At 53.1% G+C, this 57,671-nt stretch carries 56 protein-coding genes, 1 tRNA gene and 1 pseudogene (2 of these 58 running past the window's edge); 19 read left to right on the top strand and 39 right to left on the bottom strand.

What is annotated here, in order from left to right; all coding sequences use genetic code 11:
• The 5 genes from ACPXV9_RS03385 to fdxA form a co-directional block, all read left to right on the top strand.
• Positions 1-589, top strand: the final stretch of a protein-coding gene (locus tag ACPXV9_RS03385) for a wax ester/triacylglycerol synthase family O-acyltransferase (RefSeq protein WP_423894588.1). The gene continues 860 nt to the left of window position 1, outside the view; only the last 589 of its 1,449 coding nucleotides appear in the window; its start codon lies off the left edge, out of view; it ends in the stop codon at positions 587-589.
• Between the two features lie 138 nt (positions 590-727).
• The gene (locus tag ACPXV9_RS03380; protein ID WP_423894586.1) at positions 728-2,374 is read left to right on the top strand and encodes a GMC oxidoreductase; all 1,647 of its coding nucleotides are present in this window, start codon (positions 728-730) and stop codon (positions 2,372-2,374) included.
• A gap of 61 nt (positions 2,375-2,435) precedes the next feature.
• Positions 2,436-3,845: an amidase gene (locus ACPXV9_RS03375; protein WP_423894584.1), complete on the top strand. Its 1,410-nt coding sequence runs from the start codon at positions 2,436-2,438 to the stop codon at positions 3,843-3,845.
• 220 nt (positions 3,846-4,065) lie between these two features.
• Complete coding sequence (mutS, locus tag ACPXV9_RS03370; RefSeq protein ID WP_423894582.1) at positions 4,066-6,639, top strand: DNA mismatch repair protein MutS; 2,574 nt, start codon at positions 4,066-4,068, stop codon at positions 6,637-6,639.
• A gap of 109 nt (positions 6,640-6,748) precedes the next feature.
• A complete protein-coding gene (gene fdxA, locus ACPXV9_RS03365; RefSeq protein WP_423894580.1) occupies positions 6,749-7,072 on the top strand; it encodes a ferredoxin FdxA in 324 nt (107 codons plus the stop codon).
• Positions 7,073-7,186: 114 nt separating this feature from the next.
• Here the strand turns inward: fdxA and secF are convergent, their stop codons facing one another.
• From secF to queA, 4 genes are all read right to left on the bottom strand, one after another.
• Positions 7,187-8,107, bottom strand: a complete 921-nt coding sequence (secF, locus tag ACPXV9_RS03360; RefSeq protein WP_423894578.1) for a protein translocase subunit SecF — start codon at positions 8,105-8,107, stop codon at positions 7,187-7,189.
• An 11-nt stretch (positions 8,108-8,118) separates the two neighbouring features.
• The gene (gene secD / locus ACPXV9_RS03355) at positions 8,119-9,990 is read right to left on the bottom strand and encodes a protein translocase subunit SecD (RefSeq protein ID WP_423894576.1); all 1,872 of its coding nucleotides are present in this window, start codon (positions 9,988-9,990) and stop codon (positions 8,119-8,121) included.
• A 141-nt stretch (positions 9,991-10,131) separates the two neighbouring features.
• On the bottom strand, positions 10,132-11,256 hold the full coding sequence (gene tgt / locus ACPXV9_RS03350) for a tRNA guanosine(34) transglycosylase Tgt (RefSeq protein WP_423894574.1): 1,125 nt from the start codon (positions 11,254-11,256) through the stop codon (positions 10,132-10,134).
• 29 nt (positions 11,257-11,285) lie between these two features.
• On the bottom strand, positions 11,286-12,374 hold the full coding sequence (gene queA, locus ACPXV9_RS03345; protein WP_423895036.1) for a tRNA preQ1(34) S-adenosylmethionine ribosyltransferase-isomerase QueA: 1,089 nt from the start codon (positions 12,372-12,374) through the stop codon (positions 11,286-11,288).
• A gap of 183 nt (positions 12,375-12,557) precedes the next feature.
• Between queA and ACPXV9_RS03340 the strand changes: the two genes are divergently transcribed.
• Positions 12,558-12,644: transfer RNA gene (locus ACPXV9_RS03340), tRNA-Leu, on the top strand.
• A gap of 584 nt (positions 12,645-13,228) precedes the next feature.
• Here the strand turns inward: ACPXV9_RS03340 and ACPXV9_RS03335 are convergent.
• From ACPXV9_RS03335 to nhaR (ACPXV9_RS03285), 11 genes are all read right to left on the bottom strand, one after another.
• Positions 13,229-13,993, bottom strand: coding sequence for a tellurite resistance TerB family protein (locus tag ACPXV9_RS03335; protein ID WP_423894572.1), 765 nt, complete (start codon positions 13,991-13,993; stop codon positions 13,229-13,231).
• Between the two features lie 236 nt (positions 13,994-14,229).
• Complete coding sequence (locus tag ACPXV9_RS03330; RefSeq protein WP_423894571.1) at positions 14,230-15,162, bottom strand: universal stress protein; 933 nt, start codon at positions 15,160-15,162, stop codon at positions 14,230-14,232.
• A 32-nt stretch (positions 15,163-15,194) separates the two neighbouring features.
• Positions 15,195-18,416, bottom strand: a complete 3,222-nt coding sequence (locus ACPXV9_RS03325) for a complex I subunit 5 family protein (protein WP_423894570.1) — start codon at positions 18,414-18,416, stop codon at positions 15,195-15,197.
• Complete coding sequence (locus ACPXV9_RS03320) at positions 18,413-19,942, bottom strand: complex I subunit 5 family protein (protein ID WP_423894568.1); 1,530 nt, start codon at positions 19,940-19,942, stop codon at positions 18,413-18,415. Before ACPXV9_RS03320 ends, ACPXV9_RS03325 begins: the two co-directional genes overlap by 4 nt.
• A complete protein-coding gene (locus ACPXV9_RS03315; protein ID WP_423894566.1) occupies positions 19,939-20,232 on the bottom strand; it encodes an NADH-quinone oxidoreductase subunit K in 294 nt (97 codons plus the stop codon). The genes ACPXV9_RS03320 and ACPXV9_RS03315 overlap by 4 nt, the downstream gene beginning before the upstream one ends.
• A complete protein-coding gene (gene mbhE, locus ACPXV9_RS03310) occupies positions 20,229-20,972 on the bottom strand; it encodes a hydrogen gas-evolving membrane-bound hydrogenase subunit E (RefSeq protein ID WP_423894564.1) in 744 nt (247 codons plus the stop codon). Before mbhE ends, ACPXV9_RS03315 begins: the two co-directional genes overlap by 4 nt.
• Entirely contained in the window at positions 20,956-21,258 is a 303-nt protein-coding gene (locus ACPXV9_RS03305) for a DUF4040 domain-containing protein (RefSeq protein WP_423894562.1), read from the bottom strand. The genes mbhE and ACPXV9_RS03305 overlap by 17 nt, the downstream gene beginning before the upstream one ends.
• A complete protein-coding gene (locus tag ACPXV9_RS03300; RefSeq protein ID WP_423894560.1) occupies positions 21,248-21,613 on the bottom strand; it encodes a monovalent cation/H(+) antiporter subunit G in 366 nt (121 codons plus the stop codon). The genes ACPXV9_RS03305 and ACPXV9_RS03300 overlap by 11 nt, the downstream gene beginning before the upstream one ends.
• On the bottom strand, positions 21,610-21,870 hold the full coding sequence (locus tag ACPXV9_RS03295) for a monovalent cation/H+ antiporter complex subunit F (protein ID WP_423894558.1): 261 nt from the start codon (positions 21,868-21,870) through the stop codon (positions 21,610-21,612). Before ACPXV9_RS03295 ends, ACPXV9_RS03300 begins: the two co-directional genes overlap by 4 nt.
• Positions 21,867-22,457 carry a Na+/H+ antiporter subunit E gene (locus ACPXV9_RS03290; protein ID WP_423894557.1) on the bottom strand — a complete coding sequence of 197 codons (591 nt, stop codon included), beginning with the start codon at positions 22,455-22,457 and terminating at the stop codon, positions 21,867-21,869. Before ACPXV9_RS03290 ends, ACPXV9_RS03295 begins: the two co-directional genes overlap by 4 nt.
• Before the next feature lie 192 nt (positions 22,458-22,649).
• The gene (gene nhaR / locus ACPXV9_RS03285; RefSeq protein ID WP_423894555.1) at positions 22,650-23,555 is read right to left on the bottom strand and encodes a transcriptional activator NhaR; all 906 of its coding nucleotides are present in this window, start codon (positions 23,553-23,555) and stop codon (positions 22,650-22,652) included.
• Between the two features lie 153 nt (positions 23,556-23,708).
• Between nhaR (ACPXV9_RS03285) and ACPXV9_RS03280 the strand changes: the two genes are divergently transcribed.
• On the top strand, positions 23,709-24,062 hold the full coding sequence (locus ACPXV9_RS03280; protein ID WP_423894553.1) for an HPF/RaiA family ribosome-associated protein: 354 nt from the start codon (positions 23,709-23,711) through the stop codon (positions 24,060-24,062).
• Positions 24,063-24,270: 208 nt separating this feature from the next.
• Positions 24,271-24,906 (top strand): HPP family protein, encoded by a 636-nt coding sequence (locus tag ACPXV9_RS03275; protein ID WP_423894551.1) that lies wholly within the window; start codon positions 24,271-24,273, stop codon positions 24,904-24,906.
• Positions 24,907-24,946: 40 nt separating this feature from the next.
• Here ACPXV9_RS03275 and ACPXV9_RS03270 read toward each other — a convergent pair whose 3' ends face one another.
• The 3 genes from ACPXV9_RS03270 to nhaR (ACPXV9_RS03260) form a co-directional block, all read right to left on the bottom strand.
• Positions 24,947-25,525: a hypothetical protein gene (locus tag ACPXV9_RS03270; RefSeq protein ID WP_423894550.1), complete on the bottom strand. Its 579-nt coding sequence runs from the start codon at positions 25,523-25,525 to the stop codon at positions 24,947-24,949.
• A gap of 360 nt (positions 25,526-25,885) precedes the next feature.
• Complete coding sequence (locus ACPXV9_RS03265) at positions 25,886-26,224, bottom strand: hypothetical protein (protein ID WP_423894548.1); 339 nt, start codon at positions 26,222-26,224, stop codon at positions 25,886-25,888.
• A gap of 191 nt (positions 26,225-26,415) precedes the next feature.
• The gene (nhaR, locus tag ACPXV9_RS03260; protein WP_423894547.1) at positions 26,416-27,327 is read right to left on the bottom strand and encodes a transcriptional activator NhaR; all 912 of its coding nucleotides are present in this window, start codon (positions 27,325-27,327) and stop codon (positions 26,416-26,418) included.
• 180 nt (positions 27,328-27,507) lie between these two features.
• Here nhaR (ACPXV9_RS03260) and ACPXV9_RS03255 point away from each other — a divergent pair, with 180 nt between their 5' ends.
• Positions 27,508-27,867, top strand: coding sequence for an HPF/RaiA family ribosome-associated protein (locus ACPXV9_RS03255; RefSeq protein WP_423894545.1), 360 nt, complete (start codon positions 27,508-27,510; stop codon positions 27,865-27,867).
• A 32-nt stretch (positions 27,868-27,899) separates the two neighbouring features.
• Here the strand turns inward: ACPXV9_RS03255 and ACPXV9_RS03250 are convergent, their stop codons facing one another.
• Together ACPXV9_RS03250 and ACPXV9_RS03245 are read right to left on the bottom strand one after the other, a co-directional pair.
• Entirely contained in the window at positions 27,900-28,871 is a 972-nt protein-coding gene (locus tag ACPXV9_RS03250; RefSeq protein WP_423894544.1) for a sodium-dependent bicarbonate transport family permease, read from the bottom strand.
• Positions 28,872-28,905: 34 nt separating this feature from the next.
• Positions 28,906-29,106, bottom strand: a complete 201-nt coding sequence (locus tag ACPXV9_RS03245; RefSeq protein WP_423894543.1) for a hypothetical protein — start codon at positions 29,104-29,106, stop codon at positions 28,906-28,908.
• 156 nt (positions 29,107-29,262) lie between these two features.
• On the opposite strand from ACPXV9_RS03245, the gene ACPXV9_RS03240 reads away from it, so the two are divergent.
• Positions 29,263-30,198: a LysR family transcriptional regulator gene (locus ACPXV9_RS03240; protein WP_423894541.1), complete on the top strand. Its 936-nt coding sequence runs from the start codon at positions 29,263-29,265 to the stop codon at positions 30,196-30,198.
• A gap of 38 nt (positions 30,199-30,236) precedes the next feature.
• Here ACPXV9_RS03240 and ACPXV9_RS03235 read toward each other — a convergent pair whose 3' ends face one another.
• From ACPXV9_RS03235 to qhpG, 5 genes are all read right to left on the bottom strand, one after another.
• Positions 30,237-31,046: an enoyl-CoA hydratase-related protein gene (locus ACPXV9_RS03235; protein ID WP_423894539.1), complete on the bottom strand. Its 810-nt coding sequence runs from the start codon at positions 31,044-31,046 to the stop codon at positions 30,237-30,239.
• Between the two features lie 128 nt (positions 31,047-31,174).
• A complete protein-coding gene (locus tag ACPXV9_RS03230) occupies positions 31,175-31,552 on the bottom strand; it encodes an acyl-CoA thioesterase (RefSeq protein WP_423894537.1) in 378 nt (125 codons plus the stop codon).
• A 19-nt stretch (positions 31,553-31,571) separates the two neighbouring features.
• Positions 31,572-32,180 (bottom strand): 5'-deoxynucleotidase, encoded by a 609-nt coding sequence (gene yfbR, locus ACPXV9_RS03225; protein ID WP_423894535.1) that lies wholly within the window; start codon positions 32,178-32,180, stop codon positions 31,572-31,574.
• Positions 32,181-32,270: 90 nt separating this feature from the next.
• Positions 32,271-33,701, bottom strand: a complete 1,431-nt coding sequence (locus ACPXV9_RS03220) for an arylsulfatase (protein ID WP_423894533.1) — start codon at positions 33,699-33,701, stop codon at positions 32,271-32,273.
• 119 nt (positions 33,702-33,820) lie between these two features.
• Positions 33,821-35,170, bottom strand: coding sequence for a flavin-dependent monooxygenase QhpG (gene qhpG, locus ACPXV9_RS03215; protein WP_423894532.1), 1,350 nt, complete (start codon positions 35,168-35,170; stop codon positions 33,821-33,823).
• 162 nt (positions 35,171-35,332) lie between these two features.
• Here qhpG and ACPXV9_RS03210 point away from each other — a divergent pair, with 162 nt between their 5' ends.
• Together ACPXV9_RS03210 and qhpE are read left to right on the top strand one after the other, a co-directional pair.
• On the top strand, positions 35,333-37,048 hold the full coding sequence (locus tag ACPXV9_RS03210) for an ABC transporter ATP-binding protein (RefSeq protein ID WP_423894530.1): 1,716 nt from the start codon (positions 35,333-35,335) through the stop codon (positions 37,046-37,048).
• Entirely contained in the window at positions 37,042-37,722 is a 681-nt protein-coding gene (gene qhpE, locus ACPXV9_RS03205) for a subtilisin-like serine protease QhpE (RefSeq protein WP_423894529.1), read from the top strand. The genes ACPXV9_RS03210 and qhpE overlap by 7 nt, the downstream gene beginning before the upstream one ends.
• A gap of 126 nt (positions 37,723-37,848) precedes the next feature.
• Here qhpE and ACPXV9_RS03200 read toward each other — a convergent pair whose 3' ends face one another.
• Positions 37,849-40,173: a TonB-dependent receptor gene (locus tag ACPXV9_RS03200; RefSeq protein WP_423894527.1), complete on the bottom strand. Its 2,325-nt coding sequence runs from the start codon at positions 40,171-40,173 to the stop codon at positions 37,849-37,851.
• Positions 40,174-40,427: 254 nt separating this feature from the next.
• Entirely contained in the window at positions 40,428-41,477 is a 1,050-nt protein-coding gene (locus ACPXV9_RS03195; RefSeq protein ID WP_423894525.1) for an AraC family transcriptional regulator ligand-binding domain-containing protein, read from the bottom strand.
• 188 nt (positions 41,478-41,665) lie between these two features.
• Between ACPXV9_RS03195 and peaA the strand changes: the two genes are divergently transcribed.
• The 7 genes from peaA (at position 41,666) to ACPXV9_RS03160 (ending at position 49,159) form a co-directional block, all read left to right on the top strand.
• Positions 41,666-43,267, top strand: a complete 1,602-nt coding sequence (gene peaA / locus ACPXV9_RS03190; RefSeq protein ID WP_423894523.1) for a quinohemoprotein amine dehydrogenase subunit alpha — start codon at positions 41,666-41,668, stop codon at positions 43,265-43,267.
• Between the two features lie 29 nt (positions 43,268-43,296).
• Positions 43,297-44,727 carry a quinohemoprotein amine dehydrogenase maturation protein gene (gene peaB / locus ACPXV9_RS03185; RefSeq protein WP_423894521.1) on the top strand — a complete coding sequence of 477 codons (1,431 nt, stop codon included), beginning with the start codon at positions 43,297-43,299 and terminating at the stop codon, positions 44,725-44,727.
• A gap of 35 nt (positions 44,728-44,762) precedes the next feature.
• Positions 44,763-45,092: a quinohemoprotein amine dehydrogenase subunit gamma gene (gene qhpC, locus ACPXV9_RS03180; protein WP_423894519.1), complete on the top strand. Its 330-nt coding sequence runs from the start codon at positions 44,763-44,765 to the stop codon at positions 45,090-45,092.
• Between the two features lie 12 nt (positions 45,093-45,104).
• Positions 45,105-46,223, top strand: a complete 1,119-nt coding sequence (peaD, locus tag ACPXV9_RS03175) for a quinohemoprotein amine dehydrogenase subunit beta (RefSeq protein WP_423894517.1) — start codon at positions 45,105-45,107, stop codon at positions 46,221-46,223.
• A 171-nt stretch (positions 46,224-46,394) separates the two neighbouring features.
• The gene (locus ACPXV9_RS03170; RefSeq protein WP_423894515.1) at positions 46,395-47,561 is read left to right on the top strand and encodes a serine hydrolase domain-containing protein; all 1,167 of its coding nucleotides are present in this window, start codon (positions 46,395-46,397) and stop codon (positions 47,559-47,561) included.
• A 140-nt stretch (positions 47,562-47,701) separates the two neighbouring features.
• Positions 47,702-48,646, top strand: coding sequence for a bifunctional helix-turn-helix transcriptional regulator/GNAT family N-acetyltransferase (locus ACPXV9_RS03165; RefSeq protein WP_423894513.1), 945 nt, complete (start codon positions 47,702-47,704; stop codon positions 48,644-48,646).
• Between the two features lie 12 nt (positions 48,647-48,658).
• Positions 48,659-49,159 carry a GNAT family N-acetyltransferase gene (locus ACPXV9_RS03160; RefSeq protein ID WP_423894511.1) on the top strand — a complete coding sequence of 167 codons (501 nt, stop codon included), beginning with the start codon at positions 48,659-48,661 and terminating at the stop codon, positions 49,157-49,159.
• Positions 49,160-49,361: 202 nt separating this feature from the next.
• Here ACPXV9_RS03160 and ACPXV9_RS03155 read toward each other — a convergent pair.
• The 12 genes and pseudogenes from ACPXV9_RS03155 to ACPXV9_RS03100 all read right to left on the bottom strand — a co-directional run.
• Positions 49,362-49,562: pseudogene (locus ACPXV9_RS03155) on the bottom strand (VF530 family DNA-binding protein); the annotation flags it as partial.
• A gap of 13 nt (positions 49,563-49,575) precedes the next feature.
• On the bottom strand, positions 49,576-49,854 hold the full coding sequence (ppiC, locus tag ACPXV9_RS03150) for a peptidylprolyl isomerase PpiC (protein ID WP_423894509.1): 279 nt from the start codon (positions 49,852-49,854) through the stop codon (positions 49,576-49,578).
• A 5-nt stretch (positions 49,855-49,859) separates the two neighbouring features.
• A complete protein-coding gene (locus ACPXV9_RS03145; RefSeq protein ID WP_423894507.1) occupies positions 49,860-50,663 on the bottom strand; it encodes a sterol desaturase family protein in 804 nt (267 codons plus the stop codon).
• A 153-nt stretch (positions 50,664-50,816) separates the two neighbouring features.
• On the bottom strand, positions 50,817-51,122 hold the full coding sequence (locus ACPXV9_RS03140; protein WP_423894506.1) for a 2Fe-2S iron-sulfur cluster-binding protein: 306 nt from the start codon (positions 51,120-51,122) through the stop codon (positions 50,817-50,819).
• A gap of 2 nt (positions 51,123-51,124) precedes the next feature.
• Positions 51,125-51,532 (bottom strand): SufE family protein, encoded by a 408-nt coding sequence (locus tag ACPXV9_RS03135; protein WP_423894504.1) that lies wholly within the window; start codon positions 51,530-51,532, stop codon positions 51,125-51,127.
• Positions 51,533-51,601: 69 nt separating this feature from the next.
• On the bottom strand, positions 51,602-52,135 hold the full coding sequence (sufT, locus tag ACPXV9_RS03130; RefSeq protein ID WP_423894502.1) for a putative Fe-S cluster assembly protein SufT: 534 nt from the start codon (positions 52,133-52,135) through the stop codon (positions 51,602-51,604).
• A 40-nt stretch (positions 52,136-52,175) separates the two neighbouring features.
• Complete coding sequence (locus tag ACPXV9_RS03125) at positions 52,176-52,544, bottom strand: HesB/IscA family protein (RefSeq protein WP_423894501.1); 369 nt, start codon at positions 52,542-52,544, stop codon at positions 52,176-52,178.
• A gap of 2 nt (positions 52,545-52,546) precedes the next feature.
• Positions 52,547-53,764: an aminotransferase class V-fold PLP-dependent enzyme gene (locus ACPXV9_RS03120; protein WP_423894499.1), complete on the bottom strand. Its 1,218-nt coding sequence runs from the start codon at positions 53,762-53,764 to the stop codon at positions 52,547-52,549.
• Positions 53,765-53,788: 24 nt separating this feature from the next.
• Entirely contained in the window at positions 53,789-55,042 is a 1,254-nt protein-coding gene (sufD, locus tag ACPXV9_RS03115; RefSeq protein WP_423894498.1) for a Fe-S cluster assembly protein SufD, read from the bottom strand.
• A gap of 2 nt (positions 55,043-55,044) precedes the next feature.
• Positions 55,045-55,806: a Fe-S cluster assembly ATPase SufC gene (gene sufC, locus ACPXV9_RS03110; RefSeq protein ID WP_423894496.1), complete on the bottom strand. Its 762-nt coding sequence runs from the start codon at positions 55,804-55,806 to the stop codon at positions 55,045-55,047.
• A gap of 59 nt (positions 55,807-55,865) precedes the next feature.
• Positions 55,866-57,302 carry a Fe-S cluster assembly protein SufB gene (gene sufB / locus ACPXV9_RS03105; RefSeq protein ID WP_423894494.1) on the bottom strand — a complete coding sequence of 479 codons (1,437 nt, stop codon included), beginning with the start codon at positions 57,300-57,302 and terminating at the stop codon, positions 55,866-55,868.
• Between the two features lie 57 nt (positions 57,303-57,359).
• Positions 57,360-57,671, bottom strand: partial view of an aminotransferase class V-fold PLP-dependent enzyme gene (locus tag ACPXV9_RS03100; RefSeq protein ID WP_423894492.1) — the final stretch only. 837 nt of this gene lie beyond the right edge of the window; only the last 312 of its 1,149 coding nucleotides appear in the window; its start codon lies beyond the right edge, outside the window; it ends in the stop codon at positions 57,360-57,362.

The raw sequence follows: 57,671 nt of genomic DNA, 5'->3' as shown, positions 1-57,671 counted from the left end.
TATTGGCGCGCCTCTGGACGCCCCCCTGCACGTCAACATCCCTGTCAGCCTAAGAGGTAAAGAGGAATCGGACCAAGCCGGTAACAGCGTTGCCGCCCTGCCCGTCAGTCTGGCAGACGCCGATTGTGATCTAAGCGGTCGCTTCGAAGAAATCGGTAAATCCCTGACAGGCCTGCGTGATCTGGTTGAAAACAACAGCAAAAGCAGTCTGGAAACCTATAGCCTGTTGACCGGCGCACTGGCGCAGTCGCTGGAAACCACCAGCACCCAATCACTGGCGCCGGGTGCCGCCCATTTTCTGGTTTCCAATGTCCCGGGCCCCAGACAAACCCTGTTTCAGGGCGAAGCCGCATTGTTGAATTGGTATCCGGTCAGTGCCCTGTACCCGGGACAGCGTATCAATGTCACCCTGCTCAGTTACGACGGCAAGTTGTATTTTGGGGTGGTGGCCTCAGCGGAATTTTTACCCCGCATTGAGCTTTTGACCACCTACATCGAAGCAGCCTTTGCCAGTCTTGCCAAAGAATTTTTACCGGCCAAACCCAGCAAGACCAAAAACAAAAGCGCCAGAAAAAAGACCGCAGCCTGACTCATCCTACGCAACACAATCACGGGGGCAGACAGGTAATTTTCGGCCTGCTTTCTGCCCTTAAATGACTGTACGCGCCAGCTGGTTGCGGTGGTACATTGATGCTCTTTTTAAAGCAATAACAATAAGAGAGCAGCCATGGCGTTTGATTACGATTACCTGATTGTTGGCAGTGGTTTTGGCGGATCTGTTTCCGCTCTGCGTCTGGCTGAAAAGGGCTGGAAGGTTGGCGTCATAGAACAGGGACGCCGCATTGGCCCAGAGCACATCAAAGCCGCAAAGCAATCCCCTCGCAAGTTGTTATGGGCACCAGGACTCGGCATGCGGGGGTATTTTCAGCAGGCCGCATTCAAACATCTGAGCGTTGTCAGCGGCGTCGGCGTAGGAGGCGGCAGTCTGGTCTGGGGAGCGGTAATGCTTGAGCCCAAACCCGAGTTCTATCAGGACCCGCGAGTCAAAAACCTGCCGGCAGATTTTGCCAAGGAACTGCCACCGCACTTTGCCACCGCCAAACGTATGCTCGGTGTCAGCCGCAATCCCCGGCAAACCCTGCAAGATGACATACTCCAAAAAACCGCCACGGAACTGGGCGCGGCTGCAAATTTTGACGCCGTGCCCAACGCCATATTTTTTGGTGAACAAACTACAGAGCCAAGAGACCCGTTCTTTGATGGCAAAGGCCCTTTGCGCAAACCCTGTACCTACTGTGCAGGCTGCCTGACCGGTTGCGAGCACGGTTCGAAAAACAGCCTCGACCTCAATTATCTGTATCTGGCAGAACGACAGGGGGCAGAGATTCTGGCCGAACATCAGGCGGATAAAATCCAACCCATGTTGGAAGAAGGCTACCGGGTTAGCCTGTCGCCCTCGTACCCCCATTCAGCCAACCCCAAGTATCAATCCAGCATCACCGCCCGCCGGGTTATTCTTGCTGGTGGCGTATTGGGCACACTCAAGCTGCTGTTTAAAAACCGCGATCACTATGGCCACCTGCCACAAGTTTCCCAAACTCTGGGGGAAGTGGTGCGCACCAACTCCGAGGCCATTACTGCCATTCTGCATCCGGCAGACCACGATCTCACCGATGGCACCGCTATTTCTACCGACTTCCATCCAGACCCGCACACCCACATTACCCAGAACCGGTTTGATCGGGGCTATCGCTTCCTGAGAACCGTGTTGGTGCCCATGGTGGATGATGAACGCAAACTGCCCCGCGCTCTCAAGACTCTGGGCAGCATGTTACTACGCCCCGGATTGATGTTCAGTAACTGGTTCTGCAAAGAATGGGAGAAACGAGTAACCGTGCTGACGGTGATGCAGGATCACGACAACGCCCTGACCCTGCGTTACAAGCGCACACTGGGCAACCTGTTCAGAGGCGGACTGGTGAGTGAGCCCCATCAGCACCACAATGCCCCAAGCTACCTGCCCATCGCCAATCAGGCAACCCGGATTTTTGCCCGCCACGCCGGCGGCCGCCCCATGAGCAGCGCTCTGGAAGCCATTGGCGGCAAGGCTACCACCGCGCACATCCTGTCGGGCTGCCCCATGGGCACTTCTGCGGCTGACTCGGTAATCGACAGCAACCACGAAGTGCACGGCCACCCCGGATTATTCGTTATGGACGGCTCCAGTATACCCGCCAATATCGGGGTTAATCCGAGCCTCACCATCACCGCCATGGCCGAGCGCTTTGCGCAGCTGCCGATACACGCACCGGCGAACCCCCTGTCAAACATGAATTCTGTTGAAGCAGAAACTGAAACACCAATCGAAGCCTGAATAGCCACCCCAAAAAAATACATTTTATACTGCATATAACCCAAGGTTAGGAGGACAGAACATGCCTGACAACACGCTCGCTTTTCTATCGCTGACTGAACTGGCTGACAGAATAAAATCCAGAAACCTGTCACCGGTTGAGCTAACCGAATCATTCCTCAGTCGCATCGAAAGACTCAATCCTTCACTGCACGCCTATAATTGCGTCACCATAGAAAAGGCCCGAGCCCAGTCCCAAGCTGCCGAACAGGAAATTGAAAGCGGTGCTTATCGGGGGCCACTGCACGGCATTCCTCTCGGAATCAAAGACCTTTTGTATACACAAGGCATCAACACAACCGCCTCGTCCCAGATACTCAAAGATTTCGTACCCCAGAGCAACTCAACGGTTGTCGATAAATTAAACGCCTCCGGTGCCATTTGTCTGGGCAAAACCAATCTGACCGAATTTGCACTGTCAGGTTATCACCCGGATCTGGAAGTTCCGGTAAACCCATGGAACGCCAAGCACTGGTCTGGCGTATCATCGAGCGGGTCCGGAGTGGCCGTGGCAGCCCACCTCTGTTGCGCCGCTATTGGCACCGATACCGGAGGTTCCATACGATTGCCTTCAGCCGTCAATGGCGTGGTTGGAATAAAGCCCACCTACGGCAGGGTCAGCCGACACAACACCATTCCGCTATCGGACTCTCTGGATCACATTGGCCCCATGGCAAATTCTGTCATGGACGCGGCACTGGTATTAAATGCCATCGCCGGCTGGGACATTGAAGACCCCACCTCTCTGCCAGAGCCGCAAACCGACTTTACCCAAGCCATAGGCGACAGCCTGCACGGCATTAAAATTGGGGTTGACCAAACCTTCAACGCTCAGGTTGATCCCGAGGTTGCGGCAGCACTGAATAATGCTGCCAACGCACTGCAAACACTGGGTGCTGAGATCGTTGATGTCAGTGTTGCCGGCATTGAGGAAGGCGCGGATCGCTGGTTTGCACTGACGGCTATAGAAGCGGCCATTTATCACAAACCATCTTACCCTTCGCGCCAAGACGAATTCGGACCCGTGTTTGCAAGTCTGCTTGAGCATGGTCTGTCAGTGACCGCCGAGCAGGCATCCCTTGCCTACACTGCCAGAAGCAGAGTAAAACAAATTTTGGCAAAAACCTTTTTGCAGGTTGATATGTTGCTCTGTCCCTCGGCGGCCGGGCCAGCCCCCAGTCTTGAAGAGTTTCCACCACAGATGATCCTGCCACCGGAGATTATTGGCCCCATCGTGATGTATCAGGCGCCATTCAACTTTTCTGGAAGCCCGACCATTTCCGTCCCAATGGGCTTTTCACAATCCGGCCTGCCGCTCAGCCTGCAGCTGGTGGGGCGCCACTGCGAGGAAAGCCGGATCATTCAGGTTGCCCACGCTTACGAACAGGCCACCGGATGGCATAAAAAGATAGCGCCGGCCGCACAGCTATAAAAGCCGGCACATAGGCTCTCTGCCATCTCACCAGTGGAGCTTAAGACGTTATTGAATGTCTAGATGGCCAGCGGCTTGCCAAGGTTATGGGTATCCAGTCTTCCCTGTGGACTTCATTTTCGCGACTTAGAAGCGTCTGGCCCACTGGTACCCATGCCCCCTTCCAAGTATCCTTAACCGCTTCGTTTTCCCTGTTTTCGACACCAGCAGCAAGGCCCCCATGAGCAGTACAGATACCGTCAAACATACCCCAATGATGCAGCAGTACCTGCGCATCAAAGCCGAACACCCCAACGAGCTGGTGTTCTACCGCATGGGCGACTTCTATGAGCTGTTTTACGATGACGCCAAGAAGGCCTCGGAACTGCTGGATGTCACATTGACGGCCCGGGGTAAATCCGGCGGTGAACCCATTCCGATGGCGGGCGTACCCTTTCACTCGGTGGATGGCTATCTGGCCAAGCTGGTGCGTTTAGGGGAATCAGCCGCCATCTGCGAACAGATTGGCGATCCCGCCACCAGCAAAGGGCCGGTAGAACGCAAGGTGGTACGCATTGTTACGCCGGGCACCATCAGCGACGAGTCCCTGCTGGATGAATCCCGCGATAACCTGCTGGTGGCCCTGCACGTGGTAGAGGACACCTTTGGTCTGGCGACGCTGGATATTGGTTCCGGACGTTTTCAGGTGCTGGAGGTTCAAGGACTGGATGCCGCACTCGGCGAACTGCAGCGACTGAACCCCGCGGAACTGCTGATACCCGAAGAGTTAATCACCCCTGAGATTGTAGAGCGCCGTCGCGGCCTGCGTCGTCGCGCGCCCTGGGAGTTTGAACTGGAAACCGCGCAACGGCTGCTGACCCAGCAATTTGGCACCCAGGATTTGCAGGGCTTTGGCTGCGATCATATGCACGTTGCTCTGGCCTCCGCCGGCTGTCTGCTGGCCTACGCCCAGGAAACCCAACGCACTGCTTTGCCGCACATCAACTCCATCACCAGCGAAAACCGCGACGAAGCCGTGGCCATGGATGCCGCCACCCGCCGCAATCTGGAGATTGATATCAACCTCAATGGCGGTGAAGACAACACCCTGTTTGATGTGCTGAACAAGGCTGCCACGGCCATGGGCTCGCGCCTGCTGCGCCGCTGGCTGAATCGCCCGCTGCGCGACATCAATACCCTGCAGAACCGCCAGAACGCCATTGCCGAACTGCAACAGAATTATCAATTTGAGCCCATCCACCAAACCCTGAAACAGATCGGCGATCTGGAGCGCATTCTCGGCCGTGTCGCCCTGCGTTCAGCTCGCCCTCGCGATCTGTCGCGGCTGTTCAGCTCTCTGGCCGCCTACCCGCAACTGCAAAGTCAGCTGACAGAAACCCAAGCGCCACGCCTGCAACAACTGGCCGAAACCATTGGCACCTTCCCGGAACTGGAAGACCTGTTGGGTCGCGCCATTATTGAAAATCCGCCAGTGGTGATTCGTGACGGCGGCGTGATTGCCGAGGGCTATGACAGCGAACTGGATGAGTTGCGTAATATCAGCACCAACGCCGGCCAGTTTTTGATTGATCTGGAAACCCGGGAAAAAGAACGCACAGGGATCAGTACCTTAAAAGTGGGTTACAACCGGGTGCACGGCTATTACATTGAAATCAGCCGCGCCCAGTCGGAACAGGCGCCAACGGAATATATCCGTCGCCAGACCCTGAAAAATGCCGAGCGTTTTATCACTCCGGAACTGAAAGAATTTGAAGACAAGGCCCTGTCCGCCAAGAGCCGCGCACTCAGCCGCGAAAAAGCACTCTACGAAGAGATTGTCGAACGCCTGAACCAGGATTTGATTGCCCTGCAAAATGCCGCAGCGGCCGTATCCGAGCTGGATGTACTGGCCACATTAACCGAGCGCGCCGACACCCTGAACTTTACCCAGCCACGCCTGACCGACTACCCCGGCATCAGCTACAAGGCCGGCCGTCACCCGGTGGTGGAACAGGTGTCCGATCACCCGTTTGTGCCCAACGATTTGGTATTCAATGCCAGTCGCAAGATGCTGATTGTCACCGGCCCCAATATGGGCGGTAAATCGACCTATATGCGCCAGTCGGCTCTGATTACCCTGCTGGCTCATATCGGCAGCTTTGTACCGGCGGCCGAAAGCGCCATTGGCATGGTGGATCGCATCTTTACCCGTATCGGTTCTTCGGACGATCTGGCCGGTGGCCGCTCGACCTTTATGGTGGAGATGACCGAAACCGCCAATATCCTCAACAACGCCACAGACAAGAGTCTGGTATTGATGGACGAGATTGGTCGCGGCACCAGTACCTTTGACGGCCTGTCCCTGGCCTGGGCTTGCGCCACTCAGCTAGCCGAAAAAGTTAAGCCCTTTACCCTGTTTGCCACCCACTACTTTGAAATCACCTCGCTGCCGGAAACCCACGACTGCGTCGCCAACGTCCATCTGGACGCCACCGAGCACAACGACAATATTGTGTTCCTGCACAATATTCAGGAAGGGCCGGCCAGCAAAAGTTATGGCTTGCAGGTGGCCAAGCTGGCGGGCATCCCACAGGAAGTGGTGGCGCTGGCCCAACACCAGCTCAATCATCTGGAGCAGGAAGCCGCGGAAAAAGACGGCACAGCAACCACCCCTCTGGAGGATCCATTTCAGGGAGAGCTGTTCAACAGCCCGGCACCCCACCCGGCGGTGGAAGAACTCAAAGCGCTGTCACCGGATAATTTGACCCCATTACAGGCACTACAGACGCTATATGAGCTGAAAAAGCTGTTATAAATAGCGATAAAAGCAATAACAGCGCCTATGATTTTGCTGCAGAGCCCTTAGGTTACTGCTAGAATGCACGCCGAAATTATTACTACTAGATATTTGTGGAGCTAACAGCATGACTTTTATCGTCGCTGATAACTGCGTTAAGTGTAAACACACTGACTGTGTGGAAGTTTGCCCGGTAGACTGTTTCTACGAAGGCCCTAACTTTCTGGTTATTCACCCCGATGAGTGCATCGACTGTGCTCTGTGTGAGCCTGAGTGCCCGGTAGACGCCATCTTCTCTGAAGATGAAGTACCGGAAGGCCAGGAAGTCTACGTTGAACTGAACGCCGAGCTGGCTGAAGTTTGGCCCAACATCACCGAGAAGAAAGATCCCCCGGCCGATCACGCCGAATGGGACGGTGTTGAGAACAAGCTGCAGTATCTGGAGCGTTAATCGGCATTTATTGCCACCGCTCCGGCTTGCTGCCAAACACGGATGTCATCTATTCCGTGTAAATAAAAAAAGCGCTCAAAAGAGCGCTTTTTTTATGCTCGAATAAAATGCCTCTTACGGCATTTCATCCAGCTCTTCGCCTTCTTTGATCGGCTGCATCAAATCTTCTTTGTCGATGTTCAACGCCAGCAATACATTGGCCGCTACGTAAATCGATGAGTAGGTACCCACCAGCACGCCCACCAGCAAGGCGGTAGAGAAACCGTGAATCATCTCGCCGCCGAAAAAGAACAGAGCCAGTAACACCAGCAAGGTCGTGAATGAGGTAATCAGGGTACGGCTCAGTGTTTGCGTCAAGGACACATTGATCACTTCCAGTGAGGTCATGCCCCGCAGCTTGCGGAAATTTTCCCGGATGCGATCCGATACCACGATGGTATCGTTCAGGGAATAACCAATGACCGCCAGCACGGCCGCCAGCACGGTCAGATCGAAATCCATGCCGATGATCGAGAAAAAGCCCAGCACCAGAATCACATCGTGCGCCAGAGCCGCCACAGCACCAATCGAGAACTTGTACTGGAAGCGCATGGCCACGTAGAGCATCACCACGGCCAGAGCAAACAACATACCCAGACCACCGTCATCGCGCAGCTCTTCACCCACCTGCGGGCCGACAAACTCAACGCGGCGCAGCTCGATCTCACCTTCGGCCTCACGGCTCAGGGCCTCCATGACCTCGTCACCCAAGCCCGGAGTAAAGCCGCGCTGCATGCGCACCAGCACATCTGTCTCAGAACCGAAGTGCACCACCACCGCCTTTTCAAAACCGGCGTTGTCCAGTTGCTTGCGAATGGTGTCCAGATTGGCGGGCTGTTCGTAACCCACCTCAATCTGGGTACCACCAGTAAAATCCAGACCGAATTTCAAGCCGTTGATGGCCAGCGACGCAATAGCCGCCACCAAAAAGGCAATGGAAAAGGCCGCGGCCAGTTTGCGACGGCCCATAAAATTAATTATACGTTGTTCAGACATAATCTTGAGCCTTAAATCCAGATTTTCTCGACACGGCGGCCGCCGTAGATCAGGTTAATGATGGCGCGGGTACCAATAATCGCGGTAAACATGGAGGTCAGAATACCGATGGACAGGGTCACAGCGAAGCCCTGTACCGGCCCGGAGCCGATGGCGTAGAGAATCACCGCCACAATCAGGGTGGTGATATTGGCATCGAGAATGGTGACAAAAGCGCGATCAAAACCGGCACTGATGGCCGACTGCACCGGCAAACCATTTTTCAGCTCTTCGCGAATCCGCGAGAAGATCAGTACGTTGGCATCCACCGCCATACCCACGGTCAATACGATACCGGCAATACCCGGCAGGGTCAGAGTGGCCCCCATAATCGACATACAGGCCATCAGCAACACCAGGTTCACCATCAGGGCGATATTGGCGGCAATACCAAAGACCTTGTAGTAAAGCAGCATAAAGATCAGCACCAGTGCCAGACCGATCTGCACCGACTTCACACCCACGGCAATATTCTCAGCACCCAGAGACGGGCCAATACTGCGCTCCTCAACAAAGTACATGGGGGCGGCCAGGGCACCGGCACGCAGCAGCAACGCCAGCTCGGACGCTTCGGCCACATTGTCCAATCCGGTGATCCGGAACTGCACACCGAGACCACTCTGGATGGTGGCCAGGCTGATGATCTTCTTCTCAACGATCTGCTCGGGGATTGCAATCTGCTCACCCGCCTCGTTGATTTCATAATTCATGCGGGTTTTGTACTCGATAAACAGTACCCCCATGCGCCGACCGACGTTGTTGCGGGTGGCGCGATGCATCTTGGTACCACCGGCACTGTCGAGGGTAATGTTCACCTGCGGCTGACTGGTCTGACCGTCAAAGCTGGACTGGGCATTGACCACGTGATCACCGGAGAGAATCATTTTTTTCTCCAGGAAGGCGTCACCCCAACGGCCCTGATCCACTTCGCTGCGGAAGGAGAAAGACTCCTTGCGCGACACCAGCTCGGAGGGCTTGGCCTCCAGCCGGAATTCCAGATTGGCGGTTTTACCGATAATACGTTTGGCTTCGGCAGTATCCTGTACCCCCGGCAGCTCAACCACCACACGATTGCGACCCTGACGCTGCACCAGCGGCTCGGACACACCCAGCTCATTCACCCGGTTACGCAGGGTGGTAATATTCTGGCTGACGGCGTAATTCTCGACGTCTTTGATAGCCTGCTCACTCATGGCCAGAGTGACGATAAAGTCTTCGCCCTGATCCACAGACTCGCGCAACATATCCGGGTATTCTTTGCGCAACTCGGCATTGGCGCTGTCGCGAGCTTCAGCCGAGTTAAAAACAGCGCGAACCACGCTGTTGTCATCCAGCGTCACCGAGCGATAGCGCAATTTGGCCTTACGCAGCTTGGATTTCACATCACGCAAAGTGCCTTCCATGCGCTTGGCAATGGCACCTTCGGTATCCACCTCCAACAGAAAGTGCACACCACCGGCCAGATCCAGACCCAATTTCATGGGCTCGGCACCAAAGCTGCGAAGCCAGTCCGGCGTGGTTGGCGCCAGGTTCAATGCCACCACATAGTTGAAGCCCATGGCCTTTTGAATGGCCGCCTTCGCTGCCAGCTGCTCTTCCGCATCACGCAGACGAATCAGACCGGATTTACCATTGGCCTCTTCTGCGAAGTATTCAATACCGGCTTCGTCCAGAGCCTTGGTTGCCATAGCCAGCGCATTGTCATCAATTTCTGTGGCACTGGACTGACCGGAAATCTGCACGGCAGGATCAGGGGCATAAAGATTGGGAGCGGAGTAAATAAAACCCAGTACCGCGACCAGCAGTACCATCAGGTTTTTCCAGAGTGGATAGCGATTGATCATGTAATATTCCAGAAGGCCAAACGGCCGGATTACGATTGTTTCAGCCCTCTTATATCGGGGCTTCTGTTATTTTTAAAAGGCCAAGATTATACGCAGGATTATTCGTCGGCGTCAGCCCGGCTGACGCCCATTCCCGATGAATTATTCGTCAAAATCCAGCGGCGGCACTTCCTTGCCCTGTTTGCCATAGAATTCCTGCAGGAATTCATCGAAGCTGTCATTGGAAAGCGCTTCACGCATATCGGCCATCACCTTCTGGTAAAAGCGTAAATTGTGGATGGTATTGAGCTGACCACCCAGCATTTCACCGCATTTATCCAGATGATGCAGATAGGCCCGGCTGAAATTCTGGCAGGTGTAGCAATCACATTCCGCATCCAGCGGGCCGGTATCGTGACGATGTTTGGCGTTGCGAATCTTGATCACGCCAGTAGACGTAAACAGGTGACCGTTGCGCGCGTTACGGGTTGGCATAACGCAATCGAACATGTCCACACCGCGGCGTACCGATTCAACGACATCTTCCGGCTTGCCCACCCCCATCAAATAGCGTGGTTTATCCTCCGGCATCCCCGGCGTGGTGTGCTTGAGAACGCGCATCATATCTTCTTTGGGCTCACCCACCGACAGCCCACCGATGGCAAAGCCGTCAAAATCGATGTCCTTCAGACCCTCAAGGGATTCGGTGCGCAAATCCTCGTACATGCCGCCCTGAATAATTCCGAACAGGGCAGACGGGTTATCGCCATGGGCGTCTTTACTGCGCTTGGCCCAGCGCAGGGAAAGCTCCATGGAATCCCGGGCTTCTTTTTCAGTGGCAGGATAGGGGGTGCACTCGTCAAAGATCATCACAATATCCGAGCCCAGATCCCGCTGCACCTGCATGGAAATCTCCGGATTAATCTCGACCGGGCTGCCATTGATGGGGGATTTGAATACCACCCCCTCCTCGGTAATCTTGCGCATCTTGCCCAGACTGAACACCTGAAAACCGCCTGAATCGGTCAGGATCGGGCCCTGCCACTGCATAAAATCATGCAGATCACCGTGGGCCTTGATCACCTCGGTGCCCGGGCGCAGCATCAGATGAAAGGTGTTACCCAAAATGATATGGGCACCGATCTCTTCCACATCCTTCGGCGTCATACCCTTGACCGTGCCGTAGGTCCCCACCGGCATAAACGCCGGGGTCTCCACGGTACCTCGGGGAAACTTCAAACGCCCACGGCGTGCCCGCCCCGACGTGCCATCGAGTTCAAATTTCATAAAACATTCGCGACTGCTGTTCTGGCTCGTCATAGGTCTTTGCCCTCACGGCTGGGTAATTCTTCCTGGGTCGCATTGGGGTTGCGGGTAATAAACATGGCATCGCCATAACTGAAGAAACGATAGCGCTCGGCTACCGCTTCATCGTAAGCGGCCATGGTGTGACGGTAACCGGCAAATGCCGACACCAACATCATCAGGGTTGATTCCGGCAGATGAAAATTGGTCACCAACGCATCCACCACCTGATATTGATAACTGGGGTAGATAAAAATGTTGGTTTCGCCCTGATAAGGCTTGAGCTTACTGCCCTCGGAAGCCTGTGCCGCGGTTTCCAGACAGCGCACACTGGTGGTACCCACCGCGATCACCCGACCACCGCGGGTACGGCAGGCTGCCACCTGATCGCAAACCGTCTGGTTCAGTTCCATGATTTCACTGTGCATGGTGTGCTCACGAATATCGTCGGCGCGCACCGGCTGAAAGGTACCGGCACCCACATGCAGGGTGACAAAACCGGTCTCAATGCCCTTGGCTTTTAACTTTTCCAACAGCGGCTCATCAAAGTGCAAACCCGCCGTAGGCGCAGCCACCGCACCGGCTTTGCTCTTGTCGCTGTAGACGGTCTGATAGCGCTCGCGATCCGCCGCCGCATCTTCTCGATCAATATAAGGCGGCAGTGGCATGTGGCCAATGTCTTCGAGAATCTCCAGACAGGGTCGCTCACTGAGAAATTGCAATTCGTACAGAGCTTCCTGACGACCCAGCACCTTCAGCCGGGTGTCGTCTTCCAGAGTAATGGTGGAGCCTGCCTTGGGCGACTTGCTGGCACGAATGTGGGCCAGCACCGAGTGGTTATCCAGCACCCGTTCGACCAGCACCTCCACCTTGCCTCCGGTGGCCTTCTGACCAAACACCCGGGCGGGAATCACCCGGGTATCGTTAAAGATCATCAGATCCCCTGGCTCCAGCCAATTGAGCAGATCGGGAAACTGACCATGCTGGATGCCCCCTGTCTCGCCCTCCAGCCGCAGCAGACGGCTGCCACTGCGCTCGGCCGTGGGCTCACGAGCAATCAATTCATCGGGTAATTGGTAGAAAAAATCCTGTCGGCGCATAACTATCAAACGGCTAATCAAACTGATCAAAAATAAGGCCGCAAGAGTACAGGAAAACGGCTTTTACGGCCATTCAAGAAGCGTCTACAAAAAGAATTTAGCACTTATGTGTTGACCCAATGAAAAGCATTGCTATAATCGCCGCCTGCTTTCGTTACCCAAGGGTAACAGCACCTATTTTGTGCCAGAGTGATGAAATTGGTAGACATGACGGATTCAAAATCCGTTGCCTTCGCGGGCGTGCCGGTTCAAGTCCGGCCTCTGGTACCATAAACACAAAAGCCTCGTCCAACGGACGGGGCTTTTTTGTTTATCGAGCCTTTGGCTCGACTTGAGTTTATATCGCACCCCGGTTCACAAACTCTGCACCAAGCAGAGTTTGGACAAGCCACAAAGTGGCGCAGCCCCGAAGGGGTGTTTACGGCCTATAGGCCGAAAACATCAACCCGGCCTCGATCTTCAAAACACCGCACTCATCCACGAACAAACTTTTGCATATCGAGCCTTTAGGCTCGACCTGAGTTTATATCGCACCCCGCTGATTCGGCACATCCTGTGCCTCACCTTTCAGGCTCCTTCGGAGTCCAAATTTGTTCCAGACAAATTTGTCACAAAAGTGCAGGAAAGCACTTTTGCATTGCGCCTGGCGCAACCCGAAGGGCGAGCTACATGGATGTAGCGAGTGCACTCCGGCCAACACCTAATCCGAAATGGGCAGCTCTACCCACAAACGGATTTTTTACGGCGCAGCCCCGAAGCCGTGTTTACGGCCCATAGGCCGAAAACATCAACCCGACCTCGACCGCCAAAACACTCACCCTTGAATGATCTTGTTGATTTATCGCCCCACCCAATCAAGCCGCCTCAACCACCGCACTCATGGCCTGCTGGCGCAAGTGCTGCTCCAGCCCCTCCGGCAGCTCCAGTGCTTTGGCCAGGTTAGCCAGATAGGCGTATTCGGTTTCGTGATCCAGATCGATCGCCAGGAGCGAAGCCAAATAGACTTCCGACTTCTGCTCCAACGAGGTAACACCCTCTATCACATCGCTGATGGACAAGGGTTTTAAAAACAGCTGCAGCAATTCGTTCTTGGCATCACTGTCGAGATTCATCTTGTCGATGGCATCAGAAATTTTACGCTGCTCATCGCTGTCAATCTGACCATCGGCGCGAGCGGCTGCAATCATTGCCTTGATCAGAACCAGATGAAACGCCCCTGACTCTTGTGGCTGCTGAATGTGGGTCTGTGCTTCCTGCCGGAAGCTATCAGCCGGAACAGAAAATTGTGATTGGCCAGTGTGCTGTGGATGACCCGCGGCCGGCGCTTGAGCAGGAGGGTTCGCAGGTCGTTGCTGCCAATTGTTGTAAGCTTTGTAGGCAAGCCCCCCGAGCAGTGCAGCGCCACCGTATTTCGCAGCACTTCCTGCGGTTTTACGTACCGATTTATTGCTCACCAGCAAAGCCATCAAGCCACCGGCAACGGCGCCACCGGCCAAACCACCAGGCAGATTACTGGTCATACCACGCACGGTATCGCCCATCTGGGACATACCACTGTTAACCGAGTTGGCTCCTGAGTTATTACCTGCCAAATCGCTAAGAATGCTTGAAAAGTTCATGTAACAAATCTCCGTTGATTGCTGTGCCGTCAGTTTGCAGCCAGGTACTTTTGGTGGAGACCGGGCCTGTATCAAAATCGATCATAAGCCCTGCAACAAAACATAAAAAATCGATATTTTTAGATCAAAAGCTCGTCTTTTCCGATCTTTAAAGCAAATAAAAAAAGCAACCACAATTCAATGTCTCCGCCAGCACAGAGATCCTGTGCCACCCCCATCATCAACAGCTCGGGCAGCTACTTAACCGGCGACTCAAAACCGCTGGGCTTGAGGGTAATCACTGACGTATCGATCAGGCGCAGTATTTCCTCTGCTGTGTTGCCTATCAGTAACCCGGGCACCCCTGTGCGAGCCACCGTTCCCATCACCACGGCACTGACATGATTTGCACGAGCAAATTGCGGAATCAAATCCACCGGACTGCCTTTGAGTAGGTGCGTATGAATTGCCTGTGCTTGGTAGCGCGACACCAATGCATCCTGTAATGCCTGGTTTGCCCGCCGCTCGCTGTCCAACAGTTCGGTTATGCGCTCTTCCGAGACCCGCATAAATGCGCTATTGCGCAGAGAGCTTTCGCCATAGAGTGACCAGCAAGATAGCACATGTAATTCGCTGTCATCTTCAGACGCCAGCGTGGTGGCCAGATCCATAATCATGGCATTCAATGCTCTGCCCTCTTCGTGGTCTTCCAGATTGAGGTCAATGGCCGCCAGAATTTTTTGGGCTTTCGAATCCGCAGCGGGCTTTAACAACCAGACCGGCTGAGGGCATTTGCGCATCAGATGAAAATCGCTGCTGTCAAAATTATCCGCATGCTCATTGGCCACCTTAATTAGCAAATCGTGTCCGGCCAGAATGACCTGGCGCACGATCTCGATAAAGTCACGCCCCACCGCAATCTTGACCTCGACATTATTCAGCCCGGCAAGACTTTCAGCCACAGCCGTGAGAGCCGCATGCCGTTGATTAACCAATAGCGCCAACAACTCATCAGGTTCGATAATCCCCTTGAGTTCCGACATGTTACTCTCAGGCGGGTGCACCACATCCATCAACGTCAGACTGGCACTGTTTTGACGGGCCAGTGCTGCGGCGCGTATCACTGCGGGATTTGTTTCAGGTTCATCTTCGCCTTTCACCACTACCAAGATGTTGTTAAACCGCTTCATTCCATTACCTCCACCGAGTTGGTTCAATCAAATCAGCCACCCAGGGCAATCAGCACGACAAAGCACAATAAAATGCCAACAAAGGCAATGCCGGGATGAAGTTGCAACGGCGCCATACCCAGACGCTCGAATCCTGTGACTGCGGGAATTCTGTGACTGTTCAGTTGACTCCAGTAGCCGCCAACCCCAGCACTCAAATGACGCAGCAGTGCCATGGTATCGCGCCACAACGGTCTCAAGCCGTTTGCCGGCATCGTGGCTTCAGCCAGAATCTTGCGCAGCATTGAAAACAGCACGACACCAATTAGCACCGGCCAGATTGCTCCCCAGATGGCGTGAGGGGTCAGTGTCGAATCAATAAAACCTGTCGCCTGGGGCAACCAGTAGACACCACTGGTTACCAGAACAACCATCACCACAGAAACCGACAGACAGGCATTGAGGCTCGCAGGCGACAGGGCAGTTTTTGCCGAGGACGACTGCAACAGGTCGATAAAGCGCAACAGCAACACTGTGGTGCCAATCGCCGTCAGCGGCAGCAAAGCAACGACCCATGGCAAATCCGTCAACACCGTTTTGAGAGAAGCTTTTGCCAGCGCACCACTACTCAAGGGCAGCCCCACCATGGCAACCACTGGCAGCAACACCACCAGCCACGCCAGCCAACGCTGCGGAGATTGGCTTGTCAGGGCCGGCGCGATGCCAACACTGAGGAACAACGCCGCCTTGGCCAAACCATGATGCGCCGCGTAAATGATGATTGCCGCAGCCAGCAAGGGCCATAGCTGAGGCTGAATCAGCGCCGAGCCGACTGCCACAGTAATGATCCCCATCTGGCTGATGGTGGAATAAGCCAGCAGTGTTTTGGGGTTGCGCTGTACCACACCGACAGCAACCGCAACGAAGGCTCCGGCAAACCCCAATACCACCATGACCAATCCCAGCGTCTCAAGACCACTGTCCCCCATTGGCAGGAATCGTAACCAACCGATCAACCCGGCTTTGACCATCAACCCACTGAGCAGGGCACTGGCGGGCACTGGCGCCACCGGATGGGCCCGGGGCAGCCAGAAGTGGGTACCCAGCAAACCGGCCTTGATGCCAAAACCCAGCATCAAAAGCCAACTGACCCAGGCAGGTTGGTCAAGCGCCGCCTGTCCGTCGGCCAACACCGCGGGGGACGTAGCCATCGACCCAAGATTTGAGGAACCGTTGCTGTAGGTGAGACCAACCAGGGCAGAAAACAACAGCACTTCGCCGACCACCACCCACTGAATGTAAGTCTTGCCGGCACGCATAGCCTCATCGCTACCGGAGTGAACCACCAGACCGTAGGCAGCGAAGCTCATCAGGGTAAAAAAGGTGATAAAACCGAACACATCCTGAGACAAGGTCAGTCCAAAACTGCCCGACATGCAGAGCAGAAAGCAAAAGCTGTAGCGAGCCAGCTGCTGGTCTCGCTCAAGGTAGTAGCGACCATAAAGACCAGCGATTAACCACAGCACCGACGCCAGCAGCAACAGGGTCTGTGAGGTTGGGTCGAGCCGGAGCAGGCTGCCGAAAAACACGGCGGGCAATTGCAGTGATTGCTGGGGTAGCCACAGTGCTGTAATCAAAGCTGGTAAAGCAGCCCAGGGGGTAAGCCGTATACACCGTGCGCGAGTGGCGGGCATCAACACCCCGAGCGCAACCAGCAGCGGGGTCGCAATCACCATGCCCAAAGGCACCAGTGAGCCTTGCATACTGGCAGCCACCCCCTCAAAAAGCTGGCCATACTCCAGCGAGGCGATCAACTTGGCCAGACTCAGAGGGCTGGTGACAACACTGGCAAAAATCCCCACAGAAACCACCATCAACGACGTGGCAACCGGCGGCAACAAAAGCATCCAGGAAGTTTCTGTAAAGCCCTCAGGCTTATCCCACTCACGCTCGGCCGGTTTGAACCAGGCGGCATAGAGCATCGGCAGGAAATAAATGGCATTGAGCAGACTGCTGATCGCGAGAACCCCGAGCACCCAGTACGCCTCCTCTTCCAGGGCCCCGAGCCCGAGGTACCACTTGGAAACAAACCCTGCCAGTGGCGGCAAGCCAATCATACCCAGTGCTGCAATGGTGAAGGCCGCCATAGTCAATGGCATGCGCCTACCGACACCATTCATGGCGCTGACCTTGTGAACCGACAGGGTTTCGGCCAGATTGCCGGCACAGAAAAACATGGTGATCTTCATCAAGCCCTGATGCACCAGATGCACCATGCCTCCGATGGTGGCCAATGGCCCGGCGATGGCCGTACCCAAAGCGATGTAAGACACCTGACTGACCGTGGAAAACGCCAGTCGCTTTTTAATGTCATCCTGAAATACCGCGCGCACCGAGCCATAAACAATGGTCAAAGCAGCAATTCCCGCTAACCAGACCGTCAATCCAAGCTCCTGAGCAAACTCGACACCATAGACGTCGTAGACCACCCGGATGATGCCGAAGGCCCCGGCTTTGACTACCGCCACGGCGTGCAGCAATGCACTGACCGGAGCGGGAGCCGCCATGGCCACCGGCAACCAGCCATGGGCGGGCACCAGAGCGGCCTTTACCCCCAAACCAGCAATCAGCAGTACAAAGATGATTTTCAACTGACCCTGATCCAGATGCGGCATGGAAGGCAGCACCCCGGTCACGGTAAAGTCAAGTGGCCCGGCAATGGCCTTGAGCCACACCACTCCGGCCAGTAACAAAGCACCACCAATCAGGGTGTAAGTCAGGTAGATACGGCCAGCCTTGATGGAAGCCGCGTTGCCCTTATGAACCACCAGCGGGTAGGTTGCCAGCGTCAGAAACTCGTAGAAAATCAAAAAGGTAATCAGGTTTCCAGCCAGGGCGATCCCCAAAGTGGCCCCGACGCAAAGACTGAAAAAGCCGAAAAAGCGATTGCGATTCGCGGTGCCCTCCAGATAACCGATGGCATAGATGGTGGTAAGAAACCACAACATGCCAGTGAGACTGACAAACAACAACGACAGGGTATCGGCGTGCAGTACCAGATCCATACCCGGCATCAAGGGTAACCGGGTTTCAAATACGGCACCGTCGTAGACACCGGCAATCAGCAACACGATCAGGGCCAGACAGATGATGCAGGCGCCCAGATTCAATATTCTGCGCAGACGTATCTGGTCATCTCGCAGGAAAAAAATCATCACCCCCGGCACCAGCGCCGAGAGTACAATCAGCAACGGTAACAGCGTATGTAATGTCATTGCCAGCCCCCCGCCACCGTTGCAGAAACAGCCGCTTCAGGGCCCAGCAGCCCCATCAACCAGTCGGTGTTAAAGCCCAGCAATACTGCGGCAAGCGCCAGCACCAGGCCACTCCAGCTCTGGCTCCGGGACACGGGGCGAGCAGCACCCGTATTCATCTGAACTGACGGCATCTGACTGAATGCCACCGCCACCACCCGGCCAACATACAGGGCCGCCAATAGCCCGCCCAGCAGCATGATGACTACCCACCACCACTGGCCGCTCTGGATGGCGGTATTAAGCAGCAACCACTTAGCGATAAAACCGCCACTGGGTGGCAAACCAATCAGGCTGACACCGGCTATGGCAAAAGTGAAAACCGCCACCGGTTGCAAACGGGCCACACCCTGAACCCGATCAATCTCATCGTGACCGAAGTAGTTCTGAATATTGCCCGCAGCCAAAAACATCGCGGCCTTGGCCAAGGCATGGGCGACGATAAAAAACACCACGGCGATCATGGCTGAACTGCCTAGAGCCGATGAACTGCCCAGAGCCGATGAACTGCCATAAGCAGCCGCCAACGGAAACAACAAAAACAGGTAACCCAGTTGTGCCACCGTGGAATAGGCCACCAGTAATTTCAGACGCGAGGTACGGAACGCCTTCACACAACCCCAGACAATCGCCACTGCCCCCAGAACACCCAGAAAGTTCATGGCCACCTCGGTGGTCGCGGGGGACAGAACATCCAGCCAGAACCTGGCCAGCAGATAAAAAGAGGCTTTGACCACCAGCGCCGACAAAACAGCACTCACTGGCGCCGGTGCGCTGGCATGTGCTGGCGGCAGCCAGAAGTGCAGAGGCAGTAAAGCGGTTTTCAGCAGCAAGCCCACAGTCACCAGTGACAGGCTGGCCCAGGTCGCCGGATTGATCTGGACGCTAGCAGCCAACTGCGCCAGATCCAAGGTGCCATAGACTCGATACAGTAAGGCGATACCCAACAGGTAGCAGAGCGAACCCAGTAAACCTACCAGCGCGTAACGCAGTGCCGCAGTCAGAGCCGTACGGGTTCCGGCAAGGCCCACCAATGCCGCCGCAGAGAGGCCGATCATCTCCAGAGCAACATAAATATTGAAGGCATCGGCCGCCATAAATGCCGCATTAAGACCTGCTACCAATAGCCACCACAGCGGCCAGAAACGTCCGGCACTGGCACCATTAGAAAAATACTGGCTGCTGTAGAGACTCAGAAACAACACCAACACCGCGGTGATCAACAACAGAATAACCGCCAGACCATCGACCACCAGATCAATCCCCAATGGCGCGCCCCAGCCGCCCAGGGTATAGCGCAGCACACCTTCAGAGCCCAGCGATTGAACGGCCCTCAGCATCATCAGCACCACAGCCAACTGCAGCAGCGCAAACAGGCTGCTGAGTCCGGCCAACCATCTAAAACTTCGGAGCAACCCGCAGAGGATCGCCGCCAGCAGAGGCAAGGCCATCAGCAGGGGTAACAACCAAAGAGGGTTGCTGATCATGATGAAACTCCTTGCCCGCGCTTGTCGGACAAATGGATTTTCAGCGCCAGCCACAAGCACAAGGCTGTGCCGGCGACAGCCACCACGATGCCAGTCAAAACCATGGCATGGGGTACCGGGTCGGTGATCTCACCGTGACGGGCACTGGCCAGAAACACCATAAAAACACCAATGCCGATGATGTTGGTGGCAATCAGCTTGCGAATAATGTGCACCGACGCAATCACACCGAATACACCAATACCAAACAAGACGATTCCAGACAGGGTGTAAATCAGATCCTGTGTCATGGAGCCCCCTCCTTGTCAGGTGCGGCGGCCATATCATGCAACTGGGTAAACAGTGCTAACAGAATCGCCGCGATTGACACTGTCGCCAGAGTTTCGATCAGTAATATCAACCAGCCGGCATGAGCCACCGGGTATTGCAGGGTGGTGCCCGTGATCAGGCCACTGACCGCGGCAACCAACATAAACATCAGCAGACCGACCATGAGAGACAGTCGCGCGGCACTTGATTGCCAGCAAAAACGATGGCGACCAGCCACCGTCAGGGCAACCCCGGCACCGGCGATCACGGCAGCAGCCTGAAAGGCCCCACCGGGGGAATAAGCACCAGTCCATAACAGATAGCCACCCACCAGCAAGGCCATGGGCACCAACCAGCACAACAGGCCTGCCAACAGCGGGCTAACCGGTTTGCGTTCATCCACAGACAACCAGGGTGCTGCATCAGCATTGGGGCCAGGCAGAATCGCCAACGCTACAATCAACAACACCGCAATCTCCAACAGGGTGTCGTAGCTGCGAAAGTTAAGTAATACCGCAGTCACCGGATTTTCAACACCACTACGATCCAGATGAGTACTGACCCATTCGGCAAGACCGGGTGTGGCCTTGTCAGTGGAAATCACCGCCAACATCAGCGCGAGACTCAACAACGAAATCACACCACCCAGGAGCCAGCGGCTTGCCAGCGACAATCCGGAGCGGCTGTGTTTGCCCTCGCTAAATTCAAGTCTCAGGAACATCGTCCACCTCCTTAAATTCAGCGGGCTGACTGGTTTGCAGCGCGTCCTCATCAGCCAGCCGCCGCCAGGCAATGAGTAACAGGGCGCCAGTCAAACCGGCGCCAATGGCAGCTTCAGCAATAGCCACATCCCAGGCATTGAGGCGCACCCAGATAATGGTGACCAGCAACCCCATACTGATGTAAAGCAAAATGGCCGTGAAGACTTGACGAGCCAACAAACTCAGCCCGGCCAAAGTCAGCGCTCCTGCAGCCAGCAGCATATCGAGCAGCAATTCAGTGTTCATGGCGGCCTCCTGTGCTGTGTTTCATTTGACAGGGTTCTCTGGCGCTAAGCCTGCTACAGGCCGTGTCCTCGTCAGTCTGATCTGCGCAGCCATGATGGGCGATTAAAAAGCTGGTAACGGCACCGGAAATCATCACCAGCACCCAGATTATGATCAGCTGCAAGGCATCAAAACCGGAGGCCACCTGCGGCACCAATGCCAGAGCGATCAGACCCAAACCGAGATTATCGGCCTTGGTCAGGGAATTGAGCCGGCTGAAGACATCGGCAAAGCGCAGCAGCCCAATTGATCCAGCGGCAAAGAAGAACAGCCCCATCAGACTGGTGACTACCGTAAAGACATCGCCAAAGCTCATGGGTTTCTCCCCGCCAGGGCGACAAATGTGATCACAATCAACGGCGACAGCAACGCCAATACAAGTGCGGCATTGAGCAACGCCGCCTGTTGCTGCACAACTGCCAGCAGCATCAGTATCGCCACCCCGGCGGTACCAAATAATTGCGATGCCAACATGCGGTCGGTACTGGTCGGGCCGGACATCACCCGCACCAATCCGGATAACAGAATCAACATCAACACCAGACTGACACCCATCAGATAACTGGCCATCATAAGACCTCCTGATGATTGTGCGCTGTACTCCCGGGCTCGATCAGGCACAGGCCGAACAGGGCCGCAATTCTGTTTTCACATTCGCGCAACTCGCTGGAATGGTCACAATCCATATCAAGCACATGAATAACAACCTCATCCTCGCGCCAGGCTGCGCTGACGGTGCCCGGCAAGAGGCTGACAATGTTGATAAAAAACAGTCGTGGGCGTCCCTCCGGCAGAGTCGTAATATAGTGAATAAAACCCGATGCCCCGGCATGCTTTGGCGAGATGGCAAGCAACGCACTCTGACAACCGCCTTTGAGCGACTCGATCAAAAAGAAGGGAATAAATTTGAACAGCGCCAGCAAATTCAGTGGGTAATCTGTTGCGGCGGAGCTGCACGAATGGCTGGCGAACAGCCGGATGGCGCACCAGCTGGCCAGCGGCACCACAATAATGCCGATCACCCAGGAGTCAGGCGCACCGCGGGTCAACAACAGCCATACCAGAGCAAACACCAAGGTGGATTTCAGCCATGGCATCACCGCCACAGTCGCAGCCGCAGCCGCAGCCAATTTGCTCTGCCAGGGATAATTAATTTGCATGGACATCTCCAAACTCTGAGCGCCTGAAACAGCACGCCATAGCCAATTCATTGACCTACAGGCATTCGATTGCGCCTGTATTACCTAGAGTAAGGAAATCAAAAAACAATAAAAGTCGAATATTTCTAGCCAATACATCGACTTAACCGAGCTATATTAAAGGCAGAAAATTATTCCTTTGCACCGAACCTGTTAATGACCAAACAGCGAACTTCGAGCGCTGTCACAGATGGCGGCCACGGCAGGATGCTTTACTTTTCGCTCGGCCGAAATGGCATAATACTTCTGTTTAACCTCTTCAATTTTACCGATGACACGTACGTTAAAATTTTTGCAAATTTCCTCTTCAATGGTTGAGGACATAAAAAAAACACCCATACCGGCCTGACCAAAAGATTTCATCAGCGCACTGTCATCAAATTGGCCACAGACAACCGGATGAATATCCTGTTGCTGAAACCAGCCATCAAGCAATTGACGAACCGCGTATTGCCCGGTCGGCAATATCATGGGAGCGTTATTCAATGATTCCGGGAAATTACGGCCATATTTTTTAGCCAGGCGTGGCGCTGCAAAACAACTTAAAGTGCTTTCGCCCAATTGATGATTGTAGGCTTTAACACTGAAGGCGCTGTTAATCGGTGTATCGCTCAAAACCATATCCACTTTATGCACGGCCAAATCTGCCAGCATGGCATCCATGGGCCCTTCTCGACTGGTAAGAGCAATATCCTGAGGCAAGTTCAACGCGGGCTTAATGATTTTGTAGACAATGGTTTTTGGTAACGCACTGGCCGCACCAACAATAAATTCTGATGCACCAACCGATGGTGCTCCACGCAACACGTCATTGAGTTCCTGACCCAATTCAAAGATATCATCGGCATAGCGCAGCACCAGACGTCCAGTCTCTGTCAGTTGCAAACCTCGGCCAGCCTTATCAAACAGCCGGCTGCCTATGTGGCTTTCCAATTGCGACAACTGCCCACTGATGGTTTGCGGCGTGATGTGCAACTTCTCACTGGCTCTGGCGATGCTACCTTCGTGAGCCACCATCCAGAAATAATGTAAGTGCTTGTAATTAAAAATAGAGCGCATAGCCAAACCTTATGTCAATCACCCCGAAATAAAATCATCGCTTTATTCGATGAATAAACTAAACAATAAACGATTTTTCTAAATTTACCAGATTGCTACTCTGTCACTTCCAATGACTTAATCACTTTTTTCTCTTATTCAAAAGGACAGACAATGTTAGTGAAAATTCATGCTCGCGGCCTTTCGCTATCAGAAAACCTGAAACGTTATACAGAATCCAAAATCAGAATGGCTTTGGGAATTTACGGTGATCGAATTAAACGTGCCGATATATTTTTAAAAGACATCAATGGCCCCAGAGGTGGCATGGATATGGACTGTAAAATCACCATCCGCCCCGATGGCCAACCCGCCATTACGGTCCAAAAAACTACTGCCGACATGTATGATGCGATCAATGTCTGCAGTCAGAAAATCAAGCGGGCCGCCAGAAGACGCTTCGATCGTCTGCTGCAAAAAAGAACCTATCGCGTTGAGAATGATGTCTCAGAACAGTTGAGTCAGTAGCGAATAACGCCAACATTAGAACAACTTTTTTCGAAGTAATGACAGAAAAAATACGACTTTTACTAACTATCCGGAAAGAATACATTGGACATCAGGAAAATCATTAAAAGCGGGATACGGTCTTAACTGAACTGTTCTGAAAACCATGACGTAATTTGGACTATTCAGCCTCATGCCATCGATCCCACTCAAGTCAAGGTATGATGTTATGTTCGCCATCTACACGCCACAGGGACGCAGTTTTTCAGGGACACTGGAACGCCTTCGTAAAATTGAAAGAACGGCACAATCGCAGTCCAGCAGGTCACCAGCCGATCATGAAGCGGATTTGATCGATCAGCACAGTGTTGAGGCCTATCAGATTTCAGACAAGGCCATCACCCAATACCGGTCCATGCTGCCTCAAAAGCAACAACGTGACCCTATTTATCATGCTTATCAGGTTATGAGCCAACCGGTTCAGACTTTGAATGGAGACTGGAGCCTGGCTCGGACAAAAGAAGCCTTTCAGCAATTCAGTTATGCCGCATTCCCGGTCATCAACAACAGAATGCAACTGACCGGGTTGCTGTCACGGGGAGATTTTTATGAGCATCTGGCCACGGCTGACTTCCCTCCGAGACTGACTGAGACATCCATTAACGAATCTTTTATACGTAGCGACAACCAGGTCTACGCCGCTGAACCAATCACCGACATCCGCCGTATTGCCTGGCTGTTATTTAACAAGCGTCTGACAGCACTGCCCATTGTCGAGGACACGGGCCGACTGATTGGCATCGTATCCAGAAGTGACATTTTGCATTGCACCATCAACGACCCACCGCTTTCACTGTGGTGTTGATGCAGCAATAACGAACGAATCAGGTGATCAATTCACAGGGTTAACTTCCCCCGCTAAGATAATCTCCCAGCACACCCGCTTCCAAATCGGCCGTCAGGGACGCCGCACCCACCACATCACCATCCTCTTTTTCATACCAGCGTGGCTTGTTGATATAGATCACTCGAAGATCACTGCCTTGGGGAATTTGCGCAAACTCTTCGGCACTCAAGGCTGCGGTGTAATCACTGCCCTGCTTCCAGACAACCTTGCCAGCGGCATCGGTGATCTGCCATATCGGATACCCCGGTGCATTGCACATCCACTCAAACGTGACCGGTGTCATTTCATGCACGGACAATGCATTGGAATCGGCTGTAAAGAGATAGCTCTGGGTACACGATGGCGTGCGCTTTGCGTCTTCAATTTTGTTGATCTCCAGCGCGCCTTCGGGAATCAAGCTGTTTTGATGATCCATGATCGACAGGGTAAAAAAACCGCCTTCCACTTGATTAACATCGCCGTCATTAAAAATTTGTACACACACCTGAACTGAAGCCGGCGACGCACTGGCCCCCTCGGATAACGCAAAGGTTAAGAGCAACAAACAAAAAGCGACTGGTGAAAATGATCTGGTCATGGGGATTCAATCTTTTCTAATTATTATGAACACACAACAATAGAGGCACGAAATCATCTCAACAACCCCACACAAGTGGGATAGGCAGTATTATTAGCGACCCGATCAACATATCCGGTCACAGCTACTATTGGATGCAATCTCATCGACTCAGCCAAACCACTCGCTTCAAACCATGCAACTCTTTGACAGTAATCGAGAAGCTGATGATGGCTTTTACACAGAATAATTTTGTTTATCTAAAAAAAGCCCTGAAACAGGGCTAGGGGGATCGCTGACACTAAGTCAGCAGGAGGTGCAAACGAGTTGCTGAGGAAGACGGCAGTGCCGGTGTGCGACTTATACTGCAACACACCGATTCTACTGCAACACACCGATTCGCAAAGAGGATTGCAGATTTAACAGCCGGCCACTGGCCTTGGCAGATTCAATCAGACGATGTGTTGCCAGAATGGCCTCGTCCAGATTATCTATGACCCGCTGCGCTACCGGATCGTTACGGCCATAGCGTTCACGAAAACTGAAATGACGCTGTTGCTGCAATTTTTTCATATCAACCAATAACTGTAATACCTGTTCGGCGGAGCTGGATGAAGAACCGGAAGAGTCACCCTCGCTGTCCACAACCGAAATTTCCAGAGCGGTATCTACCGATGCGTCTTCACAGGTAAAATTTGGGGGCTGTGCGTAAGCATTCATGACAAATCCTCTTTCCCGATGGTTTGAAACATTGTAATCAAACCCTGAGAAACAACCATTCGAACATTCCTGTGCTTTACTCCGATTTTTTCGAATTAGGCTCTTGATTTAGATTCTCGACTCAGATTCTCGAATTAGGCATTCGGATTAGACTCTCGAACTAGGCTCTCGAACTAGACTCTCGAACCAGACTATTGCATAAAACTGGCAAACTTCTGCTGTGCTGTATCGATCAGCAATTTGACGCCTGGATGTTTTACTTTGCGCTCCGGTGAAATGGCGTAAAACCTCTCGGTGACTTCCCGAGTACGGCCTATCACTTCGACACCGTATTGCTGGGTGACGTGATCTTCAATGATTTCAGGCGTACAAAAGACGCCATAACCGGACTGACCGAAGTATTTCATCATGGCGCTGTCATCAAATTCACCGACAATATTCGGAGCTATGTTTTCACGATCAAACCAGGCCTGCAGATTGATTTTCTGGCTGGACTTGTCACCACAAATAAGAAATGGGCACTGATTCAATGACTCAGGAAAATCGACCCGAAGTAATTCGGCTGTATCGGGAGCGGCATAAAAACTGAGACCACACTCGCCCAGAAAGTGGCTGTATGCCTTTATCGCCACTCCGGGCGTCAAAGGCCGATCCGACAGGATAAAATCCAGTTTGTTGAGAGCCAACTCTGACAACAACGAACCAAAATCACCTTCACGACACAGCAATTTGGTGTCGCCTTCGAGCTCGAAACTTTTTTCCAGAATCTGAACCGCCAGAGTCTTCGGAATCACATCAATCACGCCAGCGCAAAATTCGAAGGCCTGTTCCGCACCCTGATGTTTGATGCACTGTTGCAATTCCGTCCCGAGGGCAAAGATATCTTCGGCGTAGCTGAAAACAACTTTACCCATGCTATTCAAAACCAGTCGCTTGCCCTTGCGATCGAACAAACTGACACCCAGATAATCTTCAAACACAGAAACCTGACCACTGATTGTCTGCGGTGATACATGCAATGACTCCGAAGCCTTAACGATACTGCCCTCGGTTGCCACCGCATAAAAATAGCGCAGGTGATTATAATTTAACTGTTGTCCCATTTCGGCATCCTCGTCTAGTCCTCTTATCCAGCTCCATACAACCGCTACAAGCTTGCACTGTATTAAGTATTTTTCGATGAACGCGTCCGATTAATACGACTTTTATTAAATCAGACAAATTTCTACAGTGGCCTTGTTTATCCTTAAATTCATCAGGCTTGATGCCCGGAGATATCAACAATGAAACTAAGCATTCAATTTAAAAACCTGAAAGGTGACGGCCCGATAATCAGCCACATCGACCACAAGTTTTCATTCGTCTTTGCCAGAAGCCAGCACAGTATTGAAAGCGCCGCCATTACCCTGAAAAACATAAATGACCCCAAAGGCGGCATCGACAAACTCTGCCAGATCGTGATCAAACCGGTGGGTCTGGGCAAAATTGTCGTGACCGAAAAACGCCAGCACCTGACTGAAGCCATTGATCACTGCCTGCATCGGGCCAGCCAAAGTCTGGACCGCAAACTCAAGCGCCGACACAAACTGTCCAAAAGGGCCTACAGGAACGCCGCCATGTTCGATTTACCTGCCGCCACATGAAATTCCCATTCAAGCCAATGCCGCTTCTTCTGTTAAGCGGCAAACCACTGGGTAATCACCGTAAAAGTTGGAATGCCGATCAGTACGTTAAAGGGGAAGGTAATACCCAGCGATGCGCTGATCGACAAACTCTGATTTGCTTGCGGTAAAGCAACGTGCATAGCCGCCGGTACCGCGATGTATGAAGCACTGGCACCCAATACCGCCAGCAGAATGGATCCACCCACCGACAACCCCAGAGCCAGCCCCAGAAAACAACCCAACAGGCCACCAACAATCGGCATGGCAACACCAAAAGCCAGCATAAAGCTGCCCAATCGTTTGATATCACCCAGACGACTGGCGGCGGTCATCCCCATTTGCAACAGAAACAGGGCCAAAACACCGTTGAACAACTCGAAGAAAAACGGAGTGACTTTGTCGACGCGGTCACCGGCCAGATAGCCAATTATCAGACCACCAACCATCAGCACCATGCCCTGATTGAACAGTACTTCATGAATTAATTGCTTGGTCGAAGGCGATGCCACCTGAACCCCATCCGCATTGACACCGGCATCGACACTCTGTGCCTGTCTGGCCAAAAGCAGCCCAACAACAATTGCCGGCATTTCCAGCAGCACCACAAACAGTGGAATATAAGGTTCGTAGGCAATCCCCTGAGCTTCAAGAAAAGCCACGGCCACGGCGTAGGTACCGACACTGACAGAACCGTAATGAGCCGCAATGGAAGCCGCATCGTAACGCTTGAGATCGCCAATATAATAAAGCACTGGGAAAGCAATCAGGGGCAGTAGCAATCCCAGCAGAATAACGATAAAGGACTGACTGACCAGCTCCCAGGAAGCATGCTCTGCCAGAGCCACACCTCCCTTGAGCCCGATAGCCACCATCAGAAACAGAACCAGTGACTGATAGAGGCTTTTGGGGAACTGAATTTCAGCGCGTACCAGTGCGGCAAACACACCGAGTATGAAAAACGCAATGCCGACATCCAACTGCATAGTTCTTACCTCTGCTCAATTAGATCTGATCGGATTATTCAACCGGAGCCAAAGCCGATGTCGGTTTGGGCTCAGGCGACTGTCCCCGCAGTTTTGTAACCACAGCCAGTGCGGCAATCGCGACACCCAGAACCATCAGGCTGATGCCAATACTCGCCTGTGAAGCAACAACGCCCCCTAGAAGGGTTAACATGACACCGACCACCAAACTGAAATTGAATTGCTTGCTTGTCATAAATACCTCGACACAATGTGGTTTGAGCAGCGTTCTACTGCATTTGAATTGAGGGCCATTGTGCCTGTTATTAGAAATAGATAAAATTTGATATTATTTATTCTATGTATAGACTTTTATCTATATCTATAATTATCCAGGATCTGGCAGGGCATCATGAAATCAAGGCTTCACGCTCATATAGGTACTCTGAGGCAGTTAGAAATCCTGCTGGCCGTGCACGATCATGGCAGCATTAATGGGGCCGCAAAGGCGCTGTATCTGACCCAGCCCACCGTATCCATTCAGATGAAAAAATTAGCGGATGCCATTGGCTTGCCACTTTACAACATCACCAATCGCAAACTGATTTTCACTGATGAAGGATTGGAGCTGGTCAAAACAGCGGTGGAAGTACTGGACAGTTTTGCCCGCCTGGATATGTCACTGAGCGACATGCGTGAACTGAAAACCGGTACCCTGCGTCTGGCAGTGGTGAACACATCGCAGTATTTTATTCCCCATTTGCTGGGGCCATTCTGCGAACGTTTTCCCGGGATCGAGATACAACTGAAGGTTGGTAACCGCGAACAAACCATTGAGCGTCTCAAGCGAGGCGTTGATGACTTTTACGTTTTCAGCCATCCACCACAGGATGCCGATACCGAAAGCATCGAGTTTCTGGACAACCCGCTGGTTGCCATCGCCTATGAAGATCATCCTCTGGCACAGCGCAAGCGGCTGTCACTGAAGAACCTGCTGGATGAACCTTTTCTGATCCGCGAACCCGGCTCCGGTACCCGTCATGCGGTCGAAGAATTTTTGCGCGACCGTGGCATCGAGCTGAACGTAAAAATGACCATCGAGAGCAACGAGGCCATTAAGCATTCGGTGATGTCAAAGCTGGGCATCTCCATTGTATCTGCCCATACCCTGACCTACGGCGGACAATCGGGCCTGATCAAATTACCGGTTAAAGAATTACCTATCGACTCCCACTGGTTTTTTGTCTGGTCAAAGTCGAAACGGCAGACAGTGATCGCCTCCGAATTTCTTCAATACGTGGAAACCGAAGGTAAGGAGTTGCTCTACCGTGATCTGATACAGGCCTAGCGCCCTTTGACCCGAGCCTATCGTCCTTTGACCCGAGCCTAGCGCCCTTTGAAAAGAGGCTGGCGCTTTTCCTGAAAAGCCAGACATCCTTCAAGAAAATCCTCAGAGGAGCAACACTCCAATTGCACTCTGGCCTCCAGCGCCAACTGCTGATCGAGACTGTTGTTATCGAAAGCGCGCATGGTCTGTTTGAGGCAGGCCATACCCAACCCCGGCCCCTTGGCCAAGCGCTGAGCCATCGCCTCAGCTTGCGTCACCAACTGATCATCCGGGAGCACCTTCCAGATCATGCCCCATTGATCGGCCTGATGTGCGCTGATGGATTCCCCCAGCAACGCCATTCCCATGGCTTTGGCTCGCCCCACGGATTTGGGTACCAGCCAGGTACTGCCCAAATCGGGAATAATGCCCAGCTGCGGAATAAATACCTGCTTAAAGCTGGCAGACTCGGCCGCCAGAATGATATCGCCGACCAGAGCCAGGCCCACGCCACCACCGGCAGCGATGCCGTTAATGGCATTGATGACCGGCTTCTCCAAATTGGCCAGCTTACTGATCACCGGATTGAAGTATTGCTCCATCTGCTGTTGAACCAGTCGCCCCTGAGCTCGCCGGGCTGACTCACTGGCGTCGGTGTTCATAACCGTCAGATCCGCGCCGGCGCAAAAGGCCCGCCCCTTACCCGTTAACAGCACAGCTTTGATGGCGTCGTCCCGAGCGCATTGGTCAGCAATCTCCGACAACTCCACCAACATGATTTGATTGAGACTATTGAGGCATTCGGGGCGATTGAGCACGACCCGGGCAACGCCATGTTGCACATTGAATTCGACAGTTTCGAAACTCATAACGGCTCCTGAATTATTATTATCGGAACCAGTATGCGCTGAAAATAATGGCAGTGGATTGTTTTAAAGAACCTAAATACTTGCCCGGACAGATCAAACCGGCCGGGCAATCCTCCTTGGAATAGACATTATTGCGGAGTCAGTGTCTCCAGAGTTTTGCCATGGGGATAGGGTTTGGCCTGCTCATCAAGGCAGACAAATACGATTTCATCCACCGTCAGAATGGATTTGCGGGTGGATTTGTTGCGGGCATTGCAACGTACCGTCAGGGATGTACGACCCACTTTTACTACTTCACAACCGATTTCAACGATATCCCCCTGAAAGGCCGACGATTCAAAATCCACCGTACTCATATGGGCCGTAACCAGCCTTTTGTAATCCAGCTGACAAATGGCGAAGATGGCGGCCTCTTCGTCAATCCAGGACAACAGTCGCCCCCCGAATAGAGCGTTCGCCGCATTCAGGTCATCGGGTTTTACAATTTGTCGCGTGTAATAGTTCATCGTCTCTCTCCTATAGTATTTAACGGCGCTCTGCCGACCCATTGCCCAGCAACTCATCCAACGTCAACTGATAACTGGGTGCAAACGTTTTCAGAAAGTAATCCACTTCCGGCATCGACAACTGCTGCAAACGCTGCTTGATGTCTTCGGCTGCCCGGGAAAATTCCTGATTCCCCGCAGCCAGCTCCGACTGACATTTAAGATAGGCCGACAAGGTATCTGCGGCTTTGATAAAGCGATGGTGATGCTCGGGAATATTTTCTGACAGCATTACCCTGGCGTAGTCGGCTTTAAGCACTTCGGGCAACAGCCCCACCAGCTCCTGCTCGGCTTCTGTCTCGATGGCTTTATAGGCTTCCCGGATGGCCTCTGAGTGGTATTTGATGGGGGTTGGCATATCGCCGGTAATCACTTCACTGCAATCGTGAAACAGAGCCGCCACCACCACCGCATTGACATCCACCGAACCGTTAAAACAGCGATTGTGGATTACCGCCAGACCGTGGGCGATGGCACTGACCTCCCAACTGTGTTCCATCACATTTTCTGTGATGGCGTTGCGCTTGAGGCCCCAGCGTTGAATCCAGCGGATTTTACTGAGGTAGGCAAAGAAGTGACTTTTGATCATAAAAACCGAGGCCCTGTTCATCAGGTAAATTGCTCAGGTAAGAAACAACCTTACCTGAGCACAATGACGGCCTCAATTGTTTACCCGCCTCTATTGGACGGGAACATAGGGTTCCGGAGCCGGAAACTGGATGGGCGGTTCCTCAGCCAGAGACTTTCTGAACTTCAAAATTTCATAAGTCACTGCCGGTAACACCCAGGTCAATTGCTCGGTACCTGTGGCATAGCCGCCAGTACCGCCATAAATTCCGCGTAACTCTTTCGGGTCTTTTAACAGGTCGTGCACCTGGGGAAAGTTCAGTTTAACCGGAGCCCCCATCATGCTGTCCTGCTTGATGTAATGGATTTTAAAATTACGCCATTTATAAGACTGCATATTATCGCCATTGTAAGCCGGGAAGCCTTCACGGGCAGACTTTGCAGTTTTACCGGTAAACAGTTTTATCTGATCAACCCCGTCAATCATGCGATCCTCTGGCACGGTGTAACCAGCGACGGATGACAGTGTCGGCATCACATCGGTGATGTGCACAATTTCATTGCTGACCGAACCCGCTTTGATCTTACCGGGCCAGCGAATCAGAAACGGCGTTCGCAGCGAGCCCTCCAGAGTCGTAAAGTAATTGCCACGCCATGGGCCGGCGGTACCGGTATAGGACGGCGCCTCTTCCGGGCCATTTTCCGACATCCAGATAATAATGGTGTTATCGGCCACCTTGAGTTTATCAACGGCATCGAGCACCAGCCCCGCGTTGTAATCCACTTCCATCAGCACATCGGCCCAGGAACCATTGCCGGATTTGCCTTCAAAATCCGGGTGCGGCAACGGTGGCAAATGGGTTTGGGTAAACGGCAGATAGACAAAGAACGGCTGTTTGGCTTTGACGTTCTTTTTCATAAAGGCAATGGTTCTTTCCGTCAGCTCGCGATCAATGGTGCGACGGGTATCAAGATTATAGTCTTTGACTTTTTTGGGTGTGGTGCCGGTAGTTGATTTAAAAATCCCCGGCAGCGCCACCACCTTTTCATCAAAGTGAGGCTGGGTCGAATACATGGCTTCGTCGGTGGTATTGGGAATGCCATACCACTCATCAAAGCCCTGATCGGTGGGCCAGCGGCCCGGTTGATCACCCAGATGCCATTTGCCGTACATGGCAGTGGCGTAGCCTTCCTGCTTGAACAACTCGGCCATGGTCACTTCCCAGCCCACCAGACCATAGGGCAGCCCCCACACCACTTTGGTGGTACCGGAGCGAATCGGGTGGCGACCACTCATCAGGGCCGCACGGGAAGGCGTACATTGGGGCTCCACGTTAAAATTGAGCAGTTTCATGCCCTCATTGGCCAGCTCATCGAGCCTCGGGGTTTCGGCACCACGCAGAATACCGCCACCGTAGGTGCCAATTTCACCCCAACCCAGATTGTCCATCACCATCAACACCACATTGGGTTTGTCCTTAGCCTGAACCAGAGATGCCATCAGCGACATGGCCGCGACGAGCACCATGGGTCTCACATTCATATTGATCACCTCATTACTCCTTTTCTGTTATTACCTGCTTTATTTAACTCTAGTCCAAAGTTAACTCTGATCTAAGTTGATCCTCCGGCGCGGACTCAAGACCTCGATCCTGAAACCGATCAACCGGGTGAAACCATACCCTGTTGTGTAAACCAGCCCGTCAAAGCCTGCTGTCGAACCACATCAAACACCCCCATAGACTGATACCAGGCGGGCGTCAGTGGCGTACCTGGCTCGGCCAATAGGCGCCTGACCATAGGAGCCAGAACCACCCCCTCCAGATGCCAGACACCCAGCGGCTGATCTGGTGTGACCACCACTTCGCGGGCCTCAATAAAGTGATCACACACAACCGGCCGGGTCTCGACCAGCACGCGATCAGGCCGTGGAGGTTCGTGCATGGGCACCTGATCGGGCCACAGCTGGCGGGGTTGCCAAAAGGCGGCATCAGGCCAACTTTGTTCCTGCTGATAAAAATCCCGCCCCAGACGGGCAAACCGCATAAAAGCGTGGTGCACCCGTTCACGATAAAACTGCTTGGCCAGTTCGGCATTGTTCGATCGATGCAACAGGGTATTAACAATGGCCGGCGCGATTAATCCGGTGGACAGAGCCTGAAAAATGCCATTGCCCGACAACGGATCAACCGCCATCGCGGCATCGCCAATACGGATACTGTGGGAACTGACAGGCTCGGCAGTCAACATGGCTGTGGCACTGCGCGCGGTTAATTCGTGGGTTTGTGTGGCGTTTTCTGTATAGGCTTGAGCTGCCGGACACTGGGCCAATACCGACCCGAAAAAATCCGACAGTTGTTGGCGCGGCGGAATCTTCTCAGCCGCCAAACTCAACTGGGTATAACGGCTGCCATCACCAAAGCGGGCCAGCCAAATCCAGCCCGAGTCAAAACTGACTATCTCCGAGCGTGCCTGCTCCGGTTCACCCTGCCAAGATTGCAGTAAGCCGAGCGTCTCAGGTCCACGCATACGCTGTTGTGCCGCACCCGGTGCATTGCGGCCGCGGGCATCGATAAAGAAATCCGCTGTTAATACGGACGCTGTTTCCTTGTCCGACCCGTGAGGGTTCTGATACTGCAGGGATATGCCGCAGGCTGTTTCATTGACCGGCCCCACCTTTGCATCCAGCAAACGGACACCGGCTTTTTTAAGGTCAAGCTGCAAGGCCGCGTCCAATTGATCGCGGCGCACCAGCTGTTCCCAGTTGGCCTGAGAGCGCTCGCCATTCCATTCAACCGTTCGTTGTGATGGCGCTGCCAGAGTGGCAAGAGCGTGTTCAAAACCCAGTTGTTTAAACGCCCCCATCACCCGAGCGGATACTCCCTCGCAGGCAACATACGCTCTGGGCGTGCTGATAACCGTGACGTCAAAACCCAGATCCACCAGGCTTTTTGCCGCGGCAGCTCCGGCGGGCCCACAACCGGCAATAGCGATATGACATCGGGAAGGCATGAAAGTCTGACTCGCAGCTACAATTCAGGTTTTATACTAACCAACAAACAACCACATGGGTTAAACAAACTGTGAAGAGTCGCCCCGTAAAGTGTCACAGATTATCAGTCCATTAACGGTAAAATTTGTTACGTTAAGGGTAACGCCCACAACAGCTGTGTTATGAATACTGACGCCCGGCACTCAACCCAACAACACTCGACCGTGACATCACTGCAATGGCTGTTCGGTTTTGTGAAACCACATCGCCGCAGTCTGATCGGACTGATCCTGATATCCCTCTTGGCATCGGCGCTGGTACTGGTGCAACCCTACCTGACCAAACTGTTGATTGATGATGGCCTGCTGGCCAAAGATTTCGATACCCTGTTGCAGGTGGCCATTGCCTTGCTGCTGATCGGTTTACTGTCAACGCTGGTATCCGGGGTAACCCGCTACTGGCACACCAGTCTGTCGGGCAACGTATTGTTTGCCTTGCGCGAAAGCGTGTACCGCCACCTGCAAACCCTGTCGCCGGCGTTTTACGCACGCCATCGCAGCGGCGATATCCTGTCGCGCCTCGATGGCGACATTGCCGAAATCCAGCGTTTTGCTCTGGACGGTTTGTTCGCCGCTGTCAGTGGCACCTTCGGCCTGATAGGTGCTGTGGGACTGTTGTTTTACCTCAATTGGCAACTGGCTATGGTGGCGCTGATTCTGTTGCCAGTGGAATGCGCTTACCTCTACTGGATGCGTCCCAAAGTGCAAGCTCGCACACGCATCATCCGCGAGCGCTCAGCCAACATTTCTTCTTTTCTGGTGGAAAACATTGGCGCCATCAAATACATCCAGACAGTGGCATCACAACAGCGGGAAGAACAACAACTGCAGCAACTCAATCGCCACTATCTGCAAGATCTGCTGAACTTGCAAATGACTGAGTTTGCCACTCAGGCAATACCCAACACCCTGACGTCCCTGTCCCGAGGGCTGGTATTTATCGTCGGCGGCTACTGGGTTATTGAAGGCGACATGGCACTGGGATCACTGATTGCCTTCTCCACCTATCTGGGCATGGCCGTCGGTCCGGTAAACACCCTGCTGGGTTTGTATATGGGTTTTTATCGCATGCGGGTCAGCCTCGAGCGCGTCGAGATGTTAACCGCAACAAAGGCTGACATTACCCCGCTGAGCAAAACCAGCGACACAATTCCCCAAGGGGAAATTCGCCTTGAACAGGTCAGCTTCCACTACCCGGATCACGAGCGCTTGATTCTGAACAACGCCTCGGCCACCCTTCCCGCCGGCGCCAAGGTGGGCATTTACGGGCCATCCGGAATTGGTAAAACCACGCTGATTGATTTGTTGCAGCGCCACTTTGATCCCACCAGCGGTGTCATCAAGGTGGGCGACATGGACCTTCGCGCACTCAATATCGACAACTGGCGACGCCAGATTGCGGTCGTCAGTCAGGATATCGTGCTGTTTCGGCGCTCACTGCTGGAAAACCTGCGCTACGCCAACCCACGAGCCAGTCTGGACTCGGTAAAAACCGCCATGACTCAGGCACAACTGCACCAATGGCTAGAAACCCTGCCTGATGGTCTGGATACCATCATCAGTGAGCGCGGCATCAACCTCTCCGGCGGTCAGCGTCAGCGCATCGCGCTGGCTCGCGCCCTGTTACAACAACCGGCTCTGGTGATTCTCGATGAACCCACCGCCGCTGTAGATCAAGATCTTGAACGGGAAATGATGGCCGCGGTGGACAGTCAGTTTGGCCACTGCACTCGCCTGATCATCAGTCACCGCGAAGCACCACTGCAGGAGGTCGACTGGTTGTTGACCCTCGACCAAGGTGCCGTTGTGATGCAAAAACCGGGTAAACAACCGTGTTGAATTCAAATGCTGTGTCCGTCGGCTTGGTGGATTCGGGCTTTAACGCCACCGCTCAACAAACCGTGATTGCAGCGCAACAATTTGCTCTGTCACCGGAGGCCTCTTCGGTTATGGTCACCGATGTCCAACCCGATCACCTCGGGCACGGCACGGCTCTGGCAAATACCATACTGCAACAGGCACCACAGACAACGCTGTGTATTGCTCAGGTATTTAACCAAGACTGGGCCACCTCCGCCGCACAGGTGGCCTCCGCCATCGATTGGCTGGTCATGCGAGAAGTTCGTCTGATTAATTTGAGTCTGGGTTTGCAACAGGACAGAAGGATTCTGCGCGAGGCCTGTGAGCGCGCCATTAACGCAGGGGTTATTCTGGTGGCCTCGACCCCTGCTCAGGGACAATCGGTGTACCCGGCCCACTACCCCGGGGTGATTCGCGCCACAGGAGATGCTCGCTGCGATTTCGAACAAATTTCCTGGCTCGATACCCCCCAAGCCGATTTTGGCGCTTACGTCAGGACCCATAACAACAAGGTGGTTGGCGCCAGTGCCGGCGCCGCTCACCTGAGTGGGCACATAGCCCGTTGTCTCTGTGAGCATCCTCAGGCCAATCAGCAATGGGTGCAGCAACACTTGCAAACCCTGGCCAGCTTTCACGGTCAGGAGCGCCGTTAAATCAGCAACTGCAACGCTCTACCTTTTACCCTCTCAGCCCCGCCTGCCATCTCTTAAAACAAAAAAGCCTCCCCTGCCGAAGCAGAGGAGGCTGTGCGAGTTTCTGTGCAAAAACTCCGAAGCGGTTTAAAAGCGGAACGTCGCCTCAATTCCCATGGTACGAGGGGCACCCAGATGGTTGTAGTCGAAGCCCAGAGCCTGCAAATCAATAGAGTAGGTTTTGTACACCTTGTCCTCTATATTCTTGACCCAAAAAGCCACGGTATAACTGTCATCGGCGGCTTCAAAACTGACACGACCGTTAGTCAGCCAGTAATCATCCTGCCCTACCGTATTGGTAATATTGTGGCTGTGATCATCCGACCAGTTGGTATCCAGATGCAAAACCAAGCTGCCAAGATCATCCAGATTGATGGTGTAATCCGCAGACAGATTCAGATTCAACTCTGGTGCAGCAGGTAATTCATTGCCTTTGAGATCGGCAGATTCTGGCTCGGTAACCGCCAGACGATCCAAGTAGCCTTTTGAAACCTCTGAATCAATCCAACCCAAACCGGCGCGCAACATTAACGCCTCGGAAGGACGGGCAATCATTTCCAGCTCAATCCCCTGAATGGTCGATTCATCGATATTGATCAGAGTCTGGGTCAAACTTGCCGCATCCACATCCAACACCTGTTGATCGGTGTAATCGTAATAGAAAGCCGCACCATTTAACTGCATAGAACCATCAAACAACTCGGATTTGAAACCAATCTCATAAGCATCGACATTCTCAGGATCTACCGCGGTTACGTTATTGGGATCGGCAAAGGCCTGACTGTTAAAGGAACCACCACGAAAACCCTTGCTGTAGTTGGCGTAAACCAAAGTGCCATTGTCCGTGGTGTGATCGATACCCAACTTGCCCGACCATTCACGATTCACGAAACGCTCAACAGGCAAATCCGCTTGAGTAATTCCACCCAAGGCCAAACCTTGCAGAGTGACACCAAAGGCATAATCTTCCACGTCACCATTAAAACCACTCAACTCGGCTTCGTCTTCGGTATAGCGAAGGCCCAACGTCACAGTGGTACTGTCATTTAAATCCAGTGTTCCATGGAAGTAGGCTGCCGTACTGGTTTTGGTTTGAGTAAATTGATTGGATTGAGTCACACAACCAATTTCAAAACACTCACCTGCGTCCAAAATACCATCGTTGTTACCAAACGCGGCCAGATCGCCCGGAGTCAGTAATGACAGATCGACAAAAGCATGGGCGACATCAATATTGGTAAACGCATCAATTTCTTCTTCGGCCCAATACAATCCAGCCAGATAGTTAAACGGCCCATCGAAGTCAGAGACAATGCGCAGATCCTGTGCCCACTGGGTAGCATCTGAAATACCGTACTCAATATGAGCCAAATCCAGGAAGGTACCATCGGTATCTTCCGGCGCAAAGAATTCACCGGAATCGTAAGACGTGATGGAAGTTAACGACAGCGTGTCAGAAAGATCATAATTAATGGTCAGGGAAACGGATTCCGTTTCGACTTTTCTCTCTTCGTCGTTATCACTCTGAAATTCATGCTCGTCCAGACTGGTGAGGCCTGATAGATCGGGCAACGTATTGCGATCAATCAAACCGGCAAACGCGCCACCACCATATACCGCAGTACGGCCATAACCATCAGTGTAAATACCCGCATTGGTAGGACTCTGTTCACTGGCTCCGAACGTCACAATGGCTTCCATCTCATCGGTCGGGGTATAGGCAAAAGAAACCCGAGCGCCCCACTCATCAATGCTGTTCAGGTCGTCTTTACCCGCCAGCTTGTTTTCGTTGTAACCATCAGCTTCGGTCCAGGTTCCGGCAACGCGCATGGCCAATACATCATCAACCAGCGAAGTCTGGAATGCCCCCTGAGCTTCCTTACGGGCATAGTCGCCCAGCCCCACCGTCAGATAACCTTCGGTCTCATGGGTTGGTTTTTTGGTAATAAAGTTAACGGCACCACCGGTGGTGTTTTTACCGTAGAGAGTCCCTTGAGGTCCGCGCAAAACTTCCACGCGCTCAACGTCAAACAACTGCACCCCCTGAATCGCCGGGTTGCCTTTGTAGATTTCATCTACGTAGATCGCCACCGGACTGGATTGGGTCGGGGTAAAATCGCTCATGGAAATACCGCGCATGGAAATCAGCGGGAAGCTGTCACCAAACGGTGTTTGCATTTGCATGTTAGGCACCTGAGCGGCAATTTCAGTGGAAGCACGCAACTTCAATCCTTCCAGATCGCCAGAGCCCAGAGCGGATATGGATACAGGTACGTCCTGCAAACTTTCGGCACGTTTTTGGGCGGTAACAACCACTTCTTCAATTTGATAAGCACTGACCGATGTGGCCGCACAGGCGCCTGCCAACAACAGGGCACGGGGTAACAATTTCTTTTTGAAACGGGGATTCATGGGCTCTCCTTTTTTTATTATTAGCCTGTCCGTTAAAGGCTTTGCGGCGGTTTATGTAGTTATCGCCTCTGACGCAAAGCTCTAATGAAGCACCGTCGTTAACAGACGACCAGTGCCTCTTTCAATTGCTTAGCCAGACTAAAAGGAGGGGTAAATTACATCTTGATAATTTGAGACAGGAAACTGTCTTTTTGTGACAAAATCAAAATAGGTAAATGGAAAAATGGAAAACCACAGCGGTTAGTGTGGAACCGCTACACCATCATCAGCTGTCGATACTGGGTCGGCGTCTTACCTGTTAACCGTTTAAAACAGCGAACAAAGGCACTGACTTCAGAAAACCCCAACTGCATGGCGATATCAGTCACGCTGGCATAGGTTTCAGCCAGAGCCTGCTGCGAAGCTTCTTTTAAAACTTCGTCGCGCAAAATCTGAAAGCTTGTGCCATATCGCTGCAAATGGCGATGCAAAGTGCGACGGGTCATATGAAGTTCGGCCGCGGCATCGTCTGAATTAAAGCCCTCTTTACTCAAAGAGGCCGCGATCAATAATCTGACGTACTTAACCACCCCTTCCTCGCTGATCACATCTTCCAGCGCCTGATCGGCCTGAGCGAGAATCACCTCCAGTAATTTCGCATCCGCATTTGAGATGGGGGTACGCAACACAGGCTCGGAAACCACAAAACCATTGTAGGCATAGTCGTAGTGGATATTGTCGCCAAACACCCGGGTCTTGATATCGCACTCACAAGGGCTGGGGTGAGAAAAATACACGGCATCAGGCACCCAGTCCTCACCCAACTGCCGGCGGAAAAAGTTCGTCATGATGCTGAGGGTGAACTCGGCGTCCTGACTCATATTCGCACGCCCCTGCAGGGTTACCCCGTAGCGCAACAGATAGGCCTCTCCCAGAGATTCAAAAGTAAACATGGCATTACGCTGGAATGTCGACAGGTATTTGGCCGTCACCTGACAAAAGGCAAACAGGTCCGGCACATTACTCAGCAAATAACCCAATGCGCCAAGGTCCCGCATCTCCATCGACTGACCAATATCAATACCCAGATGTGGGTTATTGAGCTGATCGGCCGTCCATTGAAACAGATGATTATAGGTTTCAAAGGGCAGCACGCTTAGCTGGGTTTGCAGCAACTTGGGGTTAATTTGCAAATCACTGCAGGCCTGCGACAAGGACAAACCGTTGTCTTCAATTTTCTGCACCAACCAATTGGAGACAATGCCCGAAGCCTGCCTTTGACGCAGATGATAATCATCGCCGCGATTTGGAATGCCGTTAGCCAAAGCGTTCTCCATAGCCTGAAATGAGTATTTTTAGGTTGTCACACATTGTTATTAGCATGTCACAAATAGTCAATATAGCAATCCTAAAAGTCGTTATCGTTGGTGACATCAAATTTTTCGAATCAACGTTTGCCATCCAACACCTTCATGTTGGAGACGGATAATTAAAACCAAAGAGGTGGCTGCCTGTGAATTTTCTCGCGTCAACGTCAATGAAATCCCTGTTTATGCTCACAACCCTGACGCTCGCCTTGCCCTCACAGGCCAGCGAAGATAACCGGGATCTGGAGCAACAGGCTCAAAAGCTCATGGCCGAGCGCTGCATTGGCTGCCACACCAAAAACGATGACGGCAGCTGGCGGCGCATCAGCGAACAGCGCAAAACCCCCGAAGGCTGGCTGATGAATCTGGTGCGCATGCAAAAAATTCGCGGCGCCTACCTGACCACCGAGGAGCGCGACCTGCTGGTTAAATACCTGTCGGACACTCAAGGGCTGGCGCCAGAGGAAACCGCCGACTATCGCTACATTCTAGAGCGTCGTGAAAACACCCCGGAGAATTGGCAAGACCCCAACTTTGGCGAAATGTGCGCGCGCTGTCACTCCGGTGCCCGCGTGGCGATTCAGCGCCGCAGTGAAGCCGAGTGGAAGCGCAATATTCACTTTCATCTGGGGCAATGGACCTCCACCGAGTACAGCTACCAGGGCCGCGACCGTGAGTGGTTCAAGATCGCCGAGGAAATCACCACCCCATTGCTGGCTCAACGCTACCCTCTGCACAGCGAAGCCTGGAATGAGTGGCAACAACACCCCAAAGCCGAGTTGCAAGGCCGCTGGCGCTGGCTTGGCCATCAGCCGGGGCGCGGCAACTACGAAGGTTACCTGACCATTGAGGGCGGTGAAAAAGATCAGTATCGGCTGTCTTTCGAAGGTCGCTACCTCGACGGTGAGGAAGTCACCGGAACAGGCAGCGCTGTGCTCTACACCGGTTACGAGTGGCGTGCCAGCATCACTCTTAATGGCGTACAGCAGCAACAGGTTATGGCGCTAAGCAAAGACGGCATGCGCCTGAGCGGTCGCATGTTTGTCGCCGATGAAAATGAAAAAGGTACCGACCTGCAACTGGATCGCTCCGATGCGCCGCGCATCATGGGCATCTACCCCGCTCACGTTAAAAGTGGCAGCGAAGCCCAGCTGACCATTGTCGGCCACAATCTGGACGGCAATATTCTGCTGCCCGAAAGCCTGAGCGTGATTGAAGAACTCGAGCGCAGCGCCGGCCGTATTACCCTGCGCGTTGCCGCAAGTGCCGACCAGACCACCCATCGCGCGCCCATCGCTGTGGGCGAAGCCGGCGGTGAGCTGGTGATCTACAAAAACATTGACTCGGTAGCGGTTGAGCCCGCCTACGGTGTCGCTCGTGTCGGCGGCGGCCACACCCCGAAAGTACACGGAATTTTTGAAGCCGTGGGCATCGCCGCAGGAAACGATGGTTTGATTGGCAGTGAAGACGACATTCGCATTGGTTACTTCCCCGCCAAGTGGTCGGTAGAGCCGTTTGACGAAATAGCCAAGCACGATCACGACGTCGACTTTGCCGGCACCATGAACGCCGACACCGGTGTCTTTACCCCCGGTGATGCCGGCCCCAACCCCAAGCGTCGCTTCTCCACCAACAACGCCGGCAACCTCAAGGTAGTGGCTGAAGTTGCCGACGGAGACAAGACCCTCAAGGGCGACGGGCGCATGGTGGTTACTGTGCAGCGCTGGAACAACAGCCCCATACGTTAAGCCGATTGCCACCCTAACCGGAGATCGACATGACCGAATTAGCTTTAAGCCCCGCCAACTTTCACGAGACCGTGACCGATGACCGACGCGTATGCTGGCATGTATCCAGTGGCGCTCTGTTTGAAGTGAATGATCTGGGCGGTGCGTTGCTGGATTTTTACAGCGATCGCAACGCCAGCATGGAGGAGGCCTGCAACTCTCTGGGCGACGATTTTGATACAGACCAAATCATCGAATCCATCGAAGAGTTCAAGGCCCTGGAAATTCTGCAGCCATTTCCTGCAGAGCCAACCAACCGTTTGCCGCAGAAGGTTGAAGAATTTCCAATCTCGACCATCGTGCTCAACGTCAATACCGCCTGCAACCTGAGCTGCACCTACTGTTACAAGGAAGATCTGGACAAACCCAACGCCGGTAAGAAGATGTCCTTCGAAACCGCCAGGGATTCCATTGATATGCTGCTCAAAGAATCCCCGGATCGCGATCGCTACAACATTGTTTTCTTTGGCGGCGAGCCACTGACCCATATGCCATTGATTCGCCAAGTGGTCGATTACTGCGAGCAGAAAATCAATCGCGAGTTAGGCAAGTGGGCCGATTTCTCCATGACCACCAACGCCACCATGCTCACCGAAGAACTGGTCGACTATTTCCAGGCACACAATTTCTGCATCACCATCAGCATGGATGGCCCGGAAGCCGTACACGACAAAAACCGCATTACAGTCAGCGGCCAGGGCACCTACGCGGTGGTGGCCGAGAAGACTCAAATGCTGCTGAGCAAATACCGCGCACGCCCGGTGGGTGGTCGCGTCACCCTGACCAAAGGGGTGACCGATATCGTTGGCATCTGGGACCACCTGTTTAATGCCCTGGGTTTTGCCGAAGTCGGATTTTCGCCGGTCACCTCCGGCGATGTGGCCTATTACAACCTCAGTGACGAAGAACTGACCCAAGTGTTTGCCGGCATGAAATCTCTGGGCAAGCGCTATCTGGACGCGGCACTGCGCAACGAAAACATCGGCTTTGCCAATTTGCATCAACTGATGACCGACTTGCATGAAGGCACCTCCAACGCCCTGCCCTGCGGTGCCGGTGTCTCCCTGCTGGCCGTGGACAAAGACGGCGGTCTGAATCTTTGCCACCGTTTTACCGGCTCAGAAATGCCGCTGTTTGGCGATGTTAAACAGGGTATCGACAAGGAAAACCTCGCCAGCTTTCTCGAGCAGCGACTGGATCGCTCCAATCAGGGCTGCAGCAGTTGCTGGATTCGTAACCTCTGTTCCGGCGGCTGCTATCACGAGAGCTACGCTCGCTATAACGACCCGGCCAAACCGGTCTATCACTACTGCGATTTGATGCGCGACTGGATCGATTTCGGCATTGGCGTGTACCAAAAAATTCTGTCAGAAAATCCCGCATTTTTTGATCAACACATTTCCCCCCGCAAGGCCGCCTGAGGCCGGGAATAAAACCAAACACAAGGCGAAAACTTATGAAACACATGAAGCCTCTGAATAAAAAAGCCGGATTGGTTGAGCAACACCTGGAAGAAAAAGGCAACGCCAACGAAGTGGTGCCGATGCAAACGGTGGTCGGTTGTACCTCCACCGTCGACCCCGGCTGGGAGGTTGACGCCTTTGGTGGCGTTGCCGGCCTGTGCCAACCCATGGAAGCCGACCTCTATGGCTGCTCCGACCCCTGCTGGTGGCCTGCCCAGGTGCCCGACACCATGACCACCTATCCCAACTGGGCCGATGGTAAACCATCGGGTGCCAACGATTGGCGCGAGCTGGAAACTGTGTTTCCAAAAGACAAGAAGTAGGGAGTGAACCCAATGAAAGCAACCGCAACCATCAAAGCTCTGGCAATCAGTTCACTGGCCCTGCTTACCGCTGCCTGCAGCAACGACGAATCCGCACAAACCACCAGCGACATTTTGGTCGGCGTCCACCGCGACAACCATCTGTGGGTCGCCGATGTGGATCAACGCAAGGTCATTCAGCACTGTGATTTACCCGGCCGCTTCGGTCTCGGCACCGTGGTGCTGTCACCGGATAACAGCATCGTCTATGTTCTGGGTGACGGTAGCGAAACCGTTTACGGTATGAAATGGGAGACCTGTGAGCTGGTATTTCAGGCCAATCAATCCGGTGACGGCATTCGCGCCAAGAGCTTTGCCTCCATGGCCATAAGCCGTGACGGCAGAGAACTCTACACCATTCAAAATCGCACCCGGCTGCTGTCCGATGAGTTTCAGATACTGCCGCCGGTCTTGGCGGTCTACGACACCGCCTCCGGCACCACAGCAAAACCAATACGAACCTTTCAGGTACCGCGAGTGAATCTGACCATGGCCGTCGACAAAAACGGCATGGTCTACTCCCACGGCCCGGATCTGCGCTCCTTCGACCCCAACACCGGCGAAGTAAAAACCGTTCTCGAGGGCCGCGCCAAACAGGTGCCACTGGAAACCCCTCCCGATGGCATCTCTGCCTGGAACAATGGCAACCACACTGGAGAATTTATCAAGGCTTACACCACGGTTAAGTTTGCCGACGAATCCTACGATATGAACACCGCCGAATTATGGTGGGGCTACCAGCGAATCGATCTGGAAACCGGGGAAGCTACAGACAAGTTATTTGGTCAGTATCAGGCGCCGATTTTCTCAGGTGCGACCCGCCCCGGCGATACCAACCTGTATTACGGCATCCTCAATCAACTGATGAAATACGACGTTGAGAACAAGGAACTTCTGAAGATCGTCGATTTGGATCACGCCTACTACCAACTGTCTTTCTCACCCAAGGGCGATCGCATTTACCTGGGTGGAACTCTGGGCGACATCGCCATCTACGATCCGGATACGTTGGAAAAACTGGGCAATATTGAACTGCCGGACAATGGCGATATGGCCATGTCCTCCTTTCAGGTATTTGCCAAGGTGAAGTGATCGAGTTTCCTGTGCTATCTGACCGTTGTATCTGACATAAACCCGGCGGAGCATTTTACAAACGTACTCGCCGGGTTTCTATTTTCTGTCTTTGGCAAACAGGTTCAAAAATTTACAGGCTTGCAACCTCAGAATCACCCACAGAAATTCAAGAAGAAATAAGGTGTTTAAATGTCTTCCTCCCAATTCAACAATAACAACTGGAAGCTTCCGGAAAATATTGCCCCAAGCTTTCAACAGGTTGATCAACTTTTTGACTGTCTTACGTTGCACAGCGCCCCGGCCAACAGAGTTGAATTTGAACACGCACCTCAAGACATTCTGGGTATTTCAGTTGATCTCGGTGACGGCAACCCACAGTCCGTTGCAGACATTCTGCAAGTCACTCACACCGACGCGCTGCTGGTAATCAAGGATGACAAGATTGCCGCAGAACACTATTTCAACGGTATGACTGTGGATCAACGCCACTTGTTAAATTCGATTACTAAGTCGTTTGTCGGCCTGCTCGCCGGCATCGCGGTAGAGCGCGGCCAAATTGATCTACAGAAACTTGTGACAGATTATGTACCCGGCTTAAAGGATTCGGCCTGGAGCGGTGCGACCGTGCGCCAGGTTCTGGATATGACCGCCAGTGTCCAGTACAGCGAGGATTATGACGATCCGACGGCAGGCTTTAATGAGGAGTCGGCCCTTGTCGGCTGGCGTTCCCCCCTGCTGAGTGACCGTCCCTGTGACACCCTGTTTGATTTTGCCCAATCACTGCAACCCGGCGATGCCAACCATGGCGATCTCTACTGCTACCGCACCGTGTGCACCAACGTGTTGGGCATGATTCTGGAAGAGGCCATGGATCAGCCTCTGGAGAGGCTGCTGCAGCACGAGCTCTGGGGCAAACTGGGTGGCCGCAACCATGCCGCCATCGTCAAAGACGCCAGCGAGTTTCCCTACGTTGGTGCCGGCCTCAATACCTGCACCAGAGACTTGGCCCGCTTTGGCCTGATGATACTCAACCACGGCGCCCTGAATGGAGAGCAGATCATTCCCGCCAGCTGGGTGGACGACACCTTTGCCGGCAGCGATGAGTGCCGCGCGCAATTTGCAGCGAGTAAATACGCTGAGATCATGCCCGGTTGGTACTACCGCAACCAATGCTGGGTGCCAGCCCTTGGGCGTGACGTCATTCTGGGATTGGGCATCCACGGGCAGGCGCTGTTTGTGGATCGCACCACCAACACAGTTATGGTGAAGTTCTCGTCACAGCCGAAAGCCGAAATGGTGGAAATGCATCTGGCGGGTCTGGCCGCCATGAATGCCATTGCCCTTTCTCTGAACTGAACTCAAAACTGACTCTGGGTGGCTAAGCGGCCGCCCACTCTCGCGAATAAATAGCGGTTGCCAAAATTCGAGATCCCCTCTATATTTACGTTAGCACTTACGTAAATATATTCAAAACAGCAAAAAGCATTAAAACGAGCATGAAAAATCTAAATGATTTCAACGAGTTAGCACTTGGCAGCCGCCTGAAGAGGCTGAGCGACCAGATGTTTCAGGATGTGGACAAACTCTACAAAGCCCGCGGAGTCAATCTATCGAGCCGCTGCTTCTCTTCGCTGATTTTACTCGACAGCAACGGCGCCATGGGCATCACCGAGCTTGCTCAGGAGTTGGGGCAAACCCACTCGGCCATCAGCCAGATCAGTAAAACCATGTTGAAATCCGGCGTCATTGATCAGGGCAAAGACCCCAAAGACGAGCGCCGACGGCTATTGAATATCACCGCTGAGGGGCGCCGATTACTGCAACAGCATCGTCCCCTGATGGATGATATCGAAGCTGCCCTGCACGAAGCCATCAGCGTCACTCAGGACAACTTTATGACCGCGCTGACCGGACTTGAACAACAACTCGGACTCCAATCGCTGAAAGCCAGAGTGGATCAGCGGGAGAAAGATCGCGAGCATCAGGCCATTGAAATCATCGACTACCGTCCCGATTACCGCGACGATTTCAAACGGCTTAATATCGAATGGCTGGAAAAATATTTCTATGTCGAAGAAGTGGATGACCGGGTTCTGTCCAACCCGCAACAATCCATTCTGGATCCCGGCGGCTACATTTTCTTCGCCCGACTCCACGGCGAGATTGTTGGCACATCGGCGTTGATTTACAAAGGAGACGGTAAATACGAACTGTCGAAAATGTCCGTTACCGCCAACAGACAGGGACTTGGTTTGGGCCGCAAGTTGGCACAAAGAGCCATCGACCATTTTAAAAAAATCAACGGCGAGACACTCTATCTGGAAACCAATAAGCGTCTAACCCCGGCCATAAAACTGTACGAATCACTGGGTTTCCAGCACGCGGAGCGAGACTTCGACTCACCTTATCAGCGCTCCGATGTCTACATGATCTATCGCTAACGGGGTGACGCCATGGAAACGCCCATCATCAGAGACACCATCAAACCCGGAGACATAGGTCGCATCATCAGCTTGCATGGCGAGCTGTATGATCGTGAGCACGGCTATGACCACACCTTTGAAGCCTATGTTGCCGAACCTCTGGCTCAGTGCATTAAGCGTAACAATGACCGTGAAAAAATATGGATTGTTGAAAGACAGCAACAGACCGAAGGCTCTATCGCGATTTGTGAGCGCGATCAACACACCGCCCAATTGCGCTGGTTTATCTTGAGCCCGGAATTACGAGGCCTGGGCCTCAGCAAAACCCTGATGAAAACGGCTCTGCAATTCTGCATCGACAACAACTATCAAACTGTCGAGCTCTGGACGGTCAAAGGCCTGGAAGCCGCCCGAAAGCTCTATTGTCAGTTCGGCTTTGAACTCAATGAGGAGCATGAGCACCGCATCTGGGGAGCAGAGCGTACCGAGCAGAAGTACGTACTGTGTTTGCGCGGTGATACAGCCAAATAATCATCGCCAAGGATTATTTACGCCAATGCCCCCATATATCCGACAGGTCTTTTTCTGACTTTGTTTTGACTGGCTTTTCGCGCTTCGGCCGCGCCTTGATTTTCATCGGCTCACCCGGTTTTTGATCCAGGGGAATGGTCCTGTCCCGTGGCGGCAACTCCTCTTCCTTGACACTGGCCCTTGGCAAGCCTTTGTATTGATAGAGATAAAAGCTCTCGATTTTTTCCCGCGCCCAGGGCGTTTTGCGTAAAAACTTCAGACTGGATTTGATGCTGGGGTTACTTTTAAAACAATTAAAATTGAATTCACTGGCCAGCACCTCCCAGCCATAGTGTTCCACCAGCTCTGTCACCAGCGCTTCGAGCTTGACGCCATGCAGAGGATTATTGCGTTGGACTTCGATCATATTATCGGCCTTATGAGCGGTACAGGGTTTTAATAAGATGAAAACCAAACTGGGTTTTGACCGGACCATGCACTTTTAAAATGGAGCGTTTAAACACCACATCATCAAACGCTTTAACCATATCGCCCTGATAAAACTCACCGAGATTGCCGCCATTTTTCCCCGACGGGCAGGTGGAGTACTTTTTCGCGAGCTGACCAAAGTCTTCGCCTTTATTGAGGCGTTTACGCAGGTCTTCGGCCAGCTTTCGCTCTTTAACCAGGATATGCAGGGCGCAGGCTGTGGGCATAATCTTTACCTATTTGATTCTTTCCGAAACGGGTGCAGCAGCATGGCCCCGAGTTTTGAACTTTGATTCGGCGACCGATAGCGGGCCAGTCCGATCGTCATCTTATCGTGGCCATCACGGGGTTGGGCACGGTAGGAGCCAAACAGGCGATCCCACCAGGGCAAATTAAAGCCAAAGTTGCTGTGGGTCTCTGTGGCAATCACCGAGTGGTGTACCCGGTGCATATCCGGGGTAACCATCACCAGACGCAACCAGCGATCCACAGCGTGTGGCAACGCAATGTTACCGTGATTGAACATGGCCGTGGCGTTAAGCACTACTTCAAAGAGTAGCACCGCTTCAACCGGCACACCCAGAACAACAATCGCCAGCACTTTGATGGCCATCGACAGCAAGGCTTCCAGCGGATGAAAACGGATACCGGTGCTGACATCGATATCCAGATCCATATGGTGCATGCGATGCAGGCGCCACAACAGCGGGACTCTGTGAAAGATTCGATGCTGCCAGTAAATCAGTAAATCCAGCAGGACAAAACCAACCACAAAAGCCAGCCAGAAAGGCAAACCCAAACTGTTGAACAGACCCCACTGCTGCTCTGCCGCCAGTACCGCTGCGCCACCGGCGGCAATCGGAAACAGCAACCGCAATAACGCAATATTCAGAAAAGAGATGGCGAAATTACTGAGCCAGCGCTGGGACTTTTTTACGGTGAGGGCTCTTTTGGGGGCAATAAGTTCCCAGAGGGCCACTGTTAGTAGCACGCCGAAGAAAATACTCAGTCGAAGGCTTTGTTCGGTTTCCATCATTGGATTTTGCCCATGAGATCCCTCACGTTCGTTTATTGCCATGGATGGCATGTATGCCTGAAATGCAGGAGCAATTTCAGGTCGGGATGACAAACTCAGGCATTGTCATTCTGACGACCGCAGGGAGGAAGAATCTCTCTGTAATTAACCTTATCAGGGTATTTCTACGACCAGATCGCCCTGACCGACCATCACCTGACAACTTAATCGGGAATTGGGGCCAAAACCAAACACGCCTTTGGTGATACTGGTTTCCAGATCGCCGGCTGGACGCACGGTTTCAGCGCCTTCTACCAGTACCACATGACAGGTGGTGCAGGCGCAACTTTGCTGACAGGCGTGATCAATATCAACGTCGTTATCCAGCAACTGCTGACACAATTGCTGACCGGACCGGGCCTCAATCACGGCCCCGTCGGGACATTTCATCGGGTTAGGTAAAACAACAATCTGGGGCATATCTATCCAGCAGCCTCTGCAATGGCTTTAATCTTGCCAACAATGGCACGCAGACCGTTGCCCCTAGTTGGGCTCAGGTGGCTTTCCAGATCCAGCTGGGCAAAGTAACCATCGATATCGAAATCCAGAATCTGAGCCGGCGTTTTGTGATCGAAAGCCGCCATAACCACAGCCAGAAGACCGCGAACAATGACGGCATCGCTATCGACTACAAACACCAGTTGGTCGCCTTCACTGCGTACGTCCACCCAGACATTGCTCTGGCAACCCTTTACCAGGCGCTCGTCTGTTTGCAGTTCTGGCTCCAGTGGTGTCAGGGCTTTACCCAGATCGATGATGTACTTGTAGCGTTCTTCCCAGTCATCAAAAAAATCGATGTCTTCCAGAATTTCATCGGTGCTTGGCAACATAAATTATTCCAACAATTAAAAGGACATACCTGTTTAAAAAAACAAGCCTGTTTAGAAGAACATGCCTGTTTAAAAGAACATGCCTGTTTCTAACTGAGCCTCTTCGCTCATCATCTCTTTGCTCCAGGGTGGATCAAACACAAGATCCACCACCACATCAGAGACATTCGGCACCTTGGCTACTCGGTACTCCACATCACCCACCAATACCGGCCCCATACCACAACCGGGAGCGGTCAAGGTCATGCGAATATCCACCCGGCCGGCTGACTGATCAATGTCGACGTTATAGATTAAGCCCAGTGACACCAGACTTACGGGAATTTCGGGATCAAAAATACTGTCCAGCGCCTGCCACACCTGATCGTCCTGAATCTGGCCGGAACCGTCATCGGAAAATTCCAGCGTTTCCGGTTCGCAACCGATGGCATCGGCATCGGTGCCATCGATGCGCAGCATATTGCCCTGCCAGGTAACGGTGTAGTTACCACCGAGATCCTGGGTAATATTGATAAACTCACCGGACGGAATGGTGACGGGTTCACCCTGAGGGACGCGACGTGCCGGGCACTCGCGCTGGGTGACAACCATAGTCTGTTGCATGAATAAAACCTGTACTGCTTATTGGCTCACGGTAGAGCTATCAGGCAACGGAGAAGCTCTCTCCACAGCCGCATTCGGCAACCACATTGGGGTTATTGAACTTGATAACATGGTTCAGCCCCTCGGTGACCATATCGATCTCCGTGCCGCGCAGCAATTCTACCGCATCTTCGGCAATGGCGAGAGTCACGTTTTCGCTGATGCTCAGGACTTCATCGGAACTTTCACCCTCTACCACCATATCCATAACATACGCGTAGCCAGTACAGCCACTTTCTTTGGTACTCAGGCGAATCAGCTTGTCCTCACCTTTGGCCTTCTCAGCCGCCAGGTTTTTGGCAAAGTAATCTTCCGCAGCCGCAGTCACAGTGACGACCGCATCCGTCGGTTCAAAGGTTGCAACACTCATAATCACTCCAACATCATGCGCACTTTTTTCAGTGCGGTAAAAAGTTGTTCTACTTCATCCAGGGTGTTGTAGATGGAAAACGATGCCCTGGCGGTTCCCGGAACATTCAGGCGCCCCATCAGAGGCTCAGCACAGTGGTGTCCGGTGCGAATCGCAATGCCCTGCTTATCCAGCAGAAAGCCGATATCCGCGGGATGACCAGAATCCATCACAAAACTCAGCACACCGACCTTGTCTTTGGCATTGCCAATAATGGTTAGACCCTCAAAATCTTCTGCCAGCTCCGTAGCCCGGGCCAGCAATTTGGCCTCGTGCTGTTTCAGGCCATCCTGATCAAGGCTCTGGAACCACTCAATGGCCACCCCCATAGCGATGGCATCGGCGATATTCGGCGTACCCGCTTCCAGCCGATAGGGTAATTCATTCCAGGTAGCGTCCTGATAGGTCACGGTAGCAATCATCTCGCCACCGGTTTTCCACACAGGCCACTCGGCCAGCAGCTCTTTTCTGCCCCACAACACGCCCATACCGGTCGGGCCAAACAATTTATGCGCAGAAAAAGAATAAAAGTCGCAACCCAGCGCCTGCACATCAATCGCACCGTGCGCGATGCCCTGGGCACCGTCAATGGCAACCAAGGCGCCAGCGTCTTTGGCCCAGCGGGTCAAATCGGCAATGGGATTGAGAGTACCCAGCGCATTGGAGACGTGAGGGAAAGCCACAATACGGGTTTTTTCATTCAGAGCGGCTTTATAACTCTCAAGATCCAGTTCACCCAGATCAGAAATCGGAATCACCTTAAGTGCAGCGCCCGCCTGCTTGCAGGCCTGTTGCCAGGTCACCAGATTGGCGTGATGTTCCATCTCGGTGACCACCACCTCATCACCGGCCTTGAGTTGCTGGGCAATACCGTGAGTAATGATGTTAATGGACTCAGTGGTACCACTGGTCCAGATGACTTCTTCACGGGCGCTGGCATTTATAAAGCCGGCCACAATATCCCGGGCACCTTCGTAACGTCGGGTGGCCTCATCGGCCAGCTTGTGGGCTCCACGATGGACATTGGAGTTGCAGGTGCTGTAGTAATCCACCAGTGCGTCAATCACACACTGGGGCTTTTGTGTGGTGGCCGCATTGTCCAGGTACACCAGCGGTTTGCCATTCACCTCCCGATTCAGAATCGGGAACTGGGCGCGAACTGCAGCAACATCAAAACTCATAACGTCTATTTTCTATTAATCCTGTTATTGCACTTCCATGCTGGCAAAGCGGGCGCGCAATTGCGGGCGTAACCATTCTGCCAGAGCCTCATTGGGCATATCGTCTACCAGCTCATTGATAAAGCCAAAGTTCAACATCACCTGCGCATGAGCCTTATCAATACCACGAGATTGCAGGTAGTACAGAGCCTTTTTATCGATTTCTGCGACGGTGGCACCGTGGGCACAGCGCACATCATCGGCGTAGATTTCCAGCTCCGGCTTGGTATTGATCTCGGCGCGATCAGACAACAGCAGATTGCGGTTATTCAATTCCGCCAGCGTCTTCTGGGCATCGCGATGGATATGAATGCGACCATTAAATACCGCGCGGGATCTATCACCGACAATGCCACGCACGTTCTCCTCGGTGGTACCGTGAGGCTGGGCGTGCTCAATACAACTGTGCAGATCGAACAGCTCACCGGTATCGAGCAGATACACGGCATTCATCTTGGCAAACGCGTGCTGACCATTGTGCGCCACATCCACATCCAGACGCGCCAGCTTGCTGCCAAAACCAATCAAGGTGCTGTTGAGCTGGGTCTTGTTCGCCAGCGAAAAATGACAGCCGCCAATATTAATGGCAGCACCGGATTGCAGGGCAAAGCGGTAGTGTTCCAGCTCGGCTTCATCCCCCAGCAGGTACTCCGAAAAAACGGTACTCAAACCCTCGGCCTGACTGTCGCACTGCTCAATCACACTGAGCTTGGCGTTATTGGCCAGACGCACCAGTACGCGAGTGTGGGATTCAACACCCTCGGAGTGAATATTGACGATGCGAATGGGCGTATCGATAACCGCCCCTTCAGCGACATCGATCAACACCCCATCGCTGGCCAAAACATCGTTAACTAAACCGAACACATGACGAGCCGGCTTTACCTTGGTAAAAATCTGTTGGGCTATGGCTTGCTCATCAACACTGGCATCCACCAATGACACAATACGCAAACCTTCCGGCAGTGCGTCACTTCCCATTTCCAAACGACCATCGACAAACACCAGATCAAGGCTATCGAGATCGGCAATCTGCTCCACCGTCACATCCTGATTGGCGGCGGCTTGTGAAAAAGACGAATCTTCAACCGGGCGCAGGGAAAAGTATTTCCATGCTTCGGTTTTGCGGGTCGGCCACGGGATATTTTTTAACTGTGACAGGGATTCGCTGCGCTGTGGTGCCAGCCAATCCTCAATTTTTTCGGCGCGTTCAAGGGCGCCCTCTAACCAGGCACTCATGCTTATACCTCGTCAGCCGCACGCTGTTCAGTCAGCCAGGCGTAGCCCTGCTCTTCCAGTTCCAGAGCCAGCGAAGCATCGCCACTGCGCACAATCTTGCCTTCCGACAACACGTGAACAAAATCCGGCTTGATGTAATCCAGCAGACGCTGATAGTGAGTCACCACAATAAAGCTGCGATCATCCGAGCGCTGACTGTTTACACCTTCGGCAACCACTTGCAGGGCGTCAATATCCAGACCGGAATCGGATTCATCGAGGATGCATACCTTGGGTTGCAGCAACAGCATTTGCATGATTTCGTTGCGCTTTTTCTCACCGCCGGAGAAGCCTTCGTTTACGCCACGCTTTAAAAATGCCAGAGGCAGATTAACCTGTTTGCAGGCGGCCTTGGCCAGTTTCAAAAACTCGGCAGAACTCAAGGCTTCTTCACCGCGTTCTTCGCGAGCGGCATCCACTGCGGCCTTCATAAATTCCATATTGCTGACACCGGGAATTTCAACCGGGTACTGAAACGCCAGAAACAGGCCGGCGCGGGCGCGCTCTTCGGCTTCCAGCTCCAACAGATCAACGCCGTTCAGGGTCGCAGAACCTTGCTCCACCTCGTAGCCTTCTCGGCCGGATAGCACGTAACCCATGGTACTTTTACCGGCACCGTTGGGGCCCATAATGGCGTGGACTTCACCGGGTTTTACTTCCAGGTTCAAACCCTTGAGGATGTTCTTTTCTTCGACACTGGCGTGTAGGTTTTCAATTTTCAGCATAATGTTCTTTTTACCTGTTTGTGGATTCCCGCCTGCGCGGGAATGACACTGAATTCTATTTAGCCGACGGAGCCTTCAAGACTGATTTCCAGAAGTTTTCCCGCCTCTACCGCAAATTCCATGGGCAGCTCTTTAAACACCTCTTTACAGAAACCGTTCACAATCATGGAGACGGCTTTTTCCGGGTCGAGGCCACGCTGCTGACACAGGAACATCTGATCATCACTCACTTTGGAGGTGGTGGCTTCGTGCTCCACAATGGCCGAGGGGTTGCGGCTTTCCACATAGGGGAAGGTGTGCGCACCACACTGATCACCGATCAGCAGTGAATCACACTGGGTAAAGTTACGCGCCCCTTGGGCACCGGCGTTCATGCGCACCAGACCGCGGTAGCTGTTGTTACTGCGACCGGCGGAAATACCCTTGGAGATAATGGTGGACTTGGTATTCTTGCCCAGATGAATCATCTTGGTGCCGGTATCGGCCTGCTGCTTGCCGCGGGTCAGGGCAACAGAGTAGAACTCACCGACACTGTCATCACCCTTGAGCACACAGCTGGGGTATTTCCAGGTCACAGCCGAGCCGGTTTCCACCTGAGTCCAGGAAATCTTGGCGCGAGTATGGCAAATGCCACGCTTGGTCACAAAGTTGTAGATACCACCGCGGCCTTCTTCGTCGCCGGGGTACCAGTTCTGCACCGTGGAGTATTTGATCTCGGCATCGTCCAGTGCCACCAACTCAACCACGGCCGCGTGCAACTGATTTTCATCACGCTGTGGCGCGGTACAGCCTTCCAGATAACTGACGTAACTGCCTTCGTCAGCCACAATCAAAGTGCGCTCAAACTGGCCGGTATTCTGCTCATTGATGCGGAAGTAGGTAGACAACTCCATCGGACAGCGGGTGCCTTTGGGGATATAGACAAAGGAGCCATCGGTGAATACCGCGCAGTTCAGTGCCGCGTAAAAGTTGTCCTTTTGCGGCACCACGGTACCGAGGTATTTTTTCACCAGATCCGGGTACTTGTGCACGGCTTCGGAGATTGGGCAGAAAATCACCCCGGCTTCTTCCAGCTTTTCCCGGAAAGTCGTTACAACCGACACCGAATCGAATACGGCATCCACCGCCACACCGGCCAACATTTGTTGCTCGACCAGAGGAATACCCAATTTTTCGTAGGTACGCAGCAGCTCCGGATCCACCTCGTCGAGGGATTTGGGCTTATCGGCCATGCTCTTGGGGGCGGAATAATAGGAAATGGCCTGAAAATCGATTTCCGGGTAATCCACATGGGCCCAATCCGGCTCTGCCATTTCCAGCCAGGCATTAAAGGCTTTCAGACGCCATTCGAGCATCCACTCGGGCTCGTTTTTCATCGCCGAAATGCGACGAATCACGCTTTCATCGAGGCCCGGCTCAAAGGTCTCGGATTCAATATCCGAAACAAAGCCCGCTTCGTATTCGCGCTCAAGCGCTTTGTTGATTTGTTCAGTCATGAATCTGACCCACTAATAACTCACTATTTTTTGTCTGGGCCCTGAGCCTAATACTGCTCAGGCACCCTGTAATTTCTCAACCACCTGGCGAATATGCTCAATCGCCCGATCGATATCAGCCTCTGTGGTATAGCGTCCCAGCGAGAAGCGGATAGAACTGTGTGCATCGTCGTCGCTCAGCCCCATCGCTTTAAGCACATAGGACGGAGACATACTGGCCGAGGTGCAGGCCGATCCCGATGAAACCGCCACTTCACGCAACGACAGCAACAGAACCTCACCATCCACACCCGAAAAACAGACGTTCAGGTGAATGGGGCTGCAATGCTCGACTGAGCCATTGCGACGCACGCCATTGAGGGATTCAAT

The organism is Candidatus Pelagadaptatus aseana (genome assembly GCF_040362265.1).
Lineage (GTDB): Bacteria > Pseudomonadota > Gammaproteobacteria > Pseudomonadales > Cellvibrionaceae > Pelagadaptatus > Pelagadaptatus aseana.
This window is presented reverse-complemented; position numbering and strand designations above follow the sequence as displayed.

Coding starts and splice junctions, on each gene's coding strand:
- secF (WP_423894578.1), bottom strand. CDS start 8,107: ATGTCTGAACAACGTATAATTAATTTTATGGGCCGTCGCAAACTGGCC.
- ACPXV9_RS03240 (WP_423894541.1), top strand. CDS start 29,263: ATGAAATCAAGGCTTCACGCTCATATAGGTACTCTGAGGCAGTTAGAA.
- nhaR (WP_423894555.1), bottom strand. CDS start 23,555: ATGCGCTCTATTTTTAATTACAAGCACTTACATTATTTCTGGATGGTG.
- ACPXV9_RS03250 (WP_423894544.1), bottom strand. CDS start 28,871: ATGCAGTTGGATGTCGGCATTGCGTTTTTCATACTCGGTGTGTTTGCC.
- ACPXV9_RS03235 (WP_423894539.1), bottom strand. CDS start 31,046: ATGAGTTTCGAAACTGTCGAATTCAATGTGCAACATGGCGTTGCCCGG.
- ACPXV9_RS03165 (WP_423894513.1), top strand. CDS start 47,702: ATGAAAAATCTAAATGATTTCAACGAGTTAGCACTTGGCAGCCGCCTG.
- ACPXV9_RS03325 (WP_423894570.1), bottom strand. CDS start 18,416: ATGACATTACATACGCTGTTACCGTTGCTGATTGTACTCTCGGCGCTG.
- nhaR (WP_423894547.1), bottom strand. CDS start 27,327: ATGGGACAACAGTTAAATTATAATCACCTGCGCTATTTTTATGCGGTG.
- yfbR (WP_423894535.1), bottom strand. CDS start 32,180: ATGATCAAAAGTCACTTCTTTGCCTACCTCAGTAAAATCCGCTGGATT.
- qhpC (WP_423894519.1), top strand. CDS start 44,763: ATGAAACACATGAAGCCTCTGAATAAAAAAGCCGGATTGGTTGAGCAA.
- ACPXV9_RS03140 (WP_423894506.1), bottom strand. CDS start 51,122: ATGCCCCAGATTGTTGTTTTACCTAACCCGATGAAATGTCCCGACGGG.
- mutS (WP_423894582.1), top strand. CDS start 4,066: ATGAGCAGTACAGATACCGTCAAACATACCCCAATGATGCAGCAGTAC.
- ACPXV9_RS03145 (WP_423894507.1), bottom strand. CDS start 50,663: ATGATGGAAACCGAACAAAGCCTTCGACTGAGTATTTTCTTCGGCGTG.
- ppiC (WP_423894509.1), bottom strand. CDS start 49,854: ATGCCCACAGCCTGCGCCCTGCATATCCTGGTTAAAGAGCGAAAGCTG.
- secD (WP_423894576.1), bottom strand. CDS start 9,990: ATGATCAATCGCTATCCACTCTGGAAAAACCTGATGGTACTGCTGGTC.
- ACPXV9_RS03320 (WP_423894568.1), bottom strand. CDS start 19,942: ATGATCAGCAACCCTCTTTGGTTGTTACCCCTGCTGATGGCCTTGCCT.
- peaB (WP_423894521.1), top strand. CDS start 43,297: ATGACCGAATTAGCTTTAAGCCCCGCCAACTTTCACGAGACCGTGACC.
- ACPXV9_RS03125 (WP_423894501.1), bottom strand. CDS start 52,544: ATGAGTGTTGCAACCTTTGAACCGACGGATGCGGTCGTCACTGTGACT.
- ACPXV9_RS03275 (WP_423894551.1), top strand. CDS start 24,271: ATGTTCGCCATCTACACGCCACAGGGACGCAGTTTTTCAGGGACACTG.
- ACPXV9_RS03300 (WP_423894560.1), bottom strand. CDS start 21,613: ATGAGCTTTGGCGATGTCTTTACGGTAGTCACCAGTCTGATGGGGCTG.
- sufD (WP_423894498.1), bottom strand. CDS start 55,042: ATGAGTGCCTGGTTAGAGGGCGCCCTTGAACGCGCCGAAAAAATTGAG.
- sufC (WP_423894496.1), bottom strand. CDS start 55,806: ATGCTGAAAATTGAAAACCTACACGCCAGTGTCGAAGAAAAGAACATC.
- ACPXV9_RS03160 (WP_423894511.1), top strand. CDS start 48,659: ATGGAAACGCCCATCATCAGAGACACCATCAAACCCGGAGACATAGGT.
- ACPXV9_RS03230 (WP_423894537.1), bottom strand. CDS start 31,552: ATGAACTATTACACGCGACAAATTGTAAAACCCGATGACCTGAATGCG.
- ACPXV9_RS03210 (WP_423894530.1), top strand. CDS start 35,333: ATGAATACTGACGCCCGGCACTCAACCCAACAACACTCGACCGTGACA.
- ACPXV9_RS03220 (WP_423894533.1), bottom strand. CDS start 33,701: ATGAATGTGAGACCCATGGTGCTCGTCGCGGCCATGTCGCTGATGGCA.
- qhpG (WP_423894532.1), bottom strand. CDS start 35,170: ATGCCTTCCCGATGTCATATCGCTATTGCCGGTTGTGGGCCCGCCGGA.
- ACPXV9_RS03280 (WP_423894553.1), top strand. CDS start 23,709: ATGTTAGTGAAAATTCATGCTCGCGGCCTTTCGCTATCAGAAAACCTG.
- ACPXV9_RS03290 (WP_423894557.1), bottom strand. CDS start 22,457: ATGCAAATTAATTATCCCTGGCAGAGCAAATTGGCTGCGGCTGCGGCT.
- ACPXV9_RS03255 (WP_423894545.1), top strand. CDS start 27,508: ATGAAACTAAGCATTCAATTTAAAAACCTGAAAGGTGACGGCCCGATA.
- ACPXV9_RS03245 (WP_423894543.1), bottom strand. CDS start 29,106: ATGACAAGCAAGCAATTCAATTTCAGTTTGGTGGTCGGTGTCATGTTA.
- ACPXV9_RS03335 (WP_423894572.1), bottom strand. CDS start 13,993: ATGAACTTTTCAAGCATTCTTAGCGATTTGGCAGGTAATAACTCAGGA.
- ACPXV9_RS03380 (WP_423894586.1), top strand. CDS start 728: ATGGCGTTTGATTACGATTACCTGATTGTTGGCAGTGGTTTTGGCGGA.
- ACPXV9_RS03375 (WP_423894584.1), top strand. CDS start 2,436: ATGCCTGACAACACGCTCGCTTTTCTATCGCTGACTGAACTGGCTGAC.
- ACPXV9_RS03120 (WP_423894499.1), bottom strand. CDS start 53,764: ATGAGTTTTGATGTTGCTGCAGTTCGCGCCCAGTTCCCGATTCTGAAT.
- ACPXV9_RS03200 (WP_423894527.1), bottom strand. CDS start 40,173: ATGAATCCCCGTTTCAAAAAGAAATTGTTACCCCGTGCCCTGTTGTTG.
- ACPXV9_RS03330 (WP_423894571.1), bottom strand. CDS start 15,162: ATGAAGCGGTTTAACAACATCTTGGTAGTGGTGAAAGGCGAAGATGAA.
- ACPXV9_RS03270 (WP_423894550.1), bottom strand. CDS start 25,525: ATGACCAGATCATTTTCACCAGTCGCTTTTTGTTTGTTGCTCTTAACC.
- tgt (WP_423894574.1), bottom strand. CDS start 11,256: ATGAAATTTGAACTCGATGGCACGTCGGGGCGGGCACGCCGTGGGCGT.
- ACPXV9_RS03315 (WP_423894566.1), bottom strand. CDS start 20,232: ATGACACAGGATCTGATTTACACCCTGTCTGGAATCGTCTTGTTTGGT.
- queA (WP_423895036.1), bottom strand. CDS start 12,374: ATGCGCCGACAGGATTTTTTCTACCAATTACCCGATGAATTGATTGCT.
- mbhE (WP_423894564.1), bottom strand. CDS start 20,972: ATGTTCCTGAGACTTGAATTTAGCGAGGGCAAACACAGCCGCTCCGGA.
- peaD (WP_423894517.1), top strand. CDS start 45,105: ATGAAAGCAACCGCAACCATCAAAGCTCTGGCAATCAGTTCACTGGCC.
- ACPXV9_RS03135 (WP_423894504.1), bottom strand. CDS start 51,532: ATGTTGCCAAGCACCGATGAAATTCTGGAAGACATCGATTTTTTTGAT.
- sufT (WP_423894502.1), bottom strand. CDS start 52,135: ATGCAACAGACTATGGTTGTCACCCAGCGCGAGTGCCCGGCACGTCGC.
- sufB (WP_423894494.1), bottom strand. CDS start 57,302: ATGACTGAACAAATCAACAAAGCGCTTGAGCGCGAATACGAAGCGGGC.
- fdxA (WP_423894580.1), top strand. CDS start 6,749: ATGACTTTTATCGTCGCTGATAACTGCGTTAAGTGTAAACACACTGAC.
- ACPXV9_RS03265 (WP_423894548.1), bottom strand. CDS start 26,224: ATGAATGCTTACGCACAGCCCCCAAATTTTACCTGTGAAGACGCATCG.
- ACPXV9_RS03295 (WP_423894558.1), bottom strand. CDS start 21,870: ATGATGGCCAGTTATCTGATGGGTGTCAGTCTGGTGTTGATGTTGATT.
- ACPXV9_RS03170 (WP_423894515.1), top strand. CDS start 46,395: ATGTCTTCCTCCCAATTCAACAATAACAACTGGAAGCTTCCGGAAAAT.
- ACPXV9_RS03305 (WP_423894562.1), bottom strand. CDS start 21,258: ATGAACACTGAATTGCTGCTCGATATGCTGCTGGCTGCAGGAGCGCTG.